Source organism: Microbacterium barkeri (genome assembly GCF_027921765.1).
GTDB classification, from domain to species: Bacteria; Actinomycetota; Actinomycetes; order Actinomycetales; family Microbacteriaceae; genus Microbacterium; species Microbacterium barkeri.
Map to the genome: position 1 here is coordinate 1 of NZ_BSEJ01000015.1, position 56,413 is coordinate 56,413.

The 56,413-nt window shown below is 71.5% G+C and carries 49 protein-coding genes and 1 pseudogene (1 of these 50 cut by a window edge); 23 read left to right on the forward strand and 27 right to left on the reverse strand.

Annotation, left to right across the window (positions count from 1 at the left end):
* Positions 1-428 precede the first annotated feature (428 nt).
* Positions 429-1,070: an NAD(P)-dependent oxidoreductase gene (locus PKE79_RS13815; RefSeq protein ID WP_271174289.1), complete on the reverse strand. Its 642-nt coding sequence runs from the start codon at positions 1,068-1,070 to the stop codon at positions 429-431.
* A gap of 124 nt (positions 1,071-1,194) precedes the next feature.
* Between PKE79_RS13815 and PKE79_RS13820 the strand changes: the two genes are divergently transcribed.
* On the forward strand, positions 1,195-1,551 hold the full coding sequence (locus PKE79_RS13820) for a winged helix-turn-helix transcriptional regulator (protein ID WP_271174290.1): 357 nt from the start codon (positions 1,195-1,197) through the stop codon (positions 1,549-1,551).
* A 14-nt stretch (positions 1,552-1,565) separates the two neighbouring features.
* Here the strand turns inward: PKE79_RS13820 and PKE79_RS13825 are convergent, their stop codons facing one another.
* Positions 1,566-2,675: a threonine synthase gene (locus PKE79_RS13825; RefSeq protein WP_271174291.1), complete on the reverse strand. Its 1,110-nt coding sequence runs from the start codon at positions 2,673-2,675 to the stop codon at positions 1,566-1,568.
* A 47-nt stretch (positions 2,676-2,722) separates the two neighbouring features.
* A complete protein-coding gene (locus PKE79_RS13830; RefSeq protein WP_271174292.1) occupies positions 2,723-4,006 on the reverse strand; it encodes a hypothetical protein in 1,284 nt (427 codons plus the stop codon).
* A 267-nt stretch (positions 4,007-4,273) separates the two neighbouring features.
* Between PKE79_RS13830 and PKE79_RS13835 the strand changes: the two genes are divergently transcribed.
* Positions 4,274-5,818 carry an SDR family oxidoreductase gene (locus tag PKE79_RS13835; RefSeq protein ID WP_271174293.1) on the forward strand — a complete coding sequence of 515 codons (1,545 nt, stop codon included), beginning with the start codon at positions 4,274-4,276 and terminating at the stop codon, positions 5,816-5,818.
* 99 nt (positions 5,819-5,917) lie between these two features.
* Here the strand turns inward: PKE79_RS13835 and PKE79_RS13840 are convergent, their stop codons facing one another.
* The 3 genes from PKE79_RS13840 to soxR all read right to left on the reverse strand — a co-directional run bounded on the left by PKE79_RS13840 (position 5,918) and on the right by soxR (position 7,602).
* Positions 5,918-6,550: a superoxide dismutase gene (locus PKE79_RS13840; RefSeq protein ID WP_271174294.1), complete on the reverse strand. Its 633-nt coding sequence runs from the start codon at positions 6,548-6,550 to the stop codon at positions 5,918-5,920.
* Positions 6,551-6,577: 27 nt separating this feature from the next.
* The gene (locus PKE79_RS13845; protein ID WP_271174295.1) at positions 6,578-7,072 is read right to left on the reverse strand and encodes a flavin reductase family protein; all 495 of its coding nucleotides are present in this window, start codon (positions 7,070-7,072) and stop codon (positions 6,578-6,580) included.
* A 62-nt stretch (positions 7,073-7,134) separates the two neighbouring features.
* Entirely contained in the window at positions 7,135-7,602 is a 468-nt protein-coding gene (gene soxR / locus PKE79_RS13850; protein WP_271174296.1) for a redox-sensitive transcriptional activator SoxR, read from the reverse strand.
* Positions 7,603-7,722: 120 nt separating this feature from the next.
* On the opposite strand from soxR, the gene PKE79_RS13855 reads away from it, so the two are divergent.
* The gene (locus PKE79_RS13855) at positions 7,723-9,021 is read left to right on the forward strand and encodes a glycoside hydrolase family 27 protein (protein ID WP_271174297.1); all 1,299 of its coding nucleotides are present in this window, start codon (positions 7,723-7,725) and stop codon (positions 9,019-9,021) included.
* A gap of 222 nt (positions 9,022-9,243) precedes the next feature.
* The gene (locus tag PKE79_RS13860) at positions 9,244-9,987 is read left to right on the forward strand and encodes a Ppx/GppA phosphatase family protein (protein WP_271174298.1); all 744 of its coding nucleotides are present in this window, start codon (positions 9,244-9,246) and stop codon (positions 9,985-9,987) included.
* 79 nt (positions 9,988-10,066) lie between these two features.
* Here PKE79_RS13860 and PKE79_RS13865 read toward each other — a convergent pair whose 3' ends face one another.
* The 5 genes from PKE79_RS13865 to PKE79_RS13885 all read right to left on the reverse strand — a co-directional run bounded on the left by PKE79_RS13865 (position 10,067) and on the right by PKE79_RS13885 (position 15,678).
* Positions 10,067-11,206 (reverse strand): hypothetical protein, encoded by a 1,140-nt coding sequence (locus tag PKE79_RS13865; RefSeq protein WP_271174299.1) that lies wholly within the window; start codon positions 11,204-11,206, stop codon positions 10,067-10,069.
* Between the two features lie 64 nt (positions 11,207-11,270).
* Positions 11,271-12,599 carry a sulfatase-like hydrolase/transferase gene (locus PKE79_RS13870; RefSeq protein ID WP_271174300.1) on the reverse strand — a complete coding sequence of 443 codons (1,329 nt, stop codon included), beginning with the start codon at positions 12,597-12,599 and terminating at the stop codon, positions 11,271-11,273.
* Positions 12,600-12,602: 3 nt separating this feature from the next.
* Complete coding sequence (locus PKE79_RS13875; RefSeq protein WP_271174301.1) at positions 12,603-13,493, reverse strand: carbohydrate ABC transporter permease; 891 nt, start codon at positions 13,491-13,493, stop codon at positions 12,603-12,605.
* Positions 13,493-14,401 (reverse strand): carbohydrate ABC transporter permease, encoded by a 909-nt coding sequence (locus PKE79_RS13880; RefSeq protein ID WP_271174302.1) that lies wholly within the window; start codon positions 14,399-14,401, stop codon positions 13,493-13,495. The genes PKE79_RS13875 and PKE79_RS13880 overlap by 1 nt, the downstream gene beginning before the upstream one ends.
* The gene (locus PKE79_RS13885; protein ID WP_271174303.1) at positions 14,401-15,678 is read right to left on the reverse strand and encodes an ABC transporter substrate-binding protein; all 1,278 of its coding nucleotides are present in this window, start codon (positions 15,676-15,678) and stop codon (positions 14,401-14,403) included. The genes PKE79_RS13880 and PKE79_RS13885 overlap by 1 nt, the downstream gene beginning before the upstream one ends.
* A 90-nt stretch (positions 15,679-15,768) precedes the next feature.
* Here PKE79_RS13885 and PKE79_RS13890 point away from each other — a divergent pair, with 90 nt between their 5' ends.
* Together PKE79_RS13890 and PKE79_RS13895 are read left to right on the forward strand one after the other, a co-directional pair.
* The gene (locus PKE79_RS13890; protein WP_271174304.1) at positions 15,769-17,043 is read left to right on the forward strand and encodes an ROK family transcriptional regulator; all 1,275 of its coding nucleotides are present in this window, start codon (positions 15,769-15,771) and stop codon (positions 17,041-17,043) included.
* A gap of 111 nt (positions 17,044-17,154) precedes the next feature.
* Positions 17,155-20,214 carry an alpha-mannosidase gene (locus PKE79_RS13895; protein WP_271174305.1) on the forward strand — a complete coding sequence of 1,020 codons (3,060 nt, stop codon included), beginning with the start codon at positions 17,155-17,157 and terminating at the stop codon, positions 20,212-20,214.
* A 59-nt stretch (positions 20,215-20,273) separates the two neighbouring features.
* Here the strand turns inward: PKE79_RS13895 and glmM are convergent, their stop codons facing one another.
* Positions 20,274-21,638, reverse strand: a complete 1,365-nt coding sequence (glmM, locus tag PKE79_RS13900; protein WP_271174306.1) for a phosphoglucosamine mutase — start codon at positions 21,636-21,638, stop codon at positions 20,274-20,276.
* Positions 21,639-21,738: 100 nt separating this feature from the next.
* Between glmM and PKE79_RS13905 the strand changes: the two genes are divergently transcribed.
* A complete protein-coding gene (locus PKE79_RS13905; RefSeq protein WP_438822811.1) occupies positions 21,739-23,058 on the forward strand; it encodes an ISL3 family transposase in 1,320 nt (439 codons plus the stop codon).
* A 52-nt stretch (positions 23,059-23,110) separates the two neighbouring features.
* On the opposite strand, the gene rpsI is transcribed toward PKE79_RS13905, so the two are convergent.
* The 3 genes from rpsI to PKE79_RS13920 form a co-directional block, all read right to left on the reverse strand.
* Positions 23,111-23,575, reverse strand: a complete 465-nt coding sequence (gene rpsI, locus PKE79_RS13910) for a 30S ribosomal protein S9 (protein ID WP_374727776.1) — start codon at positions 23,573-23,575, stop codon at positions 23,111-23,113.
* A gap of 35 nt (positions 23,576-23,610) precedes the next feature.
* Positions 23,611-24,060: a 50S ribosomal protein L13 gene (gene rplM / locus PKE79_RS13915; protein WP_271174308.1), complete on the reverse strand. Its 450-nt coding sequence runs from the start codon at positions 24,058-24,060 to the stop codon at positions 23,611-23,613.
* Between the two features lie 183 nt (positions 24,061-24,243).
* On the reverse strand, positions 24,244-24,912 hold the full coding sequence (locus tag PKE79_RS13920) for an endonuclease/exonuclease/phosphatase family protein (protein WP_271174309.1): 669 nt from the start codon (positions 24,910-24,912) through the stop codon (positions 24,244-24,246).
* Positions 24,913-25,179: 267 nt separating this feature from the next.
* Here PKE79_RS13920 and PKE79_RS13925 point away from each other — a divergent pair.
* Positions 25,180-26,439, forward strand: a pseudogene (locus tag PKE79_RS13925) (sensor histidine kinase); the annotation flags it as partial.
* A 274-nt stretch (positions 26,440-26,713) separates the two neighbouring features.
* Here PKE79_RS13925 and PKE79_RS13930 read toward each other — a convergent pair.
* Positions 26,714-27,058 (reverse strand): ArsR/SmtB family transcription factor, encoded by a 345-nt coding sequence (locus PKE79_RS13930; protein WP_374727751.1) that lies wholly within the window; start codon positions 27,056-27,058, stop codon positions 26,714-26,716.
* A gap of 83 nt (positions 27,059-27,141) precedes the next feature.
* Here PKE79_RS13930 and PKE79_RS13935 point away from each other — a divergent pair, with 83 nt between their 5' ends.
* The 5 genes from PKE79_RS13935 to PKE79_RS13955 all read left to right on the forward strand — a co-directional run bounded on the left by PKE79_RS13935 (position 27,142) and on the right by PKE79_RS13955 (position 31,191).
* Entirely contained in the window at positions 27,142-28,434 is a 1,293-nt protein-coding gene (locus PKE79_RS13935) for an FAD-dependent oxidoreductase (RefSeq protein WP_271174310.1), read from the forward strand.
* Between the two features lie 81 nt (positions 28,435-28,515).
* On the forward strand, positions 28,516-28,881 hold the full coding sequence (locus PKE79_RS13940) for an ArsR/SmtB family transcription factor (RefSeq protein WP_271174311.1): 366 nt from the start codon (positions 28,516-28,518) through the stop codon (positions 28,879-28,881).
* Positions 28,878-29,897, forward strand: a complete 1,020-nt coding sequence (locus tag PKE79_RS13945) for a cation diffusion facilitator family transporter (protein WP_271174312.1) — start codon at positions 28,878-28,880, stop codon at positions 29,895-29,897. Before PKE79_RS13940 ends, PKE79_RS13945 begins: the two co-directional genes overlap by 4 nt.
* Before the next feature lie 66 nt (positions 29,898-29,963).
* Positions 29,964-30,437, forward strand: a complete 474-nt coding sequence (locus PKE79_RS13950; RefSeq protein ID WP_271174313.1) for an HD domain-containing protein — start codon at positions 29,964-29,966, stop codon at positions 30,435-30,437.
* A gap of 307 nt (positions 30,438-30,744) precedes the next feature.
* Positions 30,745-31,191, forward strand: coding sequence for a MarR family winged helix-turn-helix transcriptional regulator (locus PKE79_RS13955; RefSeq protein WP_271174314.1), 447 nt, complete (start codon positions 30,745-30,747; stop codon positions 31,189-31,191).
* On the opposite strand, the gene PKE79_RS13960 is transcribed toward PKE79_RS13955, so the two are convergent.
* On the reverse strand, positions 31,173-32,645 hold the full coding sequence (locus PKE79_RS13960) for an MFS transporter (RefSeq protein WP_271174315.1): 1,473 nt from the start codon (positions 32,643-32,645) through the stop codon (positions 31,173-31,175). The two genes, PKE79_RS13955 and PKE79_RS13960, sit on opposite strands and share 19 nt — an antisense overlap.
* A 181-nt stretch (positions 32,646-32,826) precedes the next feature.
* On the opposite strand from PKE79_RS13960, the gene poxB reads away from it, so the two are divergent.
* Positions 32,827-34,551 (forward strand): ubiquinone-dependent pyruvate dehydrogenase, encoded by a 1,725-nt coding sequence (gene poxB, locus PKE79_RS13965; protein ID WP_271174316.1) that lies wholly within the window; start codon positions 32,827-32,829, stop codon positions 34,549-34,551.
* 28 nt (positions 34,552-34,579) lie between these two features.
* The gene (locus PKE79_RS13970) at positions 34,580-36,079 is read left to right on the forward strand and encodes a carboxylesterase/lipase family protein (RefSeq protein WP_271174317.1); all 1,500 of its coding nucleotides are present in this window, start codon (positions 34,580-34,582) and stop codon (positions 36,077-36,079) included.
* A gap of 10 nt (positions 36,080-36,089) precedes the next feature.
* Here the strand turns inward: PKE79_RS13970 and PKE79_RS13975 are convergent, their stop codons facing one another.
* Positions 36,090-37,073 carry an LLM class F420-dependent oxidoreductase gene (locus PKE79_RS13975; protein ID WP_271174318.1) on the reverse strand — a complete coding sequence of 328 codons (984 nt, stop codon included), beginning with the start codon at positions 37,071-37,073 and terminating at the stop codon, positions 36,090-36,092.
* A gap of 116 nt (positions 37,074-37,189) precedes the next feature.
* Between PKE79_RS13975 and PKE79_RS13980 the strand changes: the two genes are divergently transcribed.
* Positions 37,190-39,232, forward strand: coding sequence for a 5'-nucleotidase C-terminal domain-containing protein (locus PKE79_RS13980; protein WP_271174319.1), 2,043 nt, complete (start codon positions 37,190-37,192; stop codon positions 39,230-39,232).
* Positions 39,233-39,244: 12 nt separating this feature from the next.
* Here the strand turns inward: PKE79_RS13980 and PKE79_RS13985 are convergent, their stop codons facing one another.
* Genes PKE79_RS13985 through PKE79_RS13995 form a run of 3 tightly spaced genes read right to left on the reverse strand, consistent with a single transcriptional unit; the run spans position 39,245 to position 42,219 of the window.
* Positions 39,245-40,255: a DNA-methyltransferase gene (locus PKE79_RS13985; RefSeq protein WP_271174320.1), complete on the reverse strand. Its 1,011-nt coding sequence runs from the start codon at positions 40,253-40,255 to the stop codon at positions 39,245-39,247.
* The gene (lplAB, locus tag PKE79_RS13990; RefSeq protein WP_271174321.1) at positions 40,252-41,301 is read right to left on the reverse strand and encodes a lipoate-protein ligase LplAB; all 1,050 of its coding nucleotides are present in this window, start codon (positions 41,299-41,301) and stop codon (positions 40,252-40,254) included. Before lplAB ends, PKE79_RS13985 begins: the two co-directional genes overlap by 4 nt.
* Before the next feature lie 60 nt (positions 41,302-41,361).
* Positions 41,362-42,219, reverse strand: coding sequence for an alpha/beta fold hydrolase (locus PKE79_RS13995; RefSeq protein ID WP_271174322.1), 858 nt, complete (start codon positions 42,217-42,219; stop codon positions 41,362-41,364).
* A 59-nt stretch (positions 42,220-42,278) separates the two neighbouring features.
* Here PKE79_RS13995 and PKE79_RS14000 point away from each other — a divergent pair, with 59 nt between their 5' ends.
* Genes PKE79_RS14000 through PKE79_RS14010 form a run of 3 tightly spaced genes read left to right on the forward strand, consistent with a single transcriptional unit; the run spans position 42,279 to position 44,499 of the window.
* Positions 42,279-42,719, forward strand: coding sequence for a MarR family winged helix-turn-helix transcriptional regulator (locus tag PKE79_RS14000; RefSeq protein WP_271174323.1), 441 nt, complete (start codon positions 42,279-42,281; stop codon positions 42,717-42,719).
* Between the two features lie 5 nt (positions 42,720-42,724).
* A complete protein-coding gene (locus PKE79_RS14005) occupies positions 42,725-44,092 on the forward strand; it encodes an MFS transporter (protein ID WP_271174357.1) in 1,368 nt (455 codons plus the stop codon).
* Between the two features lie 53 nt (positions 44,093-44,145).
* The gene (locus tag PKE79_RS14010) at positions 44,146-44,499 is read left to right on the forward strand and encodes an L-rhamnose mutarotase (RefSeq protein WP_271174324.1); all 354 of its coding nucleotides are present in this window, start codon (positions 44,146-44,148) and stop codon (positions 44,497-44,499) included.
* Between the two features lie 59 nt (positions 44,500-44,558).
* Here the strand turns inward: PKE79_RS14010 and PKE79_RS14015 are convergent, their stop codons facing one another.
* The 5 genes from PKE79_RS14015 to PKE79_RS14035 form a co-directional block, all read right to left on the reverse strand.
* Positions 44,559-45,845: an MFS transporter gene (locus PKE79_RS14015; protein ID WP_271174325.1), complete on the reverse strand. Its 1,287-nt coding sequence runs from the start codon at positions 45,843-45,845 to the stop codon at positions 44,559-44,561.
* A gap of 189 nt (positions 45,846-46,034) precedes the next feature.
* Positions 46,035-47,234: an ornithine--oxo-acid transaminase gene (gene rocD, locus PKE79_RS14020; RefSeq protein ID WP_271174326.1), complete on the reverse strand. Its 1,200-nt coding sequence runs from the start codon at positions 47,232-47,234 to the stop codon at positions 46,035-46,037.
* Positions 47,231-48,100, reverse strand: a complete 870-nt coding sequence (gene ddaH, locus PKE79_RS14025; protein ID WP_271174327.1) for a dimethylargininase — start codon at positions 48,098-48,100, stop codon at positions 47,231-47,233. The genes rocD and ddaH overlap by 4 nt, the downstream gene beginning before the upstream one ends.
* Before the next feature lie 386 nt (positions 48,101-48,486).
* Positions 48,487-52,215: a proline dehydrogenase family protein gene (locus PKE79_RS14030; RefSeq protein WP_271174328.1), complete on the reverse strand. Its 3,729-nt coding sequence runs from the start codon at positions 52,213-52,215 to the stop codon at positions 48,487-48,489.
* 65 nt (positions 52,216-52,280) lie between these two features.
* A complete protein-coding gene (locus PKE79_RS14035; protein WP_271174329.1) occupies positions 52,281-52,838 on the reverse strand; it encodes an acyl-CoA thioesterase in 558 nt (185 codons plus the stop codon).
* Between the two features lie 122 nt (positions 52,839-52,960).
* Here PKE79_RS14035 and PKE79_RS14040 point away from each other — a divergent pair, with 122 nt between their 5' ends.
* Genes PKE79_RS14040 through PKE79_RS14055 form a run of 4 tightly spaced genes read left to right on the forward strand, consistent with a single transcriptional unit; the run spans position 52,961 to position 55,336 of the window.
* Complete coding sequence (locus PKE79_RS14040) at positions 52,961-53,470, forward strand: GNAT family N-acetyltransferase (RefSeq protein WP_271174330.1); 510 nt, start codon at positions 52,961-52,963, stop codon at positions 53,468-53,470.
* Between the two features lie 5 nt (positions 53,471-53,475).
* A complete protein-coding gene (gene cofE / locus PKE79_RS14045; RefSeq protein ID WP_271174331.1) occupies positions 53,476-54,240 on the forward strand; it encodes a coenzyme F420-0:L-glutamate ligase in 765 nt (254 codons plus the stop codon).
* A gap of 50 nt (positions 54,241-54,290) precedes the next feature.
* Entirely contained in the window at positions 54,291-54,677 is a 387-nt protein-coding gene (locus tag PKE79_RS14050) for an ArsR/SmtB family transcription factor (RefSeq protein WP_271174332.1), read from the forward strand.
* Positions 54,678-54,679: 2 nt separating this feature from the next.
* Positions 54,680-55,336, forward strand: a complete 657-nt coding sequence (locus PKE79_RS14055; protein ID WP_271174333.1) for an SRPBCC domain-containing protein — start codon at positions 54,680-54,682, stop codon at positions 55,334-55,336.
* On the opposite strand, the gene PKE79_RS14060 is transcribed toward PKE79_RS14055, so the two are convergent.
* Positions 55,337-56,413: the 3' portion of an alpha/beta hydrolase family protein gene (locus PKE79_RS14060; protein WP_271174334.1), read on the reverse strand. It continues 69 nt past the right edge of the window; only the last 1,077 of its 1,146 coding nucleotides appear in the window; its start codon lies off the right edge, out of view — the gene reads right to left on this strand; its stop codon occupies positions 55,337-55,339.

The following is a 56,413-nucleotide window of genomic DNA, read 5'->3' on the forward strand; positions in this document are numbered from 1 at the left end:
AACCAGCCGAAGCTGGACGAGGATAATTTGGCATTTGACAAGTGCACGCTGTTGAGTTCTCAAGGATCAGACGCACCCAGCCCCACGACTCCCGCCGTGGCCCTCTGGGGCAACTTCTCTATCTTAGCCGCTCTCTCACCAGGATGCGAATCCGACACGCCGTGTCGATCGCAGCCGCTCGAGAGAACGACCGCCACCCCTTCGAGTCGACGCACGAGTGCGTCTCTTCTTCGAGGCGGTTTCTGTCGCAGACCTGGGGCGGGGAACCTTCCGGCTCAACCTCACCGCTTGGCGGCGACAAGGGAATACATTACGCGGATCGGAGGAGGTGGGCAAACCGAGGCCTGCGTCGGGCGTGTCGCGCTCCTGCGCCGAGGCGGGGCGGCCGCCATCGCCACCGCCCCGCCTCTCCCCAGCGTCCCCAGCTGTCAGTAGGCGACCGTGAAGCGCTTGCGGTGGTGCTTCGGCGCCTCGATCTCATCCACGATCGCGAGCGCGAGGTCGGCACCCGAGATGAACGACTCACCGTCCTCGTCCACGAGAAGCACGTCGCCGCCGAGACGGTACGTGCCCTTCGCCTCGCCGGGGTTGAATGCGCCGAACCCGCCCGCGGGGCTGATGAAGAACCAGTCCAGGTCCTCGGGCGAGGCCTTGAGCGCCTCCAGGACATCCGTCATCTCAAGGGCCTCTGCCTTGAACGCCTCCGGGAATCCGCTGTCGAGCACGCGAGGCCCGCCCTCCGACACGTGCAGCGACCCTGCGCCGCCGATCACGCCGATCCGCGTGCCGGCCGCGCGCGCGGCCTCGGCCAGCTGGGCGATGGCAGGCGCGACCGCGCCCTCCATGTCGCCCCGCGGGGCGACGGCGCTGATCACCACGTCGGCATCCGCGACGGCCTGCTTCACCGTGTCGGCATCGGCGATCGACCCCGTCCGGTACTCGACGCCCTCGATCGTCGTCGCGGGAACCGACCGGCTGTACGAGATCACCTCGTGTCCGCGCCCCACGGCGTTCTCGACGATGTGCCCTCCGGCGAAGCCGGTTCCTCCGAAGACGGCGATACGTGTCATCTGGATGTCCTCCTGTAGTCGGTCCGCGGCGATCACCGCGCAATAGTCACTCTAGGAGAGCCTGTTACTGTGGGGAAGCAGGCACTTTTCCGTGCCCTGGTCACCGCGACGTAAGTGAGGCGTGATGGACGCGTGGAATCCCTACGCCAAGGACTGCCCCAGCCGGCAGCTGCTCGACCGCATCGGCGACCGATGGACCGCTCTCGTCCTCGGCACGCTCGAGGACGGGCCGCTTCGCTTCTCTGAGGTCGCCCGCCGCATCGAGGGCATCTCGCAGAAGATGCTCACGCAGACGCTCCGTGCACTGGAGCGCGACGGACTCGTGACGCGGACCGTGTACGCCGAGGTGCCGCCGCGCGTGGTCTACGAGCTGTCCGACCTCGGACGCAGCCTGCGCGAGCCGCTGCGCGCGCTGGAGACCTGGGCGACGACGCACATGCCCGACGTGCTCGAGGCGCGCCAGCAGGCCGACGCCGCCTGACGCCACCGGACGCCTCAGGACAGCAGCGACCGGATCGTCTCGGCCGCCTTGAGCCCCGAGCCGCTGAGCATGACGACCGTCGTCTCGCTGTCACGGATCGCCCCGCGCGCGACGAGCTCGTCGAAGGCGGCCGCGGCGAGCGCGCTGGTCGGCTCGGCGAACAGCCCGCGATCGCACAGCGCGCGCAGGGCGGCGACGATGCCCTCCTCCGAGATCGCGAGAGCCGCGCCATCCGTCTCGCGGAGCGCCTGCAGCATCTGGTCGAGGCGGAGAGGCGATCGGATGGCCGTGCCCTCGGCGATCGTCGGCGCATGCGCGTGCCGCTCTCCCGAGAGCGCGGCGACCACCGGGGAGCATCCCCGGGGCTGCGCGGCGAACAGCCGCGGCATCCGCTCGATCTGACCGGCGGAATGCAGCTCGCGGAAGCCGAGCCAGCACCCGAGCAGGCTGCTCCCGGCGCCGACCGGCACGATGACGTTGTCGGGCGCGCGGAACCCGAGGTCCTCCCAGAGCTCGTAGGCGAGCGTCTTCGTCCCCTCGAGGAAGAGGGCCTGCCAGTTGTGGCTCGCGTAGAACGTCTCGTCGGATGCGCGGATCGCCGCTTCCTGAGAGGCCTCCCGCGGCCCGTCGACGAGCTCGACCTCGGCACCGTATGCGCGCACCTGCGCGATCTTCGCGGGAGACGTCGAGGCCGGCGCGAAGATGCGCACCCCCATCCCGCCGGCCGCGCCGTACCCGGCGATCGACGATCCGCCGTTCCCGGAGCTGTCCTCGAGCACGGCCTCGACTCCGCGCTCGCGCAGGTACGACAGCATGACGCTCGATCCGCGGTCCTTGAAGCTCCCCGTCGGGCTGAACCACTCGAGCTTGAAGAGCGGACGATGACGCCCCCACTCCCGCTCCACGAGCGGCGTGCACCCCTCGCCGAGCGTGATCGGATGCGCGATGTCGACGGGGAGCGCGGCGTGATACCGCCAGAGCGAGCGCTCGCGCGTCTCGATCTCGTCGCGGGCGATCCCGCGCTGCGCACTCACCATGAGGGGCCGCCCCGCGTCGGAGCGCCAGCGCGGCGTGTCCAGACCATAGGCGCGGCCGTCGACAGGATCCACGTACACGGCGACCATGTCATCCCCTCTCGGATGCTCGGACGAGCAGACTATCGAGCGGGGAGTCAGATGCTGTCGCGGTACTCTTCGATCGGCGCACCCGGCGTGCCATCCGAGTACGCGACGCGGATCAGGGGATTGCTCAGCTTGAGGTCGACGAGCGACCTGCCCAGCGTGATCGACGCAGCACCGGAGCCGCCGAACGTGACCGAGCCCGCGGCGGACCCGCCGTAGGTGACGGTCGCCGTCGATCCGGGCTCGCCGACCACCGAGAGCGTGTAGCTTCCGAGCACCTTGATTCCCAAGAGGCTGAGCGTGTAGTTCTCGCTCAGCCCGGCGAACCGGAGGGGATCGGGTGCCGGGGCCGGCGGTTCGCTCGTGGGCGGCGGAGAGGGCTCACTCGTGGGAGGAAGACTCGGGCTCGGCGGCTGTGAGGGCTCGCTCGTGGGCGGCGTCGAAGGCTCCTCGCTCGGCTCGGACGGCTCGCTCGGCTCGGATGGCGACGGCTCAGCGGGCTCAGACGGCTCGCGAGTCGGCGAGGGCTCAGACGGCTCGGACGGCTCGCGCGTGGGCGCAGGCTCCGAGGGCTCCCGGGTGGGCGAGGGCTCGGAAGGCTCGCGCGTCGGAGACGGGTCCGATGGCTCCCTCGTCGGAGACGGCTCGGACGGCTCCCGCGTTGGCGAGGGGTCGGATGGATCGCTCGGCTCGCGCGACGGCTGCGGCTTCGTCGTCGGAGACGGGTCGTCGAGATCGAAATCGAAGTCGGGCCACCACGGGAAGGGGCTCGGGCTCGAGTCCTGGTCCTCGTCCCCATGGTCGTCTCGGCCGCCCCGGTCGTCGTGCCCCTCTCGGTCGTCGCCGTCGCGCTCGTCCTGGGGGTCATCGCCGCCGCCGTTGTCGTCGCCTCCGCCGCCGGAGCGATCGTCGGGCTCATCCGAGCGCAGGTCGTCAGGAAGCGTCGACGGCAGGATCCCGAGCGGCTCGAGGTCATCGGCGGGCGGCTCGACCACCTCGACGGCGAGTCCGCCCTCGCCGTCCGCCTCGGGGGTGCCCGCGTAGGTCCCCTGCTGTGCCTCAGCGAAGGTGAAGCCCGACCCGAGGAGCGTCCCGCCGCCGCCTCCCGGAGTGAACGCGGTCGCCACGGCGGCGATCACCGCAGCCGCCGTGCCTGCGGCGACGAGCTGACCCGCGCGGAACGACGATCCGTTCGCGGCGTCCTCGGTGCGCACGGGCGTGACCGGCGCCGCGAACGGCAGAGCCGCGATGCCCGAGGCACCGCCGCGGCGCGGAGCGGACCCGTACGACGGCAGGATGAGCGGCGTCACGGGCGCCGTGTCGAGACGGCGCACGGGCACCGCCTCCGGGAGGCGGTCCCGACGACTCCGACGCGCGCCGCCATGCGAAGACGCGGCAACGGCGTCGTCTTCGCCAGCGGTCATAGCTGCTCTCCGTGCCATCCGGTCGCGGACCCGCAGTCAGGGCCACGTCTTCCCCCGTGCCAGCCGGCACAGAACACCGGTATTCTAACCAGCCGTCATCTCGGCGCAAGGAATCGCGTCCTCGCGCCGGCTGTCAAGCGCTGGGCGGCGGCGAACGGGGCCTCCTAGCCTGAGCGGATGATCGACCTCACGGCGCCCACGGGACACGAACCGGCATTGCGCGCGCTTCCGCGAGCGGACGGCACACCACCTCGCGCGCTCGTGCTCGGGGCGACGGGCTATGTCGGCGGCAGACTGACGCCGCGGCTCGTCGCAGCCGGATACCGCGTGCGCGTGCTCGTGAGAGACGCCGCTCGTGCACGATCGCTGCCGTGGGGCGACGAGGTGGAGATCGTCGAGGGCTCCGCTGCCGAGGCGAGCGCGGTCGCGCGTGCATGCGACGACGTCGATGTGCTGTTCTACCTCGTCCACTCCATGGGAGCCGGCCGGGGATTCGAGCGCGCAGACGAGCTCGCGGCGCAGACCGTCGGGAAGGCGGCGGCCACGGCCGGTGTCCGCCGCCTCGTCTATCTCGGCGGGCTGCATCCCGCCGATGCCGAGCTCTCACCGCACCTCCGCTCGCGCGTCGCCGTCGGCGAGATCCTCCTCAACTCGGGGGTGCCGACTCTGGTGCTGCAGGCGGGCGTCGTTATCGGCTCCGGCTCGGCATCATTCGAGATGATCCGCCATCTCACCGAGGTCCTCCCGTACATGCCCGCGCCGCGCTGGGTGCGGAACCGCATCCAGCCGATCGCGATCCGCGATGTGCTCCACTACCTGCTCGGAGCCGCACGGGCTCCCAGCGGGATCAGCCGTGCGATCGACATCGGCGGTCCTGACGTGCTCCGATACGGGCAGATGATGAACGGCTACGCGATCGAGGCGGGGCTGCGCCAGCGCGCCATCGCCGCGCTGCCCGTGCTCACGCCGACCCTCGCATCTCACTGGGTGAACCTGGTCACTCCGGTGCCGCGTGCGATCGCGCGCCCGCTGATCGCGTCGCTTCAGAACGAGTGCATCGTGAAGGACGGCGTGCCCGACGACCTCATCCCGCCTCCCGCAGGCGGGCTGACGCCGTATCGCGAGGCGGTGCGCCTCGCGCTCGGCCGACTCGACGCGGACCGTGTCGAGACGAGCTGGCAGGACGCCGAGGTCTCCGGCGCACCGAGCGACCCGCTGCCGAGCGACCCCGAATGGGCCGGCCGCACCGTCTTCACCGATGAGCGCGAACGCTGCACGCGCGCCTCGGCCGAGGACGTCTGGGAGATCGTGCTCGGCATCGGGGGCGAGAACGGCTGGTACTCCTCACCCGTCCTCTGGGCGGCGCGGGGCTGGATGGACCGGGTTGCGGGCGGGGTCGGACTGCGGCGCGGGCGGCGCTCCCGCAGCGCGGCTCGCGTCGGCGACGCGATCGACTTCTGGCGTGTCGAAGCGATCGAGGACGGCCGTCTCCTGCGGCTGCGGGCGGAGATGAAGGTCCCGGGTGCCGCGTGGCTCGAGCTGGGGGTCGAGCCGGACGGCGCCGGCGCCCGGTACCGGCAGCGAGCGGTGTTCTTCCCGCGCGGTCTCGCCGGACGCCTCTACTGGCTTGCCGTCCTGCCCTTCCACGGATTCATCTTCGCGGGGATGGCCGAGCGCATCACGGCGGCTGCGGAGGCGCTCGGCGGCCTCAGCGCCCGATGACACTCGCGACGGCGCCGACCGCGACGGGCACGGCGAGCAGCGCCAGAAGCGCTGCCCGCCGCAGCCGTGTCGCGAGTCGCGCGCCGTCTGCGCGAGGGCTCAGCTCGCCGCCGGGACGATGAGGCCCGACGTCGCCGTGCGCGCGGCCTCGAAGCGGCGCTGCACGTCGGCCCAGTTGACGACCTCCCAGAACGCCTTCACGTAGTCCGCGCGCACGTTCTGGTAGTCGAGGTAGTACGCGTGCTCCCACACGTCGAGCTGGAGAAGCGGCGTGACGCCAAGGGGCGCGTTGCCCTGCTGGTCGAACAGCTGGAAGATCACGGGACGCGCGCCGACCGAGTCCCACGCGAGCACCGACCATCCCGAGCCCTGCACGCCGAGAGCCGTCGCGGTGAAGTGCGCGCGGAAGCCGTCGATCGAGCCGAACGCGTCCTCGAGCGCGGCCGCGAGCTCGCCCTCGGGCGCTCCGCCGCCATCCGGCGACATGTTCTGCCAGAACACGCTGTGGTTGATGTGACCGCCGAGGTTGAACGCGAGGTCCTTCTCGAGCTTGTTCACGTTGGCGAGGCTGTTCGTCTCGCGCGCCTCGGCGAGCTGCTCGAGCGCCGTGTTCGCACCCGTGACGTAGGCCTGGTGGTGCTTCGAGTGGTGCAGCTCCATGATGCGCGCCGAGATGTGCGGCGCGAGCGCAGAGTAGTCGTAGGGAAGATCGGGCAGTGCGTATGCGGGCATCGTTTCCTTCTCTCTGGGTGGGTGCGGTCAGCCGACCGCGGTGGGGTTGAGGACGTGGAAGGCGCGATCGAAGTAGACGACCGGCTCGCCGGCCTCCCCTTCGATCACGTCGAGGACTTCAGCGAGGACCAGGGAGGACGCGCCCACGGGGGTCACCTGCAGAGGCCGGCAGCGCAGCGCGAAGCGCGCCGACGGGAGGTAGGGCTCGCCCGTCTCGAGCGTCGACCACCCCTGCTCGGGAGTGAAGCGGTCGGCGCCGGTGATCGCGAAGGCCTGCGCGGTCTCGACGTGGCGCGCGGTGACGAGGTTCACGACGAACGACTCGGCGCGGAGGATGCCGCCGGCGCTCCCCCGCGACCGGGTCACGGAGAACGCGAGGGCGAGCGGGTCCAGTCCGACCGACGCGACGCTCGAGGCCGTGAGCCCCACGGGCCCCTCCGCGGTGCGAGCCGACACCACCGCGATCCCCGCCGGATGCAGACGGAACGCGGTCTTGAAGGCATCGACGGATGGGCTGTGCATGCTTCGACGGTAGAACCTCAGGTGCACTTGAGGTCAAATCGGCGGCCGATCGCGGCGGACCCTCAGGAAGCGTCGTCGACGTCGAGCCGCCGCGCGCCCGCGCCCTCCTGGCCCAGCTCGTCGTCGGGGTTGAGCAGGCGACACGCGTTCATCGAGAGGCAGCCGCAGCCGATGCAGCCGGTCAGCTCGTGCTCGAGACGCTCGATCGCCTGCCGTCGGCGTTCCAGCACGCGCTTCCACTCGCGCGAGGCCCGCTGCCAGTCCTCCTGCGTGGGCCGTCGGTCGAGCGGCACGTCGGCAAGCGCTCGGCGGACGTCGGCGAGCGGGATGCCGAGCCGCTTCGCCACCGCGATGAGCGTGATGCGGCGGATCATGTGGCGACGGAACCGGCGCTGGTTTCCCGACGTGCGCGAGGCCGCGATGAGTCCGAGCTGCTCGTAGTAGTGCAGCGCTGACACGGCGACTCCGGTTCGCGCGCTCACTTCGCCGACCGTGAGCAGCTGCTCGGGATCGCGTTCGACCTCCGCCATCCGTCCAGGGTAGAGCGCGCTCGCGCCATCCGATCGCCGGTCTCCTCCAACGTGAGAATTCCGGTAGCGTCGTCCGCGGCACCGCGTCGTGCCCTCCCGCGAACCCGATGAAGGGACACCATGCCGCTCGCGCGCACCACCCCGCCCATGGGCTGGAACAGCTGGGACTGCTTCGGCACCACCGTCACCGAGGCGGAGGTCCTCGCGAATGCCGAGTTCATGGCGAAGCACCTCCTCCCCTACGGGTGGGACACGGTGGTCGTCGACATCGACTGGTCCGATCCGACCGCGCGCTCGCACGGGTACAACGACGACGCGCCGCTCGCGATGGACGAGCACGGCAGGCTCATCCCCGACCCGGGGCGCTTCCCGAGTTCGGCCGGCGGCGCGGGCTTCGGGCCGCTGGCCGAGCGCATCCACGCGCTCGGCCTCCGCTTCGGCATCCACACGATGCGGGGCATCCCGCGGCGCGCGGTCGCCGCCGACGCGCCGATCCTGGGCACCGACGCGCGCGCGTCGGAGGTCGCCGACGCCGCGAACGCCTGCGAGTGGAACCCCGACATGGTCGGACTCGACCATGACCACCCCGCGGCGCAGGCGTACTACGACTCCACGCTCGATCTCTACGCGTCGTGGGGCGTCGACTTCATCAAGGCCGACGACATGCTGTGGCCGTACCAGGCGGCCGACATCGAGGCCTACGCGCGCGCCATCGCCCGCACCGGCCGCCCGATCGAGCTGAGCCTCTCGCCGGGCCGCGACCTCTCCCTCACGCGCCTCGAGCACCTCCGCGAGCACGCGACGATGTGGCGGATCTGCGACGACCTGTGGGACGACTGGCACGACGTCGAGGCGAACTTCGCCCGTTTCGCGCGCTGGGCGCCGCACGCGTCGGCGAGCGGATGGCCGGACGGCGACATGCTGCCGCTCGGCCGGATCGGCATCCGGGCCGAGCGCGGCGAGCCGCGTCACGACCGCCTGACCCCCGCCGAGCGGGTCTCGCTCATGACGCTGTGGCTCGTGGCCCGGTCGCCCCTCATGATCGGCGGAGACCTTCCGACGAGCGACCCCGCCACCATCGCGCTCTTCACGAACGCCGATGCGCTCGCGCTGCTGCGCGCCGAGGCGAGTCGCGAGGTGTTCCGCGAGAACGGCCTCGTGCTGTGGACGGCCGATGGCACCGACGGCGAGCGCTACGTCGCCGCCTTCAACCTCCACGATGAGGCGCGCGACATCGCCCTCGACGCGCAGAACGTCGGTCTCCCCGCTCAGCTCGACGGAGAGCTGCGCGAGCTGTGGACGGGTGCCGAGATCGCGACCGATCATGCCGCCGTGCGCGGCGTCGCTCACGGCAGCACGGCCATCCGCCTCTCCCTCGCACCGCACGGAGCCGCACTCCTCCGCTACGTCGCGCGCTGAGAGGTCGGGGTTTCCCCCGGCGGAGCGCCCCCGGGTTTTGACGCCTCGGCAGCCGCGACGTATCATTCTCCGGGCTCTCCATGCCCGTTCCCCGATCCGAAGGCAGGTGATGCGCGATGTCCAGTGATAGTCGCCGCGCCGCCGATTCGCCTTCGTCGATCAGCGTCACTCCTCGCTGACGTCTTCGCCCATCGGCGGCGCCTGCCGCGTGCTCGCTCGGGGATGACGATCCGCCCGTCCTGGACGCGGCCCCGCACCGTGTTCGCGACGGCCACGTCGGCCGTGCGGGAGGCGGCCAACGGGCCCGATGTGATCCTCCGGATCGAGCAGACCCTCGGGCAGCCCCTCCAGGTGCTCGGCGGCGAGCAGGAGGCGCGCTTCACGTTCCTCGCGGTGAGGCGGTGGTTCGGATGGTCCGCGGGCCAGATCCTGCTGTTCGACATCGGCGGCGGCTCTCTCGAGATCGCCGGCGGCGCGGACGAGCTCCCCGACCTCGCCGAGTCGGTCCCGCTGGGAGCGGGGCGCATGACGGTCGAGTTCCTGCCCGACGATCCTCCCGGCGACACCGAGATCGCGCTGCTGCGCGAGCACGCGCGGCGGACGCTCGCACCCGTGGCCGAGCGCTTCGCGGCGCTCCCCCGGCCCGAGCTGGTCGCCGGCTCGTCGAAGACGATCCGCTCGCTGGCGCGGCTCGCCGGCCATCCGATGACGGGATGGTCGGGTTCGCCGCGGATGGTGCTGCGCCGCGATCTGCTCGGCTCGTGGATCCTGGTGCTCGCGCGCGTGCCGGCCGACGCGCGGCGCGAGCTGCCCGGGATCACGGCCGATCGCACGTTCCAGATCACGGCGGGTGCGGTCGTGCTGCACGAGGCGATGGGCGCTCTCGGGATCGACGAGCTCGAGGTGTCGCCCTGGGCCCTCCGCGAGGGCGTGCTGCTGCGCTACATCGAGGACCTCGGCTGGTGACGCCCGGCCCGGCCCGCAACGCCCGCAGGCTCCCGCGCTGACGTCCGTTTCCCGTGCGGTCGACGCCGACGGGCACGGCTCAGAGCAGGGCCTCGGTCGACCGCGGTGTCGCGTCGGGGACAGGCGTCTCCTCGGGCTCGGCGGTGTCCTCGGGTGCGGGCGTCTCCTCGGGCTCGGCGGTGTCCTCGGGTGCGGGCGTCTCGTCCGGCACGGGCGTCTCCTCGGGCGCCGGCGTCTCCTCCGGGGTCGCCTCGGGCGCCGGCTCGGGCGCCGGTGCGGGCTGCTCCTGCTGCCGGCGTTCCCGCTCCTCGGCCTCCGCACGCTCGCGGTCGTACTCGAGGACGGCGCGATGCTGGTCCTCGCGCAGCGCCCCGACCGCCGCGACGAACTCGTCGAGGCGCGCGGCGGCGTCCGCCGGCTCCGCGGCGTCCACGAGCGCCTGGCCCGCATCGGCCGTCGCCGCGGCGATGTCGGCCGAGACGTCCGGGTTCTCCGCGAGCTCCGCCTCGACGGTCGCGGGCACGGTCGCGCGGAGCGCGTCCAGCGACGCGCGCACCTCGCCCTCCGAGGCCTCCGCGGCGGCCACCACGTCGTCGAGGACGGCGCTGCGTGCGGCGATCTCGGTGCTCGCGGTCTCGAAGGCGGCGAGCGCGCTCTCGACCTCGGCGTCGTCCGAGGGGACGCCGTCCTCGACGACGGCCTCTTCCGCGGTGCTCTCCTCGGGCAGCGCGGCCGGGTCCACGGCCGTCCGGAACGCCTCGACCGACGCGGTGGCCGCGGCGCGCGCTTCCTCGTCGACGACGCCTTCCGCCGCCCCGAGCGCCGAGGCGAGCCCGTCCGCCGTGGCCGCCCGCTGCGCGAAGTCCTCGCGCGCTGCGGACAGCGTCGAGCGATAGTCCGCGAGCGCCTCGTCGACCGCGGCCCGCGCCTCCGCGTACTCGGCCGAGTGCGTCGGCGCCGGCTCGGCGGCCGCGTCGTCGCCGGATCCGCCGAGGAGCAGGCCGGCGCCCACGCCCACGACGACGAGCGCGATGAACGCGGCCGGGCCCCAGATCATCCAGGGCCGCAGCCCGCGGCCGCGACGCGTCGCTCGATCGCGCCGCGTCGGCGAGAGGGGCGTGGCTGCGACGAGGGGCGCGGCTGCGACGAGGGGCGCGCCGGTGTCGGCTGCGCGCCCTCGCCGGTAGTACTGCGCGGGGTCGTTGCCGGAGGTGCCCATGATGCCTCCAGCATAGGAAGACTCGCTGGGCTCCCGGTGGCACCCGGGGCGGAGCGGGCGGCGGTCAGGACGCCCGCGTCCACCCGTCGTGCTGCTGCTGGAAGCCGTCGAGCGCTGCTTCCAGCTCGGCCAGCTCCCGGGGGAAGTCGCGTGCGACGTCCGTCGTCTCGGCCGGATCGCGGCGGATGTCGAACAGGGCGCGGTCGACGACGGCGGGCGGGACCATGCCCTCGCGGGCGTCGACGACCAGCTTCCACTCGCGCCGCCGCACCGCCCACTGCCCCTCGTAGGCCCAGAACACCGCTCTGTCCGCCGGCGGTTCGGAAGCGCCCTCGACGGCACGCCAGGCGTCGAGGTGCGTCCGCCCGTCGACGCCTCCGTCCCCGCTGACGCCGCCGTCGCCGCTCGCGTCGGCGCGCTCGATCGCATCGAGGATCGTGGGCAGGACGTCCATCATCAGCCCGACCTCGTCGTAGTCCGCTCCCTCGGGAAGTCCCGCGGGCCACGACACGATCGAGGGGACCCGGATGCCGCCTTCGAACACCGATCCCTTCGTCCCGCGCAGCCCGCCGGTCGAGCCCCCGTCGTAGGAGATCTCCTCACCGTCGAGCCAGTTGCGGCTCTCGGCGGAGGGGCCGTTGTCGGAGGAGAAGAACACGATGGTGTCCTCGCGGAGCCCGAGCCGGTCGAGCGTCGCCAGGATGTGTCCGATGGCGTCGTCCATCGCGCTCACCATGGCGGCCATCGTGCGGCGCCCGTCCTCGAGGTGCGCGTATCGCTCCATGTACTCGGCGGGCGCGTGCATCGGGTAGTGCGGCGCGTTGAACGGCACGTAGCAGAGGAAGGGGCCGTCCGCGTTCTCCTCGATGAACCTCGCAGCGCGGTCGCCGATCACGGTGGTGAGGTACTCGCCGTTGCGCCAGGCCTCCCGGTCCCCCTCCCACAGGTCGTGGACGGGGTTGTGCTCGCCCCAGTAGAAGATGTGCGAGTAGTAGTCGACGCATCCCGCCCGGAAGCCGAAGAACTCCTCGAACCCGTAGTGGAGCGGGTCGTACTCGGGCGCGGCGCCGAGATGCCACTTGCCGAACAGGCCCGTCCGGTATCCGCGTCCCCGCAGCTCGGACGCGATCGTGGCCTGCGGAGGAAGACCCGGCGTCCTTCGCGTGCCGCCGAGGATCGCCTCCACGCCGGCGTGGGCGGGGTATCTCCCCGTCATGAGGGACGCCCGCGACGGAGAGCACACCGGCGAGTTGGCGTACCACTGGGTCAGGCGCAGGCCCGAGGCGGCGAGGGAGTCGATGGCCGGCGTGTCGATGTCGTCGGAGCCGAAGCAGCCGACGTCACCCCACCCCAGGTCATCGGCGTAGATGATGACGACGTTCGGTCGGGTCATGGATCACTCCTTGATGGCGCCCGCGGCGACGCCGGCGACGAGCCGGCGCTGCAACAGGGAGAACAGGACGATGGTCGGCAGGGCGGCGATGACGGACGCGGCCATCACGACGCCCCAGTCGGTTCCGTACTCGCCGAAGAGGCCGGCGAGCCCCACCTGCACGGTCTTGAGCGAGTCGCTCGTGAGGAACACCTGCGCGAACAGGAACTCCTCCCACATCGAGATGAACGCGGTGACGGCGACGGTGACGATGCCGGGCCACGTGAGCGGCGCGATGATGCGCGAGATCACCGTGAGCGTCGACGCTCCATCGACGCGCGCCGCCTCGTCGAGCGTGCGCGGGACGGAGTTGAAGAAGCCGGTCATGAGGAGCACGGCCAGCGGCAGCGTCATCGCGACGTAGACGATGACGATGCCGACATAGCTGTTGAGCAGGCCCAGCTCGGCGAAGAACAGGTACACGGGGGTCACCAGCACGACGAACGGGAGAAGCTGGGTCGCCACGAGCAGGAGCATGACGAGCTTCTTGACGCGGAAGGCGTACCGCGACAGGGCGAACCCCGCGAGGGCCGAGACGACGACGGTGACGGCGGTGCCCGCCAGGCACATGACGATGCTGTTCACCAGGTAGTGCTCGAATCCGGTCCCCGCGAACAGCCGCGAGTAGGCGTCGAAGCTGAGCCCCGAGAAGGCCGTGTCCCACGTGATCCCGCCCGCGATCGCGCTCGCCGGCCGCAGCGAGCTGTACGCCATCCACAGCACGGGGAACACGATGATCAGGAGCACGGCGAACAGCGGGATCAGCAGGAGGAGATCGGATGCCCGCCGGCTCTCCGCGGATACCCGACGACGGCGGGGAGCGCCGGCGGTCACGAGGGCGCGGGTCTGGCTCATCAGGAGTCCTCCTTCGCGGTCACCCGCATGTAGATCACGGCGAACACCGCCATGATCGCGGTCATGACGAGGCCGATCGCGGCCGCTCCGCCCAGGTCGTTCGCGAAGAACGCCGTGGAGTAGAGCTCGGTGGCCAGGACGGACGTGAACGTCCCGGGGCCGCCGCCCGTGGTCAGCCAGACGTAGACGAAGTTGTTGAACGTCGCGATCACGGTCACGAGCACGACGACCGTGAGGACGGGCCGCAGATTGGGCAGCGTGACGTTCACGAACGACGTCCACCGTCCGGCTCCGTCGAGGGCAGCGGCCTCATACTGCTCGTCCGGGATGGACTGCAGGCCCGCGAGCAGCACCATCACGGCGAACGGCAGCTCGCGCCACACGACGATCGCGGCGATGCACCACCACACCGTGCTCGTCTGGGCGAGGAAGGGGACCCCCGCGTCGATCAGCCCGAGCGCCTGGAGCGTCTGGTTGAGGACGCCGGAGTTGCCGTCGAGGATCCACTTCCAGGCGGCGACGGCCACGACGGGCGGGACCATCCACGGGATGAGCGCCATCGTGCGTGCGACCCCGCGCAGGCGCCAGCGCCGCAGCACGGGCGAGTGCAGGGCGATCGACAGCGCGAGCCCGAAGACGAGCCGCAGGACGACCGTCACGAGCGTGAGCCAGAACACCGTGTTGAACGCGGCTCCGCCGAACTGCGGATCGGAGAACACGCGCTGGAAGTTGCGCAGGCCGACCCATTCGCCGTCGCCGGGAGCGTCGTACGGAGACAGCTTCTGGAAGGCGAGGACGACGTTGTAGATGGACGGGAACAGGAACAGCAGCGCGACGATGACGAGCGCCGGGGCGCTCAGAAGATAGGGCTGCAGCCGTTCTCCCCGGCGCTTCGTCAGCGTCGCCATCAGCCCTGAAGACCCTGTTCGATGGTGTCGAGGATGGCGCGCGCCGCGGTCTCGCTGTCGGACTGCCCGGAGTAGACCGCCGAGAACTGCTGGTTGACGAGCTCCTGCAGCGACGCGGTCGTGATCGGCGCGCCGATGTACTTCGCGAACGGCACGGAGTGGGGCAGCTGATCGACGAAGCCCTGCTCGGCGGGGTCGACGTCCAGCTCGGTGAGCGTCTGCGCCGACGCCGGGTACTGCGAGTAGGTCGCGAACGTGTCCGAGCTCATGAGGTACTCGATGAAGGCCCACGCCTCTTCGGGATGGGCGCTGTTCGCGTTGATGCCGAGGGCGCGGCCGCCCAGGTGGGTCGAGCCGTCGACGAGGCCTCCCGGCATGGGCGCGGTGGCCAGCTCCGCGTCGACCTGTTCCTCGACGGTGCGGAAGGCGGCGGGGGGCATGTAGGTCATGGCGCAGGTGCCGTCCTGCAGGGCCGTCGCGATCGCCGGGTCGGCGTAATCGGTGAGCGCCTGCATGGACGCGGGCGTCGTGCCGCTCTCGAAGAACGCGTCGAAGTAGTCGATGGCCGCCGCGAGCTCGTCCTCGGAGACGCCCGCCTGCCACTGCCCGCCCTCGTTCTCGATGAGGTACTGGTCGTGGTTCCAGAGGTAGTAGTTGATCGCGAACCACTGCGCAGCGGGCTGCTGGGCGCCGGCGGCGAAGCAGAACCCGCTGACGGCGCCGTCACTGCCCGTGGTGATGTCCTCCGCGACCTGCTGGAAGTCCTCCCATGTCTCAGGGGTCGCATCGATGCCCGCGTCGGCGAGCACGTCGGGACGGTACACGAGCGCCATCGTGTCGGCCGTCCACGGGACGCCCCACGTGGTGTCGTCGATGACGGTCATCTCGGTCGCGAGCAGCTGGTCGGCGCCGTCGAGCGGCTCCGACGACATGAGGTCGTCGAGAGGCAGGAGCACGCGGGGCTGCGCGAGGAACGCGACGTCCGCGAGCGCCATGTGGATGACGTCGGGACCCGAGCCCGAGTTCGCCTCGCGCGCGAACTGCTGCGGGTTGTTCGGCGTCACGGTCTCGAGGTCGACCTGGATGTCGGGGTGATCCGCGTTCCAGGAGTCGACGGCCTCGACGAGGCCCTCCACCTGGTCGGCGGGATCGAACTGGCGAAACGTGAGGCGGACGACTCCGTCCTCGTCCTCCGCGGCTCCCGAGCTGCATCCCGAGAACACGACGATGGCGAGCACGCTGGCTGCCACGGCTGACAGGTACCTCTGGGTCTTCATTGACGTTGCCTCTCCCTTGATGCGGACAGTGGCCAGTAAATTCCATCAAATTGAGTGTGTCAAGGCCATGTACTCGACTACGATCGGGACATGCCGAGCCGTGCCCCCTCTCCGCTCCCCCCGCGCGGACCCCGGCGGCGCGGGAGCAACCTCCCCCGCGTCGCCGACTACAACCAGATGCTCGTCCTCGACCTCGTCCGGCGCTCGCCGGGGATCAGCCGTGTCGAGCTGGTGCGCGAGACGGGGCTGACCGCGCAGACCGTCTCGAACATCTGTCGGCGCCTGACCGAGGCCGAGCTCATCCGCGAGACGGGCCGGGTCTCGGGGGCGGCCGGCGCCCCGCGGACGATCTTCGAGGTCAACGGCGCGGGGCGGTACACGATCGGCCTGCACATCGATCCCGCGCGGCTCACCTTCGTCATCCTGACGCTCGCCGGCGACACCGTGCAGCGCCTGAGCATGCGCACGCCCGACACCCCCGAGCCCGGCGCCATGCTCGCGGAGATCGAGCTGCGGATCCGCGAGCTGATCGACGCGGCGGACATCCCCTTCGTCCGCGTCGCCGCTATCGGCGTCGCCACCCCGGGGCCGATCGACGTCGCCCAGGGATCCGTGCGCGACGCCCCAAACCTGCCCGGCTGGGAGGACGTGGCCCTTCGCGAGGACCTCGAAGAGCGCCTCGGGCTGCCCGTCGTGGTCGAGAAGGACACGACGGCCGCCGCCCTGGGCGAGCTGTGGAGCAATCCCCATCCGCCGCAGAACTTCGCCTTCATGTACCTCGGAACGGGAGCGGGGGCGGGGATCGTGCTGGACGGCGAGGTCCGACGCGGGTCGAGCTCCAACCTGGGCAACATCGGCCACATGAGCGGGGATCCCAACGGCCCGATCTGCCCCTGCGGCGGCCGCGGCTGCCTGAGCCTCACGGCCCTGCCGGCGACGCTGGTCGGCGAGGCGGCGGCGCGCGAGCTCGTGAGCCCGGTCGATCTGGGAGACGCCCGCGCGGTCGAGCGTGCCCTCGCGGAGCTGTGCGCCGCCGCCGCCCAGCGCCCCGGCGGCGACGAGGCGGCCCTGATCGACCGCGCCGCCCGGAGCTACGCCCGCGTCGCCGGGCAGCTGGCGAACGCGCTCGACCTGGACGCGGTGATCTTCGGCGGCCCGCAATGGCCCGCGATGATGCCGTCGATCCTGCGGATCGCTCCCCCCGCGATCGCCAAGGACTTCCTCTTCCACGCGCTGCACGACGTCGAGGTGCGCGGGTCGTCCATCAACGACGACGTGGGCGCCGTCGGGGCCGCGTCGCTCGCGATGTGGGCCACGACCTTCGACGCCCCCACGCAGCTGTTCCTGCCGGGTCGGACCGGCTGAGGAGGCCCCGGACCAGGGCGCCTCTGGCGGGGCTTTAATCCATATGGTTGACTAAAGCTCGCGTTCAGCGTGGTTCGCGCGACGCTTCCCCGTCATGAGAAGGAGTCCTCGATGACCGAGGTCCGACAGCAGGATGCCGCCACGCAGGTCGTGCGCCGGCTCGACCGCACCCGCCGCGAGGTGATCGTCCCCGGCGAGATCCGCGCATCGGCCCCGTTGTCCGTCGCCGCTCGCGCGGTGGGCGGCGAGCCCGTCTCGTTCGCGGAGGGCACCGATGGCGTCTTCGAGCCCCTGGAGCCCGGCGCGGCATGGGGCCGGGCGTGGGACACGGTCTGGATGCACGTGTCGGGAGCGGTCCCCGACGGCTGGGAGGTCGGCTCCCCGGAACGGCGCGGAGCCGTCCTCGAACTGGCGGTCGACCTCGGCTTCACGGCCGCGCAGTCGGGCTTCCAGGCCGAGGGCCTCGTCTACTCCCCGACGGGCGAGGTGATCCGCGCGCTGTCGCCCCTGAACCACCGCATCGCGCTCGACGGGGAGGCCGGGACGCCCATCGAGTACTGGGTGGAGGCGGCCGCCAACCCGACGCTCAACACCCCCGACGGGATCGACCTCATCCCGCTCTCGCCGCTGGGCGACTGGGACACGGCCGGCGACGAGCCGCGCTACCGCTTCGGCGGCGCGCGGCTGGTCCTCCGCGACGCCGAGGTCTCCGCGCTCCGCCACGACATCGATCTCCTGAGGGGCATCGCCGTCGCGGCGACCACCGAGCGTCGTCGCCGCGAGCTCGTCCTGGCCGCACTGGAGCGGATGCTCGAGGCGCTCGATCCCCAGGACTTGACCGGCACGGCGGCCGCGGCGCGGCGCGCTCTCGAGCCGGCGCTCGCGGCACCGGCGCACGCGAGCGCCATGACGCTGACGGCCGTGGGCCACGCCCACATCGACTCGGCCTGGCTGTGGCCGTTGCGCGAGACCGTCCGCAAGTGCGCGCGGACGTTCTCCAACGTCGTGACACTGATGGAGCAGAATCCGGACTTCGTCTTCGCGTGCTCGTCCGCGCAGCAGTTCCGCTGGATGAAGGACTTCTATCCCGACCTGTTCGCGCGCATCCGCGAACGGGTCGAGGCGGGGCAGTTCGTGCCCGTCGGGGGCATGTGGGTCGAGTCGGACACGAACATGCCCAGCGGGGAGTCGCTGGCCCGACAGTTCGTCGCGGGGCAGGGCTTCTTCCGGCGCGAGTTCGGGATCACCTGCGAGGAGGTGTGGCTGCCGGACAGCTTCGGATACACCGGCGCCCTGCCGCAGATCGCGCGAAGCGGAGGGGCACGCTGGTTCTTCGGGCAGAAGATGTCGTGGAACCGCACGAACCGGATGCCGCATCACACCTTCGAGTGGGAGGGGATCGACGGCACCCGCATCCTCACGCACTTCACCCCCGTGGACACGTACAACTCCGATCTGTCGCCTGCGGAGCTCGTCTACGCGAGCGAGAACTTCGAGGACCACGCGGGCTTCGGCGGCGGCATCGTGCCCTTCGGATACGGCGACGGCGGCGGCGGACCGACGCGCGAGATGCTCGAGGCCGGGAGGCGCTCCGCGGATGTGGAGGGCCTCCCCCGCGTCGCCTTCGGCAGCCCGGCCGACTTCTTCGCGACGGCGGAGGAGGAGGCGTCCGGCATGCGCCCGCCCGTGTGGATGGGCGAGATGTACCTGGAGCTGCATCGCGGCACGTACACCTCCCAGTCGCGCACGAAGCGCGGCAACCGGAGGTCGGAGGCGCTCCTGCGGGAGGCGGAGCTGTGGGCGGCCACGGCGTCGGTGCGGACGGGTGCGGAGTATCCCGCCGAACGGCTCGCCGAGCTCTGGGAGCGCACGCTGCTGCTGCAGTTCCACGACATCCTGCCCGGCAGCTCGATCTCGTGGGTCCATCGCGACGCCGAGCGCCTGCACGCCGAGACCCACGCCGAGCTCGAGGGGATGATCGCCGACGCGATCGCGACGCTCGTCGGAGAGGGCGACACCGAGCTCGCCGCGAACGGGTCCCCGTTCGATCGCGTCGGAGTGCCCGCGCTCGGAATCGCCGAGCGGGGCCCGGCCGACGACGCGCGCGCGATCGTCGCGCACGAGGACGGCGAGGTCATCCTGCGAAACGAGGCCGCCGAGCTACGGGTCGCCCCGGACGGCACGTTCTCGGCGCTCGTCGACCGCGCCACCGGGCGCTCGCTGTTCGATGGCGACACCCGGGGGAACGCGCTCCATCTGCATCACGACGTCCCGACCGACTGGGACGCCTGGGACGTCGACGAGCACTACCGCCGTCAGCGCATCGAGGTCGGTGACGATGCCGCGGTGGAGGAGCTGGACGGGCAGAGGCTGAGGATCACACGGCGATTCGGGGCGTCGACCGTGTCGCAGGTGGTGCGGATGAGCGCGCGCGGCGACGTCGACATCGAGACCACGGTGGACTGGCACGAGCGGCAGCGGCTGCTCAAGCTCGCCTTCCCGTTCCTCGTCGACGCGCGCCACTCCACCGCTGAGACGCAGTTCGGCTCGGTCGCGCGGCCGATCCATGAGAACACCTCGTGGGACGCCGCGCGCTTCGAGATCGTCGCGCACCGCTGGATGCACGTCGACGACGGACGCACCGGGGTCGCGGTCGTGAACGACTCGACCTACGGACACGACGTCACCCGCCTGCCTCTCCCGGGATCGTCCCGCTACGCCACCCAGGTGCGGCAGACGCTGCTCCGCTCGCCGCTCTACCCGGATCCGGAGAGCGACCAGGGCACGCACGTCTTCCGCTCCCGGATCGTGGTCGGGTCGACGTCCGACGCCGTCGAAGCCGCCTACGACCTCGACAGCGCGATCCGCACGGTCCGGGGACGCTCGGGCGTGGAGCCGCTCGTGCGCGTCGGAGGAGAGGGGGTCGTGCTGCACACCGTCAAGCTCGCCGAGGACGGCTCGGGTGACGTGGTCGTGCGCCTCTACGAGTCGCTGGGCGCGCCGACACGGGCGCAGGTCCGCGTCGCGGCCTCCGGGATCGTCCCCGTCGACATCCTCGAGCAGCCCGTCGACAAGCGGGTCGAGATGACACCCGAGGGGGCGTCGTTCGACCTCCGTGCCTTCGAGGTCGCGACGCTCCGCCTCCGGATGACCACGGCGCAGGCCGGCTGACCGGCCCGGCACGCGAAAGGGCGGACGGCCGAAGCCGTCCGCCCTTTCGCGATGCGGGGCTACAGCCCGAGGCGCTCCTCGACCACCGCGGCGAGGCCGTCGGCGTGGCGCTTCGCGGTCTCCTCGTCGGCGGCCTCCACCATTACGCGGACGAGCGGCTCGGTGCCGGAGGCGCGCAGCAGCACGCGGCCGGTGTCGCCGAGCTCCTCCTCGACGCGGCGAACGGTCGCCTGCACGACCTCGTCGTCGACGCGGGCCTTGTCGACGCCGCGCACGTTGACGAGCACCTGCGGGAACACGGTCATGATCGAGGCGAGCTCGGCCAGGCTCTTGCCCTGACGCGCCATCTCGGCCACGAGGTGCAGTCCGGTGAGCACGCCGTCGCCCGTGGTCGCGTGCGCGTTCATGATCACGTGCCCCGATTGCTCGCCGCCGAGCGAGTAGCCGTGCGCGTTCATCTCCTCGAGCACGTAGCGGTCGCCGACGGCCGCGGTCTTCACCGCGATGCCGCGGCCGCGCATGGCGACGTGCAGGCCGAGGTTGCTCATCACGGTCGCGACGAGCGTGTCGTCCGCGAGCAGCCCGCGCTCCTGCATCGACGCCGCGAGGATCGCCATGATCTGGTCGCCGTCCACGGCGACGCCGTCGGCGGTCACCGCGAGGCAGCGGTCGGCGTCGCCGTCGTGCGCGATTCCCACGTCGGCCCCGTGCGCGCGCACGGCCTCCGCGAGGTTGTCGATGTGGGTCGACCCCACGCCGTCGTTGATGTTCAGCCCGTCGGGGTCGGCGCCGATGACGGTGACCGTCGCGCCCGCGTCCTTGAACACCTGCGGCGAGACGCCCGCGGCGGCGCCGTTGGCGCAGTCGAGGACGACGTGGATGCCGTCGAGCCGCGCGGGCAGGGTGCCGAGCAGGTGCAGCAGGTAGCGGTCCTCGGCGTCCGAGAAACGGCGGATGCGCCCGACGTCGCCGCCCGTGGGCAGGAGCTTGTCGCGCTCCAGGTAGCGCTCGATGCGCTGCTCCACGACGTCCGGCAGCTTCACGCCCCCGCGGGCGAAGATCTTGATGCCGTTGTCGGGCGCCGGGTTGTGCGAGGCCGACACCATGACCCCGAAGTCGGCGTCGAGGTCGCCGATGAGGAAGGCGAGCGCAGGGGTCGGGATGACGCCGGCGTCGTAGACGTCGACGCCCGAGGCCGCCAGGCCCGCCGAGACGGCCGCGCTGAGGAACTCACCCGAGATGCGGGGATCGCGCGCGATGACGGCCGTGGCGCGCTTGCCGGCGGCCCGGCGCGCCTCGGCGGAACGCCCCTGGCCCAGGACGACGGCGGTCGCCTGGGCCAGGGAGAGAGCGAGGTCGGCGGTGAGGGCTCCGTTCGCGAGCCCCCGCACGCCGTCCGTGCCGAAAAGCGGCTCTTCGGACATCCGGTGGGGTGAGGGTGGCCGGGCGGTGATTCGGCGGTAGGGGTCGAGGTCCCCGAGGATCAGAAGCGCTAACTCTCTGATTCCGACCGAGGACCTCGACGTGCTTCACCCTACTTCGGGGTGCGCTGACGCGCGCCCCGCCGACTGTCCGTGTGCCCGCTGCGACCTGCTTCTCGGCCTCGACGGTGTCCATGTCGAGCACGTCGAGCGTCGCGACGGACTTCTTGTGGTGACCGTTTCGACTCCGGCGTCCCCGACGGGCTGCCCGGGGTGCGGCGTGCTCGTGACGAGCCGTGGTCGGCGCCTTCGGGTGCTGCATGACGTGCCGGGTGTGACGCGGGTGAGGGTGGTGTGGCGGCAGCGGATGTGGCGGTGCGGCGAGTCCGGCTGTCCGCGGAAGACGTTCGTGGAACAGGTCCCGTCGCTGGTCGCGCCGCGCGGGTCGATCACCGCCCGCGCCGTCGCGTGGGCGATCGGGCAGCTGCGTCGCGAGCACGCCACCATCCAAGGACTCGCCCGGCAGCTCGGGACGTCGTGGAAGACGGTGTGGCGGGCCGTCGAACCCGAACTGGTCAAGCTCGCGGCGGACGAGTCCTTGTTCGAGAATGTCACCAGCCTCGGCGTCGACGAGCGCGTCTGGCATCACGTCGACCCGCGCCGACGGGGGCCGAAGGAGCTGACCGGGATGGTCGACCTCACCCGCGACAGCCAAGGGAAGACGCGGGCCAGGCTGCTGGATCTGGTGCCCGGTCGATCCGGGAAGGCGTACGCGACCTGGCTCGGTGAGCGCGGCGACGCGTTCCGGAAGCAGGTGAAGGTCGCCGCGTTGGATCCGTTCGCCGGATACAAGACCGCGATCGACGACAAGCTCGACGACGCCGTCGCCGTCCTCGACGCGTTCCACGTTGTGAAGCTCGGCACCGCCGCGGTCGACGAGGTCCGCCGTCGCGTTCAGCAGGACACCCTCGGGCACCGCGGACGCAAGGGCGACCCGCTCTACGGGGTGCAGACCATCCTGCGCGCCGGGGCCGAGAACCTCACCGACAAGCAGCGGGTGAGGCTGACCGCGGCGATGGAAGCCGACCCCGCGCACGACGAAGTGTTCGTCGCTTGGCAGTGCGCGCAGCAACTCCGCTCCGCCTACCACCAGGGCGATCTGGCCGCGGGGCGGCGGATCGCTGAGCAAGTCGTCGACACGTTCCACACCTGCCCGATCCCCGAGATCGCACGACTGGGCCGCACCCTCCGCCGCTGGCGCGACGCGTTCCTGGCGTACTTCACGACGGGGCGGTCATCGAACGGTGGCACCGAGGCCGTGAACGGGATCATCGAGCTCCACCGCCGCCTCGCCCGCGGCTACCGCAACCGGCACAACTACCGGCTCCGCATGCTCCTCGCCGCCGGCGGACTCACCCCATGACCCCCACCGGATGTCCGAAGAGCCCGAAAAGCGGCATGGAGTGGATCTCGCCTTAGCGCTTCGAGAACTGCGAAGCCTTGCGGGCCTTCTTGAGACCGGCCTTCTTGCGCTCGATGACGCGGGCGTCGCGCGTGAGGAAGCCGGCCTTCTTGAGGGTCGGGCGGTTGTTCTCGCGGTCGACCTCGTTGAGGGCGCGCGCGATGGCGAGGCGCAGCGCGCCGGCCTGGCCCGAGGGGCCGCCGCCGTTGATGCGGGCGATCACGTCGTACGCGCCGTTGAGGTTGAGCACCGTGAAGGGGTCCGTGATGAGCTGCTGGTGCAGCTTGTTCGGGAAGTACTCCTCGAGCGTGCGGCCGTTGACCGTGAAGGAGCCCGAGCCGGGGATGATGCGCACGCGGGCGATGGCCTGCTTGCGACGGCCCACGGCAGCACCGGGGACGCTCACGACGGGGCGCTCGGCCACGACGACGTCGTTCGCCGGCGTCTCGGTCGAGTAGTTCTGGATGTCGTTTTCGATTTCGTTCGCCACGATGAAGTCCTTAGGGGCGCCGCTTACTGGGCGACCTGGTCGAGGGTGTGCGTCTTGGGCTGCTGAGCGGCGTGCGGGTGCTCGGCACCGGCGTACACCTTCAGCTTCGCGAGCTGCTCACGGCCAAGCGTGTTCTTGGGGAGCATGCCGCGGACTGCCTTCTCGACAGCGCGGACCGGGTTCTTCTCGAGGAGCTCGGCGTACGTGACGGCCTTGAGCCCGCCCGGGTAGCCCGAGTGACGGTAGGCCTTCTTCTGCTGGAGCTTCTGACCGGTGAGCGCGACCTTGTCGGCGTTCACGATGATGACGAAGTCGCCCATGTCCATGTGGGGGGGGGCGAACGTCGCCTTGTGCTTGCCGCGGAGGAGCGCGGCGGCGTGCGAGGCGAGGCGTCCGAGGACGACGTCGGTGGCGTCGATCACGAGCCACTCGCGCTGGGCTTCACCGGCCTTCGGGCTGTAAGTGCGCGTCACAGTAGTGCTGCTTTCTTTTCGAACGGAGACGTTCGTGAATCCCGCTCCGGGCGGTGTGACCGGTCGATCCCGGCCTGCACGCGCGGTGGAGGGCTCACGTTCGCGACACCCAGACGGGTGCCAAAGAGACCGCTTAGCGGACGCGCCCCGCAGAGGCAAAGCGGGACGGGGGATGCGGGCGCCTCACCGGTAGCTCGCGCGGACGAGGATGGGGAGGTGGTCGCTCCTGCCCTGCGGGAGGGTGGTGACGTCGTCGATCGCCAGGCCCGCGGACGTGGCGAAGTCGTAGTGCCCCTTGAAGAAGCGGTAGCGCGTGTAGGTGCGCGAGTCGGACAGGGTGAGGTCGTACCCCTGCCCGCGCACGCGCTCGTGCAGGCGCTCCTTGAAGACGGGGTAGTTGTAGTCGCCGACCATGAGGGTCGGCAGTCCCGGTCCGAGCCGGCCGAGCGCGCCCAGGGCGGATCGGATCTGATGGCGCCGCAGCGAGTTCAGGGCGGTGAGCGGCGCGGCGTGGAAGGAGGCCAGCACCACTTCGCGCCCGGCGTCGATGTCGAACAGCCGCGCGCCGAGGAGGCGCTCGTGCGCGGGCTTGAGCACGATGTCGTGCAGTGAGCGCTTGAGCGACATCATGACGACGTCGCTGAGGCGGAACATGTTCTCGCGGTAGTAGAGCGCGAGCCCCAGGCGGTTGCGCTGCGTGGCGCGGGCGAGCGCGAGCCCGCCGATGTGCGCGGGGAGATCCGCCGTGTCGGCCTCCTGCAGGCACAGCACGTTGGCGTCCCACCGCTCGACGAGCCCTTCCAGCTCGGCGGCCGCGGCGTGCTTGCGCAGGTTGTACGAGATCACCTTCATCCCGTCCAGGGTAGGCCTCTCCCGCCCCTCGGGCGCGGGATGCCGCGGCGAGCGCGGAGAGCCCGCGCCGCTGGCTACACTTCGGGCATGAGCGCAGGCGACGAGGCGGTGACCCCCGGCCTCGTGGACGCGACGAGGTACGGCGGCCCGCTGGCCCGCTCGGTGTGGCGCTGGCAGCTCGTGATCGCCTTCGCCGCGGTCGTGATCGTCGCCGTCGTCGCCCTCCTGGCGCGCGACATCTTCACGCAGCCGGTGTTCCTCCTCGGCATGGGCGTCCTCGTCGCGACGACGCTGGTCTCCCTCGTCGTCCCCTGGGACCGCCTCGGGGCGCGGGTCGCGTACGTCCTGCCCGCCGTCGACATCCTCGCGATCGGCCTCATCTCCGCCAGCAGCGACCTGCGCGTGGCGTACCTCTGGGTCTTCCCCATCACCTGGATCGCGACGTACTACTCCATCGGGCCGATCGTGGCGGCCCTGTGCACCGTGGCCGCGAGCCTGGTCGCGGCGGGGCTCACCACCTCGTTCACCAACCTCCACGCCGTGCGGCTCCTGATCGTGCTCGCCTCGCTCGCTTTCATCGCGACGACCGTCTGGGTCGGCGCCTCCCGCGGCCGGGCGACGCGGCGCCTGCTCATCCGCCAGTCGAAGCAGCTCGAGGGCGCCGCCGAGCGCGCCCGCCACCAGGAGCAGCACAGCGCCGCCCTGCTCAACTCCATCCGCGTCGGCGTCGCCCAGGTCGACGCGGACGGGCGGGTCACGGTCGCGAACGCGGCGTACCGCGACCTGTACGGCATCGGCGAGATCCTGCTGCACCAGCCCACGCCCGCCGTGGAGTACCGCGCGCGGCGGGGCGAGGCCGTCCCGGCGGATGAGACGACGACCGCCCGCGCGGCGCGCGGCGAGACGTTCGAGGACGACGAGGTCTGGCTGTTCGACGTCGACGGCCGCTGGCGGCTGCTGCGGGCCTCCGCGCACCCGAGCCAGGAGGACCCGGCGGGCGACCCGACCACGGTTCTCGTCGTGGAGGACATCACCGACGAGCGCGAGGCCGAGCGCGTGCGCGCGACGATGGCCCGCACGATCTCGCACGAGCTGCGCAACCCGCTGACGGCCATCCTCGGGCACAGCGACCTGCTGCTCGAGCGCGACGACCTGCCCGCCGGCGTGCGCGACCGGCTGGAGGTCATCGACGACGCCGCCCTGCGGATGCAGCGCCTCATCGCCTCGGTGCTGCAGGACCGCGACGGCCGGGCGCCCGAGAGCATGTCGGAGTTCGATCTGGCCGGCGTCGTGCGCGCCTCCGCCGCGGCCTTCGCGGCGACCGCGCAGGCCGCCGGCGTCGTCCTCGACTCGACAGAGGAGGGCGGGCTCCTGCTCGTCGGCGACGCCTTCCGCGTCCGCCAGGTCGTCGACAACGTCGTCGGCAACGCCGTGAAGTACACCCCGCGCGGCGGCCGCGTCGACATCCATGCGGGCGCCGCCGGCGACCACGTGGAGGTGACCGTCTCCGACACGGGGATCGGGATGGCCGCCGGCGACGCCTCCCGCGTGTTCGACCCCTATTTCCGCGCCGCCTCGGCGCCCAGGAGCCACCATCGCGTCGATCGAGGCACCGTGCGATCCGCCGCCAGTCGCCGGATGAGCCGGATCACGTCGGGAACGAGTCGGGCCGCCTCCCGCCAGTCCACGTCTCGCCCTGCCCGCTTCGCCTGGACCCACAGGATGGCGATGAGCCCGAGCCACAGGACGAGGAGCGCGCCGAGCACCGCGAGGAGGATGTCGAGCCAGTCGGGCAGCGGCGTCATGCGGTGCGGAGGGCCGCGGCAGCCTGGTCGAGCGCGCCCTTGTCGATCGCGTAATAGGCCCACTTCCCCCGCTGATCGCGCGTCACGAGACCGGCTTCCGCAAGGAGCTTCATGTGGTGCGACACCGTTCCCTGGGAGAGCCCGACCGGCTCCGTGAGATCGCAGATGCACGCCTCACCGCCATCCGCCGAGGCGATGAGCGACAGCAGCCTCACGCGCGTCGGGTCGCCGAGCGCCTTGAAGACGCGCGCGACGCGCTCCGCGTCCTCGATGCCCATGATCGACGTGATCGGCGGCACGCAGCACGCGCTCGTCCCTTCGATCACCGCAGGAAGACTCATGTCCCCAGTGTCGCACGCATTGACATCTTTCGATAGGTCGGGCACGCTCGTCACATTGACATCTTTCAATCTGAGGAGATCCGATGTCGCTGCTTCCCGTCGTCATCATCGGAGCGGGGCCGCAGGGCCTGGCCGCCGCCGCGCACCTCACCGAGCGCGGACGGGACGTCATCGTGCTCGAGAGAGGCCGCGCCGCGGGCGCCGCCGTGTCGGAATGGGGCCACGTGCGGCTGTTCTCAGCCTGGCCGGAGCTCATCGATGCCGCGGCGCGCCGCCTCCTGACTCCGACCGGATGGACCGCACCGACGGCCGGGTACCCCACCGGCGCAGAATGGGTCGACCGCTACCTCCTCCCCCTCGCCGCCGCCCTCGGCGAGCGCGTGCGCACGGGGATCGAGGTGACCGGCGTGAGTCGCGTCGGACGCGACCGCGTGGTCGACGCCGGGCGCGACGAGCAGGCGTTCACCGTTCACACGAGGGACGCGGATGGTCGTGAGGCGCGGATCCTCGCCGGCTCGGTGATCGACGCGAGCGGCACCTGGAGCCACCCCAATCCCGCCGGTGCCGACGGGCTTCCCGCCATCGGAGAGACCTCGGTAGCAGGCGCGATCTCCTATCGCATCCCCGACGACGTCTCCGCGTTCGCGGGGCGCCAGGTCGCGGTCGTCGGCGCCGGGCACTCGGCAGCGCACGCCGTGCTCCGGCTGGCCGAGCTCGCCAGGAAGACCCCCGGGACGGTCGTCACCTGGGCGCTGCGTCGGGGCGCGGCGCTCCTCGGCTCCGGCGACGCCGACGGGCTGCCCGAGCGCGCCGCACTGGGTGGCCGCGCGCGCCGCGCGATAGAAGAGGGCCTCGTCGAGGTCGTCACAGGGTTCCGCGTCGCGGAGGTGCGGGCTCACGCGGATGGCGTCGACCTCGTCTCCGAGGACGGACGACAGCTCGCGGGGCTCGGCCACGTGTTCGCGCTCACCGGCTTCCGGCCGGACACGTCTCTGCTGTCCGGGCTGCGCGTCGCCCTCGACCCGACCCTCGAGGCCGTCGCGGGGATCGCCTCGGAGATCGACCCGAACATCCACTCGTGCGGCACGGTCGCCGCGACCGGGGCGCGCGAGCTCGTTCAGCCCGAACGCGGTCTCTTCATCGTCGGAGCGAAGAGCTACGGCCGCGCGCCCACGTTCCTCGCACTGACCGGCTACGAGCAGGTGCGCAGCGTCGCAGCCCACCTCGCGGGCGATCACGAGGCGGCCGCACGGAACGAACTCGCCCTCCCCGAGACGGGTGTCTGCGGAGGCGCGGCCGCGTTCGACGAAGGAGGAGGAAGCTGCTGCGCGGCCCCGGTCCTGCAGATCGGATCGCGCCCGACCCCCGTGGAGTAGGAGAGCACGGCGCCATGGTGCCGCGCCGGACCACGCCGAACCGGCCTCGGCCGGCACCCGCGCATCTGCCATAATCTGCGTATGGATGCAGATAAGCGGATATGCGGAATGGATCTCGACAGCCCGTACGTCGAGCTCGCCGTCGAGGTCTTCCGCCTCCTCGCCGATCCGACGCGCGTCCGCATCATCCTCGCGCTGCGGAGGAACGGCGAGCTCTCGGTCAACCGCATCGCCGAGGCCGTCGGCAAGTCGCCGGCGGCCGCGTCGCAGCACCTCGCGAAGCTCCGCATGGCGCGGATCGTCGCGACGCGGCACGAGGGCCAGCGCGTGCACTACCGCCTCGAGAACGAGCACGCGTCACAGCTCGTCGCGGACGCGATCTTCCAGGCAGAGCACTCGCTCAGCGACCATCCACGTCACCATCACATCGAGAGGGCCGGGGCGTGACCGCGCACAGCCATCCGCATCACGACCACGCTCACGCGCCTCACGACCGCGAGCATCACGACCACGACCACGACCACCCGTCGGGGCTGCGCGGTCTTCTGCACGGGATCCTGGTGCCCCACTCCCACGACCCCGCCGACGCGATCGACGACGCGATGCGCGCCCACACCGAGGGCGTCCGCGCGCTGAAGATCAGCCTGGCGATCATGCTCGCGACGGCGCTGACACAGGCGGCCGTCGTCGCGCTGTCGGGCTCGGTGGCGCTGCTGGCCGACACCGTTCACAACTTCTCCGACACACTGACCGCCGTGCCCCTGTGGATCGCGTTCGCGCTCTCGCGACGCGTCGCCACCCGCCGCTACCCCTACGGCCTCAGCCGAGCCGAGGATCTCGCAGGGCTGTTCATCGTGCTCATGATCGCCCTCTCGGCCGTCGTCGCCGCGAGCGAGTCCATCCAGCGGCTGTTCGATCCGCGATCGGTGTCCAACCTCGGCTGGGTCATCGCAGCCGGCGTCGTCGGCTTCGCCGGCAATGAGATCGTCGCAATCTACCGCATCCGCGTCGGACGCAGGATCGGGTCGGCCGCGCTGGTCGCCGACGGAGTGCACGCGCGAGCCGACGGCTTCACGTCGCTCGCCGTCGTGGTCGGCGGGATCGGAGTCCTGCTGGGGTTCCCGATCGCCGACGCGATCGTCGGCCTGCTCATCTCGATCATGATCGGCGTCCTGCTCATCGGAACGGTGCGATCCGTCGGCCTCCGCCTGCTCGACGGAATCGAGCCCGAGCTCGTCGACCGGGCCGAGCACGTCCTTGCGCACACAGCGCGGGTGGATGCGGTCGAGCGCGTGCGGCTGCGGTGGGTCGGGCACCGCCTGCGCGGGGACGCCATCGTCTCCACGCGCGCGACCACGCTGATCGACGCCGACCGTCTCGCGATCGAGGCCGAGCACGCGGTGAAGCAGGCGATGCCGAACGTCGACGAGATGACCGTCCGCGTCCGCTCTGCGCGCACCTGACGCGGACCAGGCCGCCCTCGCCCACGCTGGGATGCGGTCCATCGGTCAACGATGGAAGATGGACGCGTGAGTGGATGGATCGCTCGACGCGCGGAGAGATTCGCGCGCGCGGCGCACGCGGACCAGGTCGACCTCCTCGGGAACCCGTACGTCGACCATCCCGCACGCGTCGCCGCACGAGCCGAGGGCGACCACGTGCTCGCGGCGATCGGATGGCTGCACGACGTGCTCGAGAAGACCGACACCTCCATCGAGGAACTGCGCGCGGAGTTCCCGGCGCACGTCGTCGAGGCTGTCGACGCCCTCTCGATACGCGACGACGAGCCCGTCGAGGCCTACTACGGCCGCGTGCGCGCCAATCCGCTTGCGCGCGCCGTGAAGGAGCACGACCTCGCCGACAACATGCGCCCGGAACGGCTTGCGGCGCTCGACGCTGCCACGCGCGAGGTGCTGTTCGCGAAGTACGAGCGGGGGCAGGCGCTGCTCGGGCTCGGCGCTCCCGCACGCGAGGAGCAGCCGTCGACTCCGCTCGCATCCTGAGCCCAGACCTCCGCCGAAGGACCGGTCCCGCACCAGGTCGAGGTGCTGCCTGACTGATCGCTATGCGTCGGTGAAGAAATCACAGGAAGATAACGCCGAGGGTTGCTCCCGTTACCTCCCCGTTATAGAGTCATCGCACGGCAGCTGTTTTGCTGTGGCAGCTGCCGACATGTGATTGCAGGACACTCTTGGTGCAAGGGACAAGGGCCGGGCGGCTTCCTCTCCGCCCGGCCCTTACTTGTGCCGGCTGAGCCCCTGCGCCCCGATCAACTCCTATAGGCGCGCATGGAACGCTAGCCTGAGAGGCATGGCCGACCGCAGACTCGCTATCGCCGCGTGGGAGAGCCTCTTCCGTGCGCAGCACGAGGTGTTCGAGGACGTCTCGAACGACTTCGTGGGCGGCGACCTCTCGCAGGCGGAGTACGACGTGCTGCTCACGGTCACCCGTGCACCGGACATGACGGCGCGGCTGCGCGACGTCACGGCGAACATGCTCATCAGCCAGCCGAGCGTCTCCCGGCTCGTCGACCGCATGGTCGGGCGCGGGCTCGTCACGAAGTGCAGCGACCCTGACGACGGGCGCGGCGCCCTCGTGACGGCGACGGAGGACGGCGCCCGCGCGTTCCGATCGATCGCCGCGGCTCACGGCAAGAGCATCGCCGAGCGCATGTCGTGCCTCGACGACGACGACCTGCGGACGCTGCTCGACATCACCGAGAGGCTCCGCGCGGGAAGCTACCGGTCGGTCGACTGATCCGGCGCGGCCCGCTCCTCTTCCGCGTGCGGAGTCGCGACGAGCCCCGCGGTCCCCGGCGTCGGAGCGGCCGGCGCCTCGGGTGCCGCGTTCGGCTCTTCGCCGTCGCTCTTCAGGAACTGGGCCGACAGCATCCGGTAGGCCGGCAGGAGGAACGCGCCGAGCGCCAGCAGGATGGCGACGACGCCGGCCGCGACGAACACGAGCGCGATGCCCCGCGCCTCGCCCTCCCCCAGCAGCCAGGCCCACTGCCGTTGACCCGCGTCCGTCTGCATGTACGGGATGACCCAGAGCTGGGCGATCGGCGCGATGAGGAACGAGGTGATGGGCGCCGAGGCCGCTTCGAAGGTCATCGCGAAGCCGAAGACGCGCCCCTGCTTCTCGTACGGCGTCACCTTCTGGATGACCGTCTGCTCGGCCGCCTCGACGGCGGGCATGAGGCACATGAAGACCCAGATGCCGCCGACGTAGAGCCACGCCCAGTCCCTCAGGGTGAAGACCGCCCCGACGACGCCGACGAGCGCGGCGATGAGCAGCATCGTGCGGATCGGGTTCCTGCCGAGCCCCAGCTTCGCGATCACCGCGCCGCCGACGATGAAGCCGGTCGAGCCCACCGCGAGCCAGATGCCCCACATCTCGACCGAGAACATCTCGAGCCCGTACGGGTCCATGAGCGCCATGTAGACGCCGCCCACGAGGTTGTTCAGCGTCGTGAAGAGCACGAGCGTGAGCAGCCCCGGGACCGCGCGCACCGCCTGGAACCCGCCGGCGACATCCACCCACCGGGGCTGCCCCTCGGCGTGCACGATCTCGCGCTCGGGGATGCGGATGGCCATGAGGTGCAGAAGCGACAGCGCCATCGCGACGAGAGCGATGAGCAGCGTCGTGCCCATGCCGAGGAGCCCGACGGAGAGCCCGCTGAACACGCTCGTGACGAGGAATGCGAGGCCCTGCACGGTGCCGACCATGCCGTTCGCGTTCGCATGGCGGTCGACGGGCACGAGCAGCGTGACGGTCGTCGAGAGGGCGATGTTGCGCAGCTGCTCGACCACGGCACCGGCGAGCATGACGACGGCGAAGATCCAGAACCACGGCTGAGTGAGGTCGACGATGCGCTCCTCGCCCAGCACGAAGAAGAAGATCGCGTCGAGGCAGAAGACGCTGAACGCGATGAGCGTCGCCCAGGCCATGACCGCCTTCTTGCGGAAGCGGTCGACGAGGGTCCCGAAGAACATGCTGAACAGCGCGATGAACAGCATGTAGGCGCCGCCGATGACGCCCGTCGCGATGACGTTGCGGGTCTCGAGGTAGATCCAGAAGGTCAGGGCCCACCAGAGGTAGCTCGTCGTGATGTTCGCGAATGCCGTGTTCACGAGCACGTGCAGGAAGCTGCGCATGCCGTTCTCGGGAGGCGCCGGGTTGCCGTCGCCGGGATGGGTCTGGGTATCCGCCATGGTCTCTCTCCGTCGTCGCACGCCGTCGTTCGGATACTTGCAAAAGGCAAGTACGCCGTCAAGAGGATCTGTCGAGGAGAAGCTACGCGCCCCCTCGGACATTCCCGTGGACCGCCTCCGGGCTCCGGATCGGGCGTAACGTCGGAGGTACCGCAGGCAGGCTCGAACGGAGGCACGACCCATGACCGACGTCGCCCAGAACATCGTCGCGACCCTCAGGGCGAACGGCGTCGAGCGCGTGTACGGGATCCCCGGCGACTCGCTCAACGGCTTCACCGACGCGCTCCGCAAGGACGGATCCATCCGCTGGGTCCACGTGCGCCACGAGGAGTCGGCGGCGTTCGCGGCGGCGGCCGAGGCGGCGCTGACCGACGACCTCGCCGTCGTCGCCGGCTCGTGCGGTCCGGGCAATCTGCACCTCATCAACGGGCTCTACGACGCGCATCGCTCGCGGGTTCCCGTGCTCGCGATCGCCGCGCACATCCCGACCTCCGAGATCGGCACGAACTACTTCCAGGAGACGCACCCGCAGGAGCTGTTCCGCGAGTGCAGCGCCTACGTCGAGTACGTCGCGGACGCGAGCCAGATGCCGCGCATCCTCGAGATCGCGATGCGCACGGCCATCCAGGAGCGCGACGTCGCGGTCGTCGTGATCCCCGGCGACGTGGCGCTCGCGGAGGCCGCCTCCGACCGCGTGACCGTCATCGACCGGGCGCGCCCGGTCGTCCTGCCGAACGACGCCGAGCTCGACCGCGCGGCCGAGCTGCTCGACGGCGCGAAGAAGGTCACGATCCTCGCCGGCGCCGGCGTCCAGGGCGCGCACGACGAGGTCGTGGCCCTCGCCGACCGGCTCGCCGCCCCGGTCGTCCACGCGCTGCGCGGCAAGGAGTTCATCGAGTACGACAACCCGTTCGACGTCGGGATGACGGGACTGCTCGGATTCGCCTCGGGCTACCGCGCGATGGAGGGCGCCGACGCGCTCCTGATGCTCGGCACCGACTTCCCCTACCCGCAGTTCTACCCCGAGCACGCGACGACGATCCAGGTCGACATCCGCGGCTCCCAGCTCGGCCGCCGCCATCCGCTCGACCTCGGGCTCGTCGGAGACGTCAAGGCGACCGCGGCGGCGCTGCTCCCCCGTCTCTCCGAGAAGCGCAGCCGGCAGCACCTCGACGACGCGCGCGACCACTACGTTAAGACGCGGCGCAAGCTCGACGAGCTCGCGGTGCCGCGCCGCGGGGCGCACCCCATCCACCCGCAGTACCTCGCGCGGCTCCTCGACGAGGCCGCTGCCGACGACGCCGTCTTCACCGCGGACGTCGGCTCGCCGACCGTCTGGGCCGCGCGGTACCTGACGATGAACGGGCGCCGGCGGCTCATCGGCTCGTTCAGCCACGGATCCATGGCGAACGCGCTTTTGCATGGCATCGGCGCGCAGTCCGCGCAGCCCGGGCGTCAGGTCGTCGCCCTCGCGGGCGACGGCGGGCTCGCGATGATGCTCGGCGAGCTCATCACCCTCACGCAGAACGATCTGCCCGTGAAGACCGTCGTGGTCAACAACTCGTCGCTGAACTTCGTCGAGCTCGAGATGAAGGCCGCCGGCTTCGTGACCTACGGCACGGGTCTCGACAACCCCGACTTCGCGGCGGTCGCGAACGCGCTCGGCATCAAGGGCATCCGGGTGGAGCGGTCGGATGCCCTCCCTGCCGCGATCGAGGAGCTCCTCGCCCACGACGGGCCAGCGCTCCTCGACGTCGTGACCGAGCGGCAGGAGCTGTCGATGCCGCCCACGATCACGGCCGACCAGGTCGGCGGATTCGCGCTCTACGCCATCCGCACCGTCCTCTCCGGCCGCGGCGACGAGCTCCTCGACCTCGCGAAGGCGAACTGGCGCCAGCTGTTCTGAGCCTCCCGGGGGCGGCGATACTGGAACCGTGACCGCGAGCATCCCGACCGATCCGCACCGCGTCGAGCAGCCCGTCGTCGACACCGAGGCGGGCCGCGTGCGCGGGTTCTGGCGCCGGGACTGCGCGACGTTCCTCGGCATCCCGTTCGCGCAGCCGCCGATCGGGCGACTCCGCTTCCAGGCGCCCGCGCCGCACGAGCCCTGGGATGGGGTGCTCGACGCCACCCGGCAGGGGGCGACGCCCCAGCGCGGAGCGACCGGCATCACGCTCATCCCGGAGCCGTCGGTCCCCGGTCGCTCGACGCTCAACGTCAACGTGTTCACCCCGACGACCGATCCGGGGGCGCAGCTTCCCGTCCTCGTGTACTTCCACGGCGGCGCCTACGTCTCCGGCTCGATCGCGAGCCCCTGGTACGACGGGCGCTCCTTCGCCCGCGACGGCGTCGTCGTCGTGACGGCGTCGTACCGCCTCGGCTTCGACGGGTTCGGCTGGATTGCCGACGCGCCCAGCAACCGCGGTGTGCGGGACTGGCTCGCCGCCCTCGAGTGGGTGCAGCGCAACATCCGCTCCTTCGGCGGCGACCCGAACCGCGTGACGATCGCGGGTCAATCCGCCGGCGGCGGAGCGGTGCTCACCCTTCTCGGCATGCCTGCGGCGCAGCACCTCTTCTCGGCGGTCTGGGCGATGTCGGCCACGATCGGCGTGATCACGCCCGAGGAGGCCGAGCGCTTCGGGCGCCGGGCCGCAGCGGAGGGAGGCGTCGAGCCGACCGTGGCAGGATGGCGCGCCCTCACCGAGAAGCAGGTGCGCGACGCCGCGAAGGACCTCATCGCCATGCGCGATCTGCACGGCGCCCAGGCCGTGCTGTCGGATGGGCTGCGGCTGGGTCCTGCGATCGACGGCGAGCTCATCCTCGAGCCGACTCTGCGTGCTCTCGCGAAGGGCGTCGGCTCCGACAAGCCCCTCGTGATCGGCACCACGGACGACGAGTTCTCGATGATCGTCGACGACCACAGCCGGTGGCTCCGCTGGGTTCCGGCCTGGCTCGTCCTGACCGTGCTCGGGCTCCCTCGGAAGCGGCGCCGCGCCTACCTCCGGGCGAACGCGGAGCTGCGGCGCGAGCGCGGCGTTCCCGCCGCGATCGGCCGCTTCGTCACGGACGCGCTCTTCCGCCGTCACGTGGTGCGCATCGCCCGCGCGCGATCGGCCGCGACCTCGGGCGGCCGCACCTGGGCCTACCGCTTCGAGTGGGTGTCGCCGGCGCGCGGGTGGTCGCTCCACTGCCTCGACGTGCCGTTCTTCTTCGACGTGCTCGACGCCGAGGGCGTCGACCTCATGACCGGCGAGGACCCGCCGCAGGAGCTCGCCGACGCCGTCCACGGCGCGGCGGTCGGCTTCATCCGGACCCGCGCGGCCGATTGGAGTCCCTGGTCAGCGGGCTCGACGCCGTCTCGCGTGTTCGCGTACCCCGCGACCGCGGAGACCGAGTCGCTGGACGCGTACGACGGGGCGATCCCGCTCGCGTGAGGCCGCGCGCTCAGCTGAGCGCCGGGATCACCTTCTGCTCGAACAGCTCGACGCCCGACCGGTCGTAGGCGGCCTCGGGGAAGTAGTGGATCGCGTAGGCCAGTCCCTGGTCGCCGAGCGCGGCGAGGCGCTCGGTCACCTGCTCGACCGTGCCCACCGCGACCGCTCCCCGGTACTCGCCGATGAAGCCATCCGTCGCATCGCCGAGATGCGGCCGAACGCGCGCCTCGATCGCCGCGAGGCGCTCCTCGACCTCGGACTCGGTCTCGCCGATGACCGTGTTGTAGTTCGCCGACCGGACGATCTCGGCGAAGTCGCGGCCGATGGCGTCGCAGTGCTCGCGAAGCACGGCGCTCTTGTGGGCGAACGCGTCGGGCGCGCCGGCGAAGTTCGTGTACTGCGCGTACTCCGCGGCGATCTTCAGGGTGACCTTCTCGCCGCCGCCCGAGATCCAGAACGGGATGCCGGGGCGCTGGATGGGGCGGGGCTCGACGATCGCGCCGTCGACCTGGTAGAAGCGGCCGTCGAGGGTCGCCTCCCCCGTCTCCCACGCCTGCTTCATGATCTCGACACCCTCGCGGAGCATCCGGAGTCGATCTCCGATCTTCGGGAATCCGTACCCGTACGCGCGCCACTCGTGCTCGTACCATCCGCCGCCGATGCCCATCTCGACGCGCCCGCGCGAGACATGGTCGACCGTCGCGGCGACCTTCGCGAGGTATGCGGGGTTGCGATAGCCCATGCACGTGCACATCTGCCCGAGGCGGACGCGGCTCGTCGACGCCGCGAACGCCGACATGAGGGTCCACGCCTCGTGGGTCGCCTCGCGCGACGGCACCGGCGTCGTGTGGAAGTGGTCGTAGACCCACAGCGACTCCCACGGGCCGGCGTCCGCGGCCTGTGCGAGCGACAGCATCGCGCTCCACTGCTCGGCCGGATCGATGCCGACGAGGTCGTGACGCCAGCCCTGGGGGATGAAGGTTCCGAAGCGCATGCCGCCAGGGTACCCGCCTTCCCGCTCGCGACATCCGCATGTCATCGGGCCCCCGTAAGGTGTCCCGCGTCGCCACCGCGACGCCCTCTCCCCTCTCCCGAACCAGGAAGGCACTCATGCGCAGAATCATCGCCGCGCCCGCCGCCGCCCTGCTCGTCCTGCTGCCGACGGCACCCGCCGCTTCGGCCGCTCCGGACGACGCAGAGCAGCGCATCCCGCTCACGCTCATGGCCACGACCGACGTGCACGGACACGTCGTCGACTGGGACTACTTCCAGAACGCGCCGTTCCCCGCCGACGACGCACTCGGGCTCACCCGGGTCGCCACCGCCGTCGATCAGGTGCGCGCGGAGAAGGGCGCCGAGTCGGTCGTCGTCCTCGACAACGGCGATGCGATCCAGGGCACTCCCCTCACCTACTACTACGGGATGGGCGACGGAGCACCGTCCGTGCTGTCGGGCGAGCTCGAGCACCCCATGGCGACGGCGTTCGACGCGATCGGCTACGACGCGCAGGTCGTCGGCAACCACGAGTACAACTACGGTCTCGACCTCCTCGCCGCCTACGAGCAGGGCCTCGACGCTCCGCTTCTCGGCGCGAACGTCATCGACGTCGCGACCGGCGAGCCCTATCACGAGCCCTACACGCTCATCGATCGCGAGATCGACGGCGAGACCGTCACGATCGGCGTGCTGGGGGTCGTGACCCCCGGCGTCCGGGTGTGGGACAAGGCGATCGTCGACGGCGTGCTGGAGTTCCGCGACGTCGTCGAGACCGCGGCGGAGTGGGTGCCCGTGGTCGAGGAGCAGGCCGATGTGGTCGTCGTGCTCGCGCACACGGGCAAGGGCACTACTGCCGACGCGGACTACGACCCGGCTCTGCTCGAGGAGGACGCCGCCCGCAACATCGCGACCCAGGTGCCGGGCATCGACGTCGTCGTGGCCGGCCACAGTCATCAGGACGAGCCGGAGGAGGTCGTCGAGAACGCCGCGGGCGAGAAGGTGCTCATCACCCAGCCGGAGTACTGGGCGCGCAGCGCGAGCCAGGTCGACCTGACGCTCGTCGCCGACGGCGACGGCTTCCGCGTCGACTGGTCGGATGGCCACGCCCCGGTCGTCGTGCCGCACTACGGCCGAGAGGGGATCGGCGAGAGCGCCGGGCTCGCCGAGGCGGTTCAGCGCGCGCACGACACCACGGTGTCGTACGTCAACACCCCGGTCGCGACGTCGACCGAGGAGCTGCGCACCGAGACGTCGCGCTACGAGGACACCCCGATCATCGACTTCATCAGCGAGGTTCAGGCCGAGACCGTCGCGAACGCGCTCGACACGACGGAGTACGCCGACCTGCCGGTGCTCTCCCAGGCGTCGCCGTTCTCGCGGACGGCGCGCTTCCCGCAGGGCGAGGTCACCATCCGCGATCTCGCAGGCCTCTACATCTACGAGAACACGCTTCTCGGCGTCGTGCTCACGGGCGCGCAGGTGCAGGACTACCTCGAGCACTCCGCGCGCTACTTCGTCCAGACGGAGGAGGGCGCCGAGTTCGATCCCGAGAACGGCACGAACGCCCGCTACGAGGATGCCCCTGAGGGCATCCCCGACTACGCGTACGACGTGCTCACCGGGCTCGACTACACGATCGACATCTCGCAGCCGGTCGGCGAGCGCATCACGGGGCTCCGCCACCCCGACGGCACCCCCGTGTCCGACGACGAGCAGTTCGTGCTGGCCGTGAACAACTACCGGCAGAGCGGCGGCTCGGGCTACCCGCACGTCGCGGAGGCGCCCGTCGTCTACGACGAGCGCCTCGAGATCCGGCAGCTGCTCGTGGACTGGGCGCAGTCGCGCGGCGTGATCGACCCGGCCGACTTCTTCACCGAGAACTGGTCCCTCACCACCTCGCCCGTCGAGGAGGCGCCGTCGCCGGCGCCCACCCCGGAGCCGACTGCGGAGCCGACCGCGGCGCCCTCGCCGGAGCCCACTGCCGAGCCGACCGCAGCGCCCTCGCCCGCGCCCACCGCAGCGCCCTCGCCCGAGGCCGACGAGGATGCTCCGCTTGCGCCGACGGGCGGCTCGACGGTCATCGGCACCGGCGTCGCCGGCGTCCTCGTGCTCGGAGCGGGGGCCGTGGTCCTCGCGGCGCGCCGGCGCCGAGTCTGAGGCGGGGCGGCGCTACCTGCGGAGAACGACGCGCGCGTCGGGGATGCGGTCTCCCATGATCCGGATGGCGTCGGGGTTGTCGTCGATGAGCACCGCGTCGCGGCCGAGCGCTGCGGCGACCGCTCCGGTCGTGCCGCTGCCCGCGAACATGTCGAGGACGCGATCCCCCGGGCGCGAGGAGGCCTGGATGATGCGGCGCAGGATGCCCTCGGGCTTCTGCGTCGCGTATCCGGTCCGCTCCGCCCCGCTCGTCGGCACGATCGTGTGCCACCAGACATCCGTCGGCAGCTTGCCGCGACGCGCCTTCTCGCGCGTGACGAGCCCGGGTGCCATGTACGGCTCGCGGTCGACGGCCTCGGAGTCGAACCAGTAGCGGTCGGGGTCCTTGACGTAGACGAGGATCGTGTCGTGCTTCGTCGGCCATCGGCGGCGCGACTTCGCCCCGTAGTCGTACGCCCAGATGAGCTCGTTGAGGAACGCGTCGCGCCCGAAGACCGCGTCGAGCATCACCTTGGCGTAGTGCGCCTCGCGGTAGTCGAGATGCAGGTAGAGCGTGCCGTCGTCGGCGAGGAGCCGCCAGGCCTCCTCGATCCGCGGCATGAGGAAGCCCCAGTAGTCGTCGAACCGGTCGTCGAAGGTGCGCAGCGCACCCCGCACGCGCTCGTAGCTGCGGCCGTGGAAGCCCGTGTGCGTCGCCGCGCGGACCTCGGCCTCGTGCGCGTCGATCGCCGCGATGTCGGCGCCGTCCGGGCTCCCGAAGAGCGCGCCGTCCTCGAGGACGGGCTCGGGGACATCCGCCGCGGCCTCGGGCTCGTCCGGCACGTGGATCGAGAAGCCGCGGCGGCTCTCGTCGGTCTCGCGGCCGCGCCCCGTGTTGAACGGCGGGTCGAGGTACGCGATGGTGAAGGCGCCGTCGGGCAGCCGTGCCGCGACGTCGAGGTTGTCGCCGTAGTGGATCGCGACCGCGCCGCGGCCCGGTGTGAGGGCGGCGAGCGGTGCGTCGTCGAGGATGTCCTGGCTCACGGGACGCGGTGGAGCCACGCGTCGGTCGCGAACTTGGTGCGCACGAGCTCCTCGGCCTCTGCGAGCTCGTCGGGCGCGACGTGCCCGCGCTCGGCGCCGGTGAACGCCTGGAACGACGCGATGAAGCGGTCGATGATCTCGCGGCGCGACATGCCCGTCTGGCTGCGGATCGGGTCGACGCGCTTCGCGGCCGACGCCGTGCCCTTGTCGCTGAGCTTCTCGCGCCCGATCCGCAGGACCTCGGTCATGACCTGGCCGTCGATGTCGTACGAGAGCGTCGCGTGGTGGAGGACCCCGCCGTTCGCGAGCCGCTTCTGCGCCGCCCCGCCGATCTTGCCCGAGGGGCTCGCGATGTCGTTGAGCGGCTGGTAGGTCGCCTCGATGCCGAGCCCGCGCAGCGCCTGCAGCACCCAGTCGTCGAGGAAGGCGTACGAGTCGGCGAACGTGAGGCCCGCCACGAGCGATGCCGGCACGTAGAGCGAGTAGGTGATGATCTGCCCGGCGCCCATGAGCATGGCGCCGCCGCCCGAGATGCGGCGGACGACCTGGAAGCCGTGGCGTGCGGCGCCCTCGGGGTCGACCTCGTTGCGGTACGACTGGAACGAGCCGATCACGACCGCCGACTCGTCCCACTCCCAGATGCGGAGCGTCGGCTTGCGGCGACCGTCGCCCACGCGCCCCGTGAGCACCTCGTCGAGCGCGAGGTTGACGAGCGGCGAGACGGCGGGGTCGTCGATGATCTCCCACTCGAAGTCGGTCCAGGTCGACGCCGTCACGAGCGCGCGGCGCACGGCCGTGCCGACGGCCTCGGGCGTGAACCCGAGCATCTGGACGCCCTCGGGGAGGCGCGCGCGGATGGCCGCGGCGATCGCCGGGACGTCGGCAGTGTCGGGCATGCCGATCAGCGCGCGGTTGATGTCGTCGAGCGCCGTGTCGGGCTCGAGGAAGAAGTCGCCCGCCAGGTGGAAGGAGCTGATCCTCCCGGCCTCGACCTCGAGGTCGACGACCACGAGCTTTCCACCGGGGACCTTGTACTCGCCGTGCACGCGTCCAGCCTACGTCGTCGCGTCGAGACGACGCCGAGAGAGCGAGCGCTCTCTCGCACGCTACGACCGCGCCGGCACGCGCGCGTCGAGCCAGGCGAGGATGTCGGCGCGCACGCGCCCCTGCACGGGCTCGTTGAGGATCTCGTGCCGCCCGTCGTAGACGAGCGTCGTCACATCCGTCAGCCCGGCGCGCTCCCGATACGCCTGCGCGAGCTTGCGCACGCCCCGCGGGCCGCCGACCGTGTCGTCGCGCCCGACGAGGAGGAGCACGGGGACGTCGGCCCCCGCCCGCTCGCGGAGGTCGCGGCGGGGGCGCCCGTAGATCCGGGCGGCCTCGACCACGCCGAACAGCTTGACGAGCGGCACGTTGACCGTGAGCGGATCGTCGAGGAACGCCTTCTGCACGGCCGGGTCGGTCGAGAGCCACTCGACGCCGGTCGCGCCCGGCGCCTTCCACGGCGCGTTGAGGTCGCCCGGGTTCAGGGCGCCCGGCCACCGCAGCGACGAGCCGACGAGGACGACCGCGTCGTACGCCTCGGGGTGGGCGTCGAAGAGGATCTGCGCGAGGAAGGATCCCCACGAGTGGCCGAGGAGCACGAGCGGGAGGCCCGGGCGCTCGTCGCGGATCCGCCGCGACAGCTGCCAGACCGCGTCGACCGCCGCGCGGTGCCCGCCGACGCCGAGGCGACCGAGCTTCGCCGCGTCGCCGTGCTGGCGCATGCCCGTGCGGCCGTGACCGCGATGGTCGTCGGCGTAGACCGCGAAGCCGGCCCCGGTCAGCGTCTCGGCGAGCGCGGCATAGCGCCCCGCGTGCTCGCCGACGCCGTGGAGCACCTGGACGACACCGCGGGGCCGCCCCTCCGGCTCGTAGACGTCGTACACGATGGCGACGCCGTGCGCGTCGACGAACTCGGGCATGCGTCGATCGTACACACCCCTTTATTTAGCAAAGCTAATGAGCTATGCTAATGGTTGACATGGCTAAACAATCCGCATCGACGAAGCTCTCCTCCGACGCCTCCGAGATCCGGGCCGCCGTCTTCCGCCTCTCCCGGCGGCTCAAGCAGCAGCGGGCCGTCTCGGACATGACCGACGGGCAGTTCGCCGTGCTCGTCGCCCTCAAGGTGCACGGGCCGCACACGCTGTCCGCGCTCGCCGAGCGTGAGGGCATCACCGCGCCATCCATGAACCGGACGGTCAACTGCCTCGAGGAGCTCGGCCACCTCAGCCGCACCGAGAACGGCGATGACCGGCGCAAGGTCGACATCCAGATCACCGAGAGCGGGCGTCGCGTCGTCGAGGAGACCGCGCGGCGACGCGACGAGTGGCTCTCGAAGGTGCTCGCCGACCTGTCACCCGAAGACCGCCAGACGCTCCGCAGCGCGGCGGCGATCATCATGCGGGAGGTCGAGCGATGAACGCGATGTTCCGGTCGTTCGCCTCGTTCAACTACCGCATCTGGTTCCTCGGGGCCCTCATCTCCAACGTCGGCGGATGGATGCAGTCGACGGCGCAGGACTGGGTCGTCCTGACCGAGCTCACCGACAACGACGCGACGGCCATGGGCGTCACGATGGCGCTGCAGTTCGGCCCGCCGCTCGTGCTCGTGAGCGTGACCGGCTGGGTCGCCGATCGCTTCGACCGGCGACGTCTTCTCATGGTCACGCAGGGCGTGCTCCTGCTCCTCGCGCTCGGGGTCGGCGCGCTCCTCCTCGCGGGCGTGATGACCCTGCCGCTCATGCTGCTCTTCGCGCTGGCCTTCGGCGTCGCGAACGCCTTCGACAGCCCCGCGCGGCAGGCGTTCGTGTCGGACGTCGTCGAGCGCCGGTACGCGGCCAACGCCGTGGCGCTGAACTCGGCGTCGTTCAACATGGCGCGCCTCATCGGCCCGGCCGTGGGCGGTCTGCTCATCGTCGCGGTCGGGAGCGGATGGGTGTTCTTCGTGAACGCCGCCACCTTCCTCGCCATGATCGTGGCGCTCATGCTCATGCGCCGCGACGAGCTCGTGCCGCGCGTGCGCAGCCAGGGCGCGGCGCGCGTCGCCGACGGCTTCCGCTATGTCTCGCGCCGCCCCGACCTCATCGTCGCGTTCGTCATGGTGTTCCTCGTGGGCGCGTTCGGCATGAACTTCCCGATCTTCGCGTCGACCATGGCGATCGAGTTCGGGCACGGTGCGGACGGCTACGGGCTGCTGAGCTCGGTGCTCGCGATCGGCTCGCTCACGGGCGCACTGCTCGCCGCCCGACGCGAGCGCGCCCGGCTGCGCGTCGTCATGATCGCGGCGGGCGGCTTCGGCGTCGCGTCGCTCGTGTCGGCGGCGATGCCGAGCTACTGGACGTATGCCGCCGCCCTCGTCTTCGTCGGCTTCGGCACGGTGACGATGCTCACCACCGCGAACGGCTACGTGCAGACGAACTCCGACCCGGCCCTGCGCGGCCGCGTGCTCGCCCTCTACATGGCGGTCATCATGGGCTCGACCCCGATCGGCGCGCCGATCGCGGGGTGGGTCGCCGATGCGTTCGGCCCTCGCGCCGCCATCGTCCTCGGCGGCACGGCCGGCGTGCTCGCGAGCCTGATCGGGCTCACCTGGGTCATCTGGTCGGGGCGCCTGCACCGCGATGCCGACCGCCGCCTCGGCGTCTCCCTCGACGAGACCCGCCCGCTCGACATAGTCACCAAGGCGAACCCCACTGTCGCGCCCGAGGAGTTCAGCGACCAGGTGGCCCAGACCACGGCCATCCGCATCGACGACGAGGACGAGGACGAGCGGATGGCGCGGCGCGGCCGCTGAGGCTCGGCGGCTAGCATGAAAGCGCTTGCCCGCCATCGAGAGAGGCCCCGCCCATGAGCTCCACGACCCGCGTCTGCTTCCGTCTCCGGGTGAAGCCCGAGATGCTCGACGAGTACATCGCGCGCCACAGCCCGGTGTGGCCGGAGATGCTCGAGGAGATCGCCGCAGCCGGGCGGCGGAACTACTCGATCTTCCACCTGGGCGGCGGGGAGCTCATCGGGTTCTACGAGACCGACGATGACGCCGCCGCGCAGGCCTACCTCGCGGAGTCGGAGATCGCGGCGCGCTGGGAGGAGTCGATGGCCCCCTTCTTCGTGTCGCTCGACGGCCGCGCCGACCAGGCGGCCGAGACGTTCCCCGAGGTGTTCCACCTCGAGTCGCAGCTCGCCGACGCCCGCGGCGCCTAGCGGCGACGACGAAGCCCTCCTGCGCCGGTCGGCGCAGGAGGGCTTCGTGCTGCGGGAGCTCAGACGAGCGACTTCGCGGGAGCGCCGTAGCGCTCCTCCTCGATCTCCTCGAGCGTCCTGCCGCGCGTCTCAGGCGCCCAGATCGCGCCGACGAGCAGGGCGACCGCGAGGATGGCGATGAGCAGCGCGCCGAGTCCGTGCAGACCCATCGTGGTCAGCCAGACCGGGAAGCCGTAGCTCAGGATGCCCACCATGATGCGAGCGGCGAAGAACAGCACGCCCTGCGCCGACGCGCGGTAGCGGGTCGAGAACAGCTCCGCTGTCCAGAGGCCGTAGAACGCCTGCGCGCCGATGCCCGAGGCGAAGCCCCACAGCACCGCGAACGCGAGCATCGTGACGGCGGAGGCCGGCAGGTAGACGAGCACCACCCATCCGGCGATCCCCATGACCGCACCGATCACGTAGAGCAGGCGACGGGAGACGCGGTCGGCGAAGCGCATGAACCCGAAGTAGGTGCCGAGCACGGTGAAGAGCCACAGCAGCGACTGCAGGAAGAACTGCTGCTGCGCGTTGGTGAGGCCCGCCGCGTCGTAGACGCGCGGCATGAAGATGCCGGCCTGGCCCGCGACGGTGTTCCAGAAGCCGTAGACGCCGATGAGGAACAGCAGCGCCGTGAGGTTCTGCTTGCGGCCGAAGAGCGCCTTGAGCCCCTTGCCGCCGATCGCGTTGGCGGAGGCGTCGTCGCGCGAGGCCTTCCAGCGCTTCGACTCGGAGAGCCCCTGCCGGACCCACCACGTGACGAAGGCGACGACGAAGAGGTGCACGAAAATGATGCGCGAGCCGAGCAGTCCGAGCGGCTCGAGCAGAGCAGCGAGCAGGAAGCCGATCATCGGGCCCACCGACCAGGCGAGCTGCGCCGTGCCGACGTGGGCCGCGCGCTTGTCGGCGGGCGCTTCCTCGGCGATGTAGGTCCACGAGGCGGGCACGCCCGCGCCGACGGCGATGCCGGTGATGACGAACGCCGCGAGCAGCATCCACTCGTTCACCGCGAATGCCGCGATGAGCACGCCGACCATGTAGACCATGAGGTCGTAGGTGTAGATGAACTTGCGCCCGAACCGGTCGCACAGCGGCCCGCCGATGATCGCTCCGATCGCCGCGCCGAACGCGTTCGCGCTGAGCGCGGCGAGGAGGCCCGCGAAGCCGTCGGTGAACCCGAACTGCGCCTGCCAGAATCCGAGGCTCGTCGCGATCGCGATGATCGAGCCCGCTTCGATGTAGTTGGACATCGCGACCGAGATGGTGGCCTTCCACCCCGTGGTCGATTTCGCTCCGATGCGTGCCATGTGAGTCGTCTCTTCCTTGAATCCGTTCGACGTCGTCCGCGTCCTCGCGCTCCGATGTGACCGCTCTCATAAAACGATTCAACGACGCCGAGTCGGTACCTTACGCGGCGCGCGGACCATCCGCAAGCCGCCGGACGACAGAAGCCCTCCGACCCCTGTCGGGGCGGAGGGCTTCCGGAGGAACGGGGGTCAGCCGGCGAGATCCGCCAGCACGACCTGGAGCTGCTCGAGCGCCCAGTCGATCTCGGTCGCGCGGATGACGAGCGGCGGAGCGATCCGGATGGTCTGCCCGTGGGTGTCCTTGACGAGCACGCCGCGCGCCATGAGCGCCTCCGACACCTGACGCCCCGTGCCGATGGACGGGTCGATGTCGACACCGGCCCAAAGCCCGGCGACGCGGATCTCGGTGACGCCCTGCCCCACGAGCGCCTCGAGCTTCTCCCGCAGGTGCGCACCGAGCAGCTGCGCGCGCTTCTGGAATTCGCCGGTCGCGAGCAGCTCGACGACGCGAAGCGCCACGGCCGCAGACAGCGGATTGCCGCCGAACGTGGACCCGTGCTCACCCGGGCGGATGACGCCCAGCACGTCGGCATCCGCGACGACAGCCGACACGGGCAGGATGCCGCCGCCGAGTGCCTTGCCGAGCAGGTAGACGTCGGGGACCACGCCCTCGCGATCGCACGCGAACGTCTCGCCCACGCGGCCGAGCCCCGACTGGATCTCGTCCGCGATGAAGAGCACGTTGCGCTCGCGCGTGACCTCGCGGACCCGTCGGAGGTAGCCATCCGGCGGGATCACGACGCCCGCCTCGCCCTGGATCGGCTCGATGAGCACGGCTGCCGTGTCGTCGTCGATCGCCGCGGCGAGCGCGTCGGCGTCGCCGTAGGGCACGGCCACGAATCCGGCCGGGAACGGCCCGAAGTCGTCGCGCGCCTCGGGGTCGTCGCTGAAGCCCACGATCGTCGTCGTGCGGCCGTGGAAGTTGCCGTGTGCGACCACGATCTTCGCGCGGTCGTCGGCGATGCCCTTCACCCGGTAGCCCCACGCCCGCGCCACCTTGATGCCGGTCTCGACGGCCTCGGCGCCGGTGTTCATGGGGAGGACGAGGTCCTTGCCGCACAGTTCGGCGAGTGCCGTCGCGAACGGCTCGAGGCGGTCGTTGTCGAACGCGCGGCTCGTCAGCGTGATCCGCCCCAGCTGCTCCGTCGCGGCCGCGACGAGGTCGGGGTGCCGGTGGCCGAAGTTGAGGGCCGAGTACCCCGCGAGCATGTCGAGGTACCGCTTGCCCTCGACATCCGTCACCCACGCGCCCTCGCCGCCCGCGATGACGACGGGAAGGGGGTGGTAGTTGTGCGCGACGTGGCTCGTCGCGGCCTCGGCCGTGGTCACTTCGCGCCCCGCAGCTCGAGCGTGCAGCACTTGATGCCGCCGCCGCCGAGCAGGAGCTCGGACAGGTCGATGAGCACCGGGTTGTACCCGCGCTCGCGCAGCTGTGCCTCGAAGCCCTTCGCGCGCGGCGAGATGAAGACGTTGTACCCGTCGCTGGCGGAGTTCAGGCCGAAGACGGCGCCGTCCTCATCCGAGACCTGGATCGCGTCGGGGAACCGCTCCTCGAGGATCGCGCGGCTGCGCTCGTCGAATGCGCCGGGGAGATAGGCGATGTTCGCCGGCCCGGTCGTCTCGTCCTCGACCGGGTCGAGCACGCTGAGCGCCGTGTCGAGGTGATAGAACCGAGGGTCGACGAGGTTGAGGCTGATCACCTCTCGGCCGAACACGCGGGCCACCTCGGCGTGGCTGTCGCCCGTCGACCGGAAGCCCGTGCCCGCCAGGATGACGTCGCCCGCGAGGAGGAAGTCGCCTTCGCCCTCGTTGACCTCCTCGGGCACGACCGTCTCGAAGCCGTTCGCGCGGAACCAGTCGATGAACGCGGGCGCCTCGCCCTGGCGCTCGACATAGCGGAAGCTCGGCCCGTAGGCGATGCCGTCGATGACGAAGCCGCCGTTCGCCGTGTAGACCATGTCGGGGTAGTCGGCGAGGGGCTCGATGAGCTCGACCTCGTGCCCCAGCTCGCGGTAGGTGTCGTAGAGCACCTGCCACTGGGTGACCGCCCGCGCGGTGTCGGTCGGCCGCGTCGGCTCCATCCAGGGGTTGATCGAGTACGACACGGTGAAGTGCTCGGGGCGGCACATCAGATAGCGCCGCTTGTGCTGAGTGCGAGTCGGCGCCTCGGTGGGCGCGGGAGACGCGACGGACATATTTCGCTCCTCGTCGTGGCAACGGGCGGCGGACGCTGTCCAGAGGCCCGGCGGAGCTGGAAGCCGCGATCCGGGCACGCCGAGGTCATTCTTCCACGGCGATCCCGAGTCGTCGGTGAGAACGCGGCGTCAGGGCACCACGACGATCTTCCCGAAGGCGTGCCCGCTGTGAGCGCCCGCTGTCGGTGAACGCTCCCGGAATCGGACCGGTGGGGCTGGTGTGAGCTCGTGGGGCCGACACGCGCACACGCGCCCCACCGATCCGAATCCGGACACGCCTGCGCGACCCCCGGCACGCCTGCGCGACTCCGGACACGCCAGCGCGACGCCGGACACGCGACCGCGCCCCGCGTCGGAGACGATCAGCCCCCGCGCCGCGCTGAGCGTCAGATCACGTCGGAGAAGCGGTCGTCGGGATTGCCGAAGCGGTGCGCCGTGATCGAGATCGACTGCTCGCGCAGGAACGGCAGCAGCTCGAGGCGCCCGGCCGTGGTGACCTCTCCCGCATAGACCGCGAGATCGGGATCGCCCTCGACGCGTGCGGCGAGCGCTCGATGCAGACGCTCGACGCTCTCGCGCGATCCGACGAGGCGCGCGCGGGACGGCCGCTCGCGTCGGATCCCGAGGATGTCCTCCGAGGTCGGCACCACCGCGTCGTCGGCCTCCTCGTCGGAGACGTCTCGAGCCTCGCCGCCCTCGAGGGCCTCGTCGGCGGGCGCGGCTCCGGCCATCCGCTCGATCCACTCCTCGTCGCTCTCGACGAAGACCGGCACGTCGAGCTCGCCGAGCGCACGGCGCACGGCCGCCGGGAGCCCCGACGGCACGCTGAGGGAGAACCAGTCGGCGGCTCGGACGCCCGCGATCACGACCCGCAGCACGGCCTGCCACGGAGCGTCGGCGGTCGCGCGGATCGCGACAGAGGCCGCACGGTAGCGGAAGAGGTTGCGCTCGATTCCGAGCCGCGAGACGTCCTTGACGCGGCCGAACTCGCGGTCCCACGCGATCGCGTCGGACAGCGCGCCGCGCCGCAGCCACTCGAACTCGTCGTACGACAGCGAGGGCTGCGCGGCCTCGATGAGCGCGGCGATGCGCGTGTCGAGCCCGCGCAGGTGCAGCGACTGCGACGACGGACCTCCGCTCGTCGCGCGCCACGATCCGAGGCCGACGAGGTAGTTCGGCCCGCCGGCCTTGGCGCCCGCTCCGACCGACGAGCGCTTCCAGCCGCCGAACGGCTGCCGCTGCACGATCGCGCCCGTGATGCCGCGGTTGACGTAGAGGTTCCCGGCCTGCACGGTCTCGAGCCACTGCTCGAGGTCGTCGGGGTCGAGCGTGTGCAGACCGGCGGTGAGACCGTAGTCGACGGCGTTCTGCAGCTCGATCGCCTGCTCGAGGCTCGCGGCGTGCATGATCCCGAGCACGGGCCCGAAGAACTCCTCGCGGTGGAAGCGCGAACCGGGCCGCACGCCGATCCGGATGCCCGGCGTCCAGTAGCGGGCATCAGCGTCCTCGAGACGGCGCGGCTTGAGGAGCCACGACTCCCCCTCCTCGAGCTCCGTGAGGGCCCACGCGAGCTTGCCCTGCGGCTCCTCGATCACGGGCCCCATCTCGGAGAGCGGGTCGTGCGGCGGTCCGACGCGCAGCGACCGGGTGGCGTCGACGAGCTGCCGCGCGAAGCGCCGGGAGCGGCCGACCGGCCCGACGAGGATCGCGAGCGATGCGGCAGAGCACTTCTGCCCGGCGTGGCCGAACGCGCTGCGCACGACATCGGCCGCAGCGAGGTCGAGATCCGCCGACGGCGCCACGACGATCGCGTTCTTGCCGCTCGTCTCGGCGAGGATCGGCAGATCGGGGCGCCACGACCGGAAGAGCCGCGCCGTGTCCCACGAGCCCGTGAGGATCACGCGCTCGACGGCGGGATGCGAGACGAGGCGCTGCCCGAGCTCTGGCTCGTCGAGCGCGACGAGGGCGAGCGCGTCTCGGGGCACGCCCGCGTCCCAGAGCGCCTCGGCGACGACCGCCGCGCAGCGCCGCGACAGGTGCGCGGGCTTGAAGACGACGCCCGAGCCCGCGGCGAGCGCGGCGAGCACGCCGCCCGACGGGATGGCGATGGGGAAGTTCCAGGGCGGTGCCACGACCGTGACGGCCGACGGCTGGAAGACGGCCCCGGCCACCCGGTCGAGCTCGCCCGCGTTCGCGGCGTAGTAGTTCGCGAAGTCGACGGCCTCGCTCACCTCGGTGTCGGCCTCGGCGAGCACCTTGCCGGTCTCCGACGCGGCGACCTCGATGAGCTCGGCCCGCCGCGCCTCGAGCGCCCGGGCGGCACGGCGCAGCACGGCGGCGCGCTCGGCCGCGGGGCGCGCGCCCCACTCGCTGCCCGCCGTGCGCACCCGCTCGATGATCTCGTCGAGCGCGCCGGCGTTCGCCACGTGCGACGTCGCGACGGTGTCGGCTCCTGCGCGCGAGTCGGGAATGCGGGCGAGGATCTCCCGCGCCCATTCCCGGTTCGCGGCCAGGGCGGGATCGGTGTCCGGGGTGTTCCGGAACCCGGGCGCGCCTGCCGCCGCCGCGCTCTCCTTTCGCGCGAAGACGGCGGTCTCGACCCAGTCGTCCTCGAAGCCCGCGGCCGACGCGGATTCGCCGGCCGCGATGTCGAGCACGACCTGCGTGAGCTGGCCATCCCCATCCGACGCCGCGTCGCCCGAGCCGCCATCGAGGTCCGCGTCGTCCGCCCGCCGCTGCGCACGGCGCGGCTCGCGCGCGAGGGACGTGTCGTCGGCTCGGCGCACGGCGCCCGCGAAGCGGTTCTCCTCGCGCGCGAAGAGCGTCTCGTCCTCGTGCAGCGAGAAGGCGGCCGACAGGAAGTTCTCGCTCGACGCGTTCTCCTCGAGACGCCGCACGAGGTAGCTCACGGCGACGTCGAACTCGTCGGGGTGCACGACGGGGACGTAGAGGAGCACGCGCCCGACCTCGCGCGAGACCGCCTTCATCTGGCCCTCGGCCATCCCGAGGAGCATCTCGAACTCGACCGCATCGCGCACCGAGCGCTCCCCCGCGAGCAGCCACGCGTAGGCGATGTCGAAGAGGTTGTGCCCGGCCACCCCGATGCGGACGGCCCGAGTGCGCTCGGGCGAGAAGGCCGCCCGCAGGCAGCGGCTGTAGTTGGCGTCGGTGTCGAGCTTGGTGTCGTACGGCGCCTGCTCCCACCCGTGCAGAGTCGCGTCCACCCGCTCCATCGCCAGGTTCGCCCCCTTGACGAGACGGATCTTGATGGGCGCGCCGTCGCCCTCGACGCGCTCGGTCGCCCAGTCCGTCAGGCGGTCGAGCGCCGGCAGCGCGTCGGGCAGGTACGTCTGCAGCACGATCCCGGCGTGGCAGCCGTGCAGTCTCGGGTCGCCGAGCACGCGCTGGAAGACCGCGATGGTGAGATCCAGGTCGCGGTACTCCTCCATATCGAGGTTGAGGAACGTGCCGTTCTTCGCCGCGGAGAGGTAGAGGGGCAGGAGCCGCTCGGCGACGAGCTCCACGGTCTCGTCGAACGCCCACATCGAGAGGCGGCTCGCGATCGCGGACACCTTGACCGACACGTAGTCAACGTCGGGGCGGCGGACGAGATCGTGGATGCCCTCAAGGCGACGGCGCGCCTCCTTCTCGCCCAGCACGGCCTCGCCGAGGAGGTTGAGGTTGAGCCGCGCGCCCTTCTCGCGGAGCTTCTCGATCGCCGGCCCGAGCTTCTCCGGCCGCGCATCGACGATGAGGTGCCCGACCATCCGCCGCAGAGCGGCGCGGGCCGCCGGGACCACCGCGATCGGGGCGACGGGAGCGAGGACGCCGCCCGCCTGCACGGCGCGGCGGAGGTACCAGGGCAGGAAGCGCGGCGCCTTCGGGGCGATGCGGGCGAGCTGCGACGCCGCTGCCGAGAGGCTCTCGGGGCGCATGACCCCGTCGACGAAGCCGAGCGTGAAGGGCAGGCCGTTCGGATCCTGCAGCACGCCGGCGAGGCGCTTCGCGGCCGGATCGACCTCCGCCTCAGCCGCCTCGTGGACCCAGCGCCGCGCCAGCGCGACGGCGCGCTCGACCAGTTCGTCCGTGCCCTCGGATGGTGTCTGCTCGGCCATGCGCTCAGCCTACGAGCGCGATCCCCGCGGCGGCGGGCATGGATGATGTGGGTCTGCTGAGTCGCTCAGTCCCAGATGCTGGGGGCGGGACGCCGCGTCGACGGCAACGCCGCCGCGTCGGCCCACGTGTGGATCCACTCGTCGACCTCGGGAAGGCCCTCGGGCACGTGCACCGCGGCGAACAGGTCGTCGTGCGGAACCGGCCCGCCGGGGCCGAGGAGGCGCGCCCGCACGATGGCGCGCGCGAAGACCTCGCCGTCGACCACGGCGCGGTGCTCCATGTAGAGCGCGCGGTCGTCGCGGCCGATCCAGCGCGTCTCGAGGTCGAACCGCTGCCACAGGTCGAGCGAGCGGCGGAAGGTGATCGTCTCGCTCGAGACGACCGGGTACCAGCCGCGGGCGCGGAAGACATCGGTGAGTCCGGCCTGCTCGAGCATGTCCCAGCGCCCCAGGTCGAACAGCGACAGGTAGCGCCCGTTGTTGAGATGCCGCAGGAGGTCGATGTCGGTCGGCAGCACGCGGAGACGGATGCGGTAGACGTCGGTGAGGGGACGCGTCCCGCGACGGCGCCTGCGCGCCTTCGCCCGGAGCATCACGAAGAGGGTTCGCCAGAGCACGTTCACGGGTCCGGACGCTACCGGCGGCGCGCGCTCGGACCGCTTTCCTTGTGGTCGTCCCACAACCCCGCGGCCGGCCATCCGCACTCCGATTTCTCCCCTCCTCCGCGCGCGCGTAATCTGACGGCATGGCCACCGAAACGCACGCCGACGTGCTCGTCCGACCTGTCCGCGATGTCGACGTCGAGGCACTCGGACGCGTGCACGCGAAGGTCTGGCACGAGACCTACGACCAGCTGATCAGCAAGGCCACGCTCGAGAACGTCTCGCCCAAGCGCCTGGCCGAGCTCTGGACGCACTACACGGCCCTCGGCCCCGAGTACCGGATGGCCGCCGCTCTCGTCGACGGCGAGATCATCGGCTTCGCGGGCTCCGGTCCGGCGCGCGACACGGACGCCCCGGCCGCCCGGGAGCTGTACTTCGTGTACCTGCTCGACTCGTGGCACCGCAAGGGCATCGGCCGCGCGCTCTTCGACGCGGTCGTCGAGAAGGACGAGCCGCTGTACCTGTGGCTGGCCGAGCAGTACCCCGGCGCCCGCGACTTCTACGAGAAGCGCAACCTGCGCCTCGACGGCGGTCGGCGCGAAGAGGCGTTTCTCGGTGAGACGATCACCGAGGTGCGCTACTCGCGCAGCTGACGCGCGTGCTGCAGATCTGGGCGCTCGCCGGCATCGGCGAGGTCTCGGCGGACGACGACCTCGCCCAGCTCATCGGCGACGCGCTCGCGGCGGCGGATGTCCCGGTGGCGGATGGCGACATCCTCGTCGTCACGAGCAAGATCGTCTCGAAGGCCGAGGGGCGGTTCGTGGTCGCCGACGACCGCGAGGACGCCATCACGCGCGAGACCGTTCGCGTCGTCGCGACGCGCACCGCGCCGTCCGGCCACACGACGCGCATCGTCGAGAACCGGCTCGGGATCGTGTCGGCCGCGGCCGGCGTCGACGCCTCGAACACGCCCGAGGGCACGGTCCTGCTGCTGCCCGAGGATCCGGATGCGTCGGCGCGCGCGCTCGCGGCGGCGCTCCGGGACCGTTTCGGCGTGCGCCTCGGGGTGCTCGTCTCGGACACCCTCGGCCGAGCCTGGCGCGACGGGCAGACCGACCACGCGATCGGCGCGGGCGGCGTGCACGTCTTCGAGGATCTGCGCGGCGAGGTCGACGCGCAGGGCCGTCCGCTCGTCGTGACCCTCCCGTGCGTCGCGGACGAGCTGTGCGCCGCAGCCGACCTCGTCAAGCGGAAGGCGACGGGGATGCCCGTCGCGGTCGTGCGCGGGCGCGGCGACCTCGTCGGCGACCTCGACCTGCCGGGCGCCCGGTCGATCGTGCGCACCGGGGAGCGCGACATGTTCCGACTCGGCGCCGACGAGGCGTACGCCGAGGGCTACGCCGCGGGCCGCGCCGCGCGCTGACCGCCGAGTTAAGCCTTGACTTATATAAGCACCAGGTGAAGAATGGGCGCATGCACGCGCTCGATGTCCTCGGGGACCCGGTCCGCCGACGCATCCTCGAGCTCCTGACCGACGGCGAGACCGCCGCGGGAGACCTCGGCTCGGTGATCCAGGCCGAATTCGGAATCAGCCAGCCGGCTGTCTCCCAGCACCTGCGCGTGCTCCGCGAGCAGGGGTTCGCGACCGTGCGCGCCGAGGGCGTCCGGCGGATCTACGCGGTCGACCCGCGCGGGATGCAGGCCGCGAGCGCATGGCTCACCCCGTTCGAGCGCTTCTGGCGTGGGCCCCTCGCGGCACTCGACACCGAGCTCGCGCGCGGGCGGCGCGCGCGCCGTGCGGAGGAGCCATCCGAGCGCGAAGCCGATGACCGGGAGCCTCCCGGCGACAGAGAGGAATGATCATGGTGGACATCCAGGCGCAGCTCGATGCGGTCTCGCGCGAGCTGCGGGAGGACGAGGTCGACGGGCACGCTGCGCACGTGCAGACCATCGCGCAGGAGTACCCGTCGGGCATCGACGACGTGTGGGAGGCCGTGACCTCGCCTGAGCGCATCGCCCGCTGGTTCCTCCCCGTGTCGGGAGACCTGCGGCTCGGCGGCCGGTACCAGCTCGAGGGCAACGCGGGCGGCGAGGTCCTCGCGTGCGCCGCACCGGACGGCGGCTCGGCGGGCTACCGCGTCACCTGGGAGTACGGCGGAGGCGTGACGTGGCTCGCCGTCCGCCTCAGGTCCGTCGCCGACGGCCGCACCCGGCTCGAGCTCGAGCACACCGCGCGCACGGCGGATGTGCCGCCGGGCATGTGGGAGACGTTCGGGCCCGGGGCGACCGGCGTCGGATGGGACCAGGGCCTCCTCGGCCTCGCGCTGCACCTCGGCGCGGTCGAGGGCGCGGTCTCGCCCGCCGAGGCCGAGGCGTGGCAGCTGTCGGACGAGGGGCGGGCGTTCACGCGCGCCGCTGCGGACGGCTGGGCGGCCGCCCACGTCGCGGCAGGGGCCGACCCGCAGGCCGCTCAGGCGGCAGCCGATGCGACCTACGGCTTCTACACGGGCCAGCAGTGATCAGGCGACGTGCGCGCGCAGCCACGCGCGCACCGTCTCGGTGAACCACTCGGGCGCGACGTTGTACTCCCAGGAGTGATCGGCCGCCGGCGCCTCCTGCACCTCGACGAGCCCGGGGTTCGCCGCCGCGAACCGCTCGGTCGAGTCGAATGGCACCGTGCGGTCGGCCCGCGAATGCACGACCAGCGTGGGCACGGCGAGGCGCCCGGGTCGCGTCCAGTCCAGCTCGTCGAGGTCGACCGGTGCGCGCATGCCCGCGAGCCGCGACAGCAGCGGATGGCCGAGCGCGGCGCACGCGATCCGCGCGGCCGCCCCGGGCAGCGGGACGCGCCCGGCCGCCGCGCCCGAGCGGATGGCCGCGCGCCAGTCGGTCGCGGGGCCGACGAGCACGAGGCCGGCGATCCGCTCGCGATGCGCGCTGCGCTCCGTGAGCCGCAGCGCGATCCCGCCGCCCATCGACCAGCCCACGAGCACGATCCGCTCGGCGCCCCGCTCGACCGCGAAGCCGATCGCGGCATCGACGTCGTCCGCCTCGTCGAGCCCGAGACGGCTCGCGCCTCCCGGAGCAGGGGCCGCGTCGCCGTCGCCGCGGTACGAGACGACGAGGCTCGACAGGCCCTCGGCCTCGGCAGCGGGCACGGTCCGCAGCGCGCCGTCGCGCGTCGAGCGGATGCCGTGGATGTGGATGGCCCAGGTCGCGTTCTCGGCCGGACCGAAGCGCCACGCGGGCGCGGGCCCGCTCGGCGCGTCGATCAGCACGTCGACGTGCGGTCCGACGTCCGAGGGGAGGGCATGCACGTCCCCCTCCCAGCTGACGCCGCCTCGGCCGGGAGGGCGTCCGGAGACCTCGCGCAGCTCGCGCGTCACGGTCCGAGCGTCCTCGGTGACGACCGGGCCGACAAGGGCGTACCCGTCCTGGTACCGCAGGCCGAACACCCCGGGATGACGCGTCTTGAGCGATGCCGCGAGCACGACCATCCGCTCGTCTGCCGCGAGCACGCGCTCGTCGTCGTGCGGTCGCCAGCGGACGACCCGGCGCGCGAACGCCGCGGCGAGCGCGACGCCGAGGGCCCCGAC

Excerpts from the sequence above, each read along its gene's own strand:
- PKE79_RS13815 (WP_271174289.1), bottom strand. The coding sequence starts at position 1,070 with ATGACACGTATCGCCGTCTTCGGAGGAACCGGCTTCGCCGGAGGGCAC.
- PKE79_RS13820 (WP_271174290.1), top strand. The coding sequence starts at position 1,195 with ATGGACGCGTGGAATCCCTACGCCAAGGACTGCCCCAGCCGGCAGCTG.
- PKE79_RS13825 (WP_271174291.1), bottom strand. The coding sequence starts at position 2,675 with ATGGTCGCCGTGTACGTGGATCCTGTCGACGGCCGCGCCTATGGTCTG.
- PKE79_RS13835 (WP_271174293.1), top strand. The coding sequence starts at position 4,274 with ATGATCGACCTCACGGCGCCCACGGGACACGAACCGGCATTGCGCGCG.
- PKE79_RS13840 (WP_271174294.1), bottom strand. The coding sequence starts at position 6,550 with ATGCCCGCATACGCACTGCCCGATCTTCCCTACGACTACTCTGCGCTC.
- PKE79_RS13845 (WP_271174295.1), bottom strand. The coding sequence starts at position 7,072 with ATGCACAGCCCATCCGTCGATGCCTTCAAGACCGCGTTCCGTCTGCAT.
- soxR (WP_271174296.1), bottom strand. The coding sequence starts at position 7,602 with ATGGCGGAGGTCGAACGCGATCCCGAGCAGCTGCTCACGGTCGGCGAA.
- PKE79_RS13855 (WP_271174297.1), top strand. The coding sequence starts at position 7,723 with ATGCCGCTCGCGCGCACCACCCCGCCCATGGGCTGGAACAGCTGGGAC.
- PKE79_RS13860 (WP_271174298.1), top strand. The coding sequence starts at position 9,244 with ATGACGATCCGCCCGTCCTGGACGCGGCCCCGCACCGTGTTCGCGACG.
- PKE79_RS13865 (WP_271174299.1), bottom strand. The coding sequence starts at position 11,206 with ATGGGCACCTCCGGCAACGACCCCGCGCAGTACTACCGGCGAGGGCGC.
- PKE79_RS13870 (WP_271174300.1), bottom strand. The coding sequence starts at position 12,599 with ATGACCCGACCGAACGTCGTCATCATCTACGCCGATGACCTGGGGTGG.
- PKE79_RS13875 (WP_271174301.1), bottom strand. The coding sequence starts at position 13,493 with ATGAGCCAGACCCGCGCCCTCGTGACCGCCGGCGCTCCCCGCCGTCGT.
- PKE79_RS13880 (WP_271174302.1), bottom strand. The coding sequence starts at position 14,401 with ATGGCGACGCTGACGAAGCGCCGGGGAGAACGGCTGCAGCCCTATCTT.
- PKE79_RS13885 (WP_271174303.1), bottom strand. The coding sequence starts at position 15,678 with ATGAAGACCCAGAGGTACCTGTCAGCCGTGGCAGCCAGCGTGCTCGCC.
- PKE79_RS13890 (WP_271174304.1), top strand. The coding sequence starts at position 15,769 with ATGCCGAGCCGTGCCCCCTCTCCGCTCCCCCCGCGCGGACCCCGGCGG.
- PKE79_RS13895 (WP_271174305.1), top strand. The coding sequence starts at position 17,155 with ATGACCGAGGTCCGACAGCAGGATGCCGCCACGCAGGTCGTGCGCCGG.
- glmM (WP_271174306.1), bottom strand. The coding sequence starts at position 21,638 with ATGTCCGAAGAGCCGCTTTTCGGCACGGACGGCGTGCGGGGGCTCGCG.
- PKE79_RS13920 (WP_271174309.1), bottom strand. The coding sequence starts at position 24,912 with ATGAAGGTGATCTCGTACAACCTGCGCAAGCACGCCGCGGCCGCCGAG.
- PKE79_RS13930 (WP_374727751.1), bottom strand. The coding sequence starts at position 27,058 with ATGAGTCTTCCTGCGGTGATCGAAGGGACGAGCGCGTGCTGCGTGCCG.
- PKE79_RS13935 (WP_271174310.1), top strand. The coding sequence starts at position 27,142 with ATGTCGCTGCTTCCCGTCGTCATCATCGGAGCGGGGCCGCAGGGCCTG.
- PKE79_RS13940 (WP_271174311.1), top strand. The coding sequence starts at position 28,516 with ATGGATGCAGATAAGCGGATATGCGGAATGGATCTCGACAGCCCGTAC.
- PKE79_RS13955 (WP_271174314.1), top strand. The coding sequence starts at position 30,745 with ATGGCCGACCGCAGACTCGCTATCGCCGCGTGGGAGAGCCTCTTCCGT.
- PKE79_RS13960 (WP_271174315.1), bottom strand. The coding sequence starts at position 32,645 with ATGGCGGATACCCAGACCCATCCCGGCGACGGCAACCCGGCGCCTCCC.
- poxB (WP_271174316.1), top strand. The coding sequence starts at position 32,827 with ATGACCGACGTCGCCCAGAACATCGTCGCGACCCTCAGGGCGAACGGC.
- PKE79_RS13975 (WP_271174318.1), bottom strand. The coding sequence starts at position 37,073 with ATGCGCTTCGGAACCTTCATCCCCCAGGGCTGGCGTCACGACCTCGTC.
- PKE79_RS13980 (WP_271174319.1), top strand. The coding sequence starts at position 37,190 with ATGCGCAGAATCATCGCCGCGCCCGCCGCCGCCCTGCTCGTCCTGCTG.
- PKE79_RS13995 (WP_271174322.1), bottom strand. The coding sequence starts at position 42,219 with ATGCCCGAGTTCGTCGACGCGCACGGCGTCGCCATCGTGTACGACGTC.
- PKE79_RS14000 (WP_271174323.1), top strand. The coding sequence starts at position 42,279 with ATGGCTAAACAATCCGCATCGACGAAGCTCTCCTCCGACGCCTCCGAG.
- PKE79_RS14005 (WP_271174357.1), top strand. The coding sequence starts at position 42,725 with ATGTTCCGGTCGTTCGCCTCGTTCAACTACCGCATCTGGTTCCTCGGG.
- PKE79_RS14010 (WP_271174324.1), top strand. The coding sequence starts at position 44,146 with ATGAGCTCCACGACCCGCGTCTGCTTCCGTCTCCGGGTGAAGCCCGAG.
- PKE79_RS14015 (WP_271174325.1), bottom strand. The coding sequence starts at position 45,845 with ATGGCACGCATCGGAGCGAAATCGACCACGGGGTGGAAGGCCACCATC.
- ddaH (WP_271174327.1), bottom strand. The coding sequence starts at position 48,100 with ATGTCCGTCGCGTCTCCCGCGCCCACCGAGGCGCCGACTCGCACTCAG.
- PKE79_RS14030 (WP_271174328.1), bottom strand. The coding sequence starts at position 52,215 with ATGGCCGAGCAGACACCATCCGAGGGCACGGACGAACTGGTCGAGCGC.
- PKE79_RS14040 (WP_271174330.1), top strand. The coding sequence starts at position 52,961 with ATGGCCACCGAAACGCACGCCGACGTGCTCGTCCGACCTGTCCGCGAT.
- PKE79_RS14050 (WP_271174332.1), top strand. The coding sequence starts at position 54,291 with ATGCACGCGCTCGATGTCCTCGGGGACCCGGTCCGCCGACGCATCCTC.
- PKE79_RS14055 (WP_271174333.1), top strand. The coding sequence starts at position 54,680 with ATGGTGGACATCCAGGCGCAGCTCGATGCGGTCTCGCGCGAGCTGCGG.